Origin of the sequence: Streptomyces sp. C (assembly GCF_000158895.1) — a bacterium.
Taxonomy (GTDB): Bacteria; Actinomycetota; Actinomycetes; order Streptomycetales; family Streptomycetaceae; genus Streptomyces; species Streptomyces racemochromogenes.
On the sequence record NZ_GG657750.1, the window covers coordinates 561,251 to 602,081 of the forward strand.

The following is a 40,831-nucleotide window of genomic DNA, read 5'->3' on the forward strand; positions in this document are numbered from 1 at the left end:
TTCGGGGCGTGCGGAAGGGGCTCCGCACGGCCGTGGGTGCGGCGGGGCCGAGTGCGGCGGCAGGGCGCCGCCGTCGAGAAGGGGAGCCGTCGCATTGTGAGCGCTAACAAGTGCGGTTCTCAACCCTCTTGCTCACGTTACCTGTCTGTTATCGCGGCCGAACGGGGCACAGGTGACTCGTCGCGCGATCTGGGCGCACCCTCTTGCCCTTCTGCATTGTTAGCGCTCACACTGCATGGCATCCGACACCACCACACCTTCGGAAGGCACTCAGTTGACGTCACCCCACCTCCTCACGCCCTCCCCCGGCTCCGGGGATCCGGAGCAGTACACGGTCGGTGTCGACTTCGGCACCCTGTCGGGCCGCGCCGTGGTGGTGAGGGTTCGCGACGGGCGGGAGCTGGCGGCGGCGGTCCACACCTACCGGCACGCCGTCATGGACCGGTACCTGCCCCACGGTGGTGCGCAGCTGCCCCCGGACTGGGCCCTGCAACACCCCGAGGACTGGCGGGACGTACTGCGCCGCGCCGTCCCGGAGGCCGTGGCAGCGGCGGGGATCGATCCCGCGGCGGTGATCGGCATCGCCACCGACTTCACCGCCTGCACCGTCCTGCCCACCCTGGCCGACGGGACCCCCCTCGCCGAGACCGAGCTCGCCGGACGGCCGCACGCGTGGCCCAAGCTGTGGAAACACCACGCGGCCCAGCCGTACGCCGATCGCATCAACGAACTCGCCCACGCCCGCGGGGAGAAGTGGATCACCCGCTACGGCGGCCGGATCTCCGCGGAGTGGCAGTTCGCGAAGGCCCTCCAGGTCCTGGAGGAGGATCCGCTCGTGTACGACACCTGCGCACGGTGGATCGAGGCAGCCGACTGGATCGTGTGGCAGCTCACCGGAAGCGAGTCCCGCAACGCCTGCACCGCCGGATACAAGGGCATCCACCAGGACGGTGCCTACCCGAGCGAGGAGTACCTGGCCGGGCTGAACCCCCGGTTCGCCGACTTCGCCCGCACCCGCCTCGAATTCCCGCTCTCCGCACTGGGCTCACGCGTGGGCACGCTCGGCACCGAGGCGGCGGCCTGGACCGGGCTGCGCCCCGGGATCGCCGTGGCCGCGGGCAACGTCGACGCCCATGTCACCGCGGCCGCGGCCCAGGCCGTGGAGGACGGTCAGCTGCTCGCCATCATGGGCACCTCCACCTGCCACGTCGTGAACGCCCCCGTCCTCGCGGACGTCCCCGGCATCTGCGGTGTCGTGAACGGCGGGATCGTCGAGGGAGCCTACGGCTACGAGGCCGGGCAGAGCGCGGTCGGCGACGTCTTCGCCTGGGTACTGGACCAGGGCGTCCCACCGGACTACCTCGCCGAAGCGGCCGAGCGCGACGAGGACCTGCACACCCTGCTGACCCGGAAGGCCGCCGGCCAGCCGGTCGGGGGCCACGGACTGGTCGCCCTCGACTGGCTGGGCGGAAACCGGTCGGTCCTCGTCGACCACCACCTCTCGGGAGTCATCGCGGGGCTGACCCTCGCGACCCGCCCCGAGGACGTCTACCGCGCGCTGCTCGAAGCCACCGCGTTCGGCACCCGCGTCATCGTGGAGGCCCTGGAGACGGGCGGCGTACCGGTGCGCGAGTTCATCGTCGCGGGCGGACTGGCCAGGAACGAACTGCTGATGCAGATCTACTCCGACGTGCTGCGCCGCCCCGTCTCCCTCGCCGCGTCGGACCAGGCACCCGCCCTAGGGTCGGCCATCCACGCCGCCGTGGCCGCCGGCGCGTACAGCGACGTACGGACGGCCGGCGCCGCCATGGGCCGCCGGCTTCCGGCCGTCTACACGCCCGACGCCTCCCGGGCCGACGCCTACGACGCCCTCTACGCCGAATACCGGCTCCTGCACGACCGCTTCGGCACCGACGGCCAGTTGCACCGCCTGAGGCGCATCCGCGACACGACCCGCACGGCGAGCTGATCCGCGCCGCCGTCCACCCTCCCCGCCCGCCCGCTCCGACGCGTCGCGGGACGTCACCCCCCAGGAGTCCATGTGCCCAGCCGAACGTCTCCCGCCCAGGAAATCTGGTTCCTCACGGGCAGCCAGCACCTGTACGGCGAGGAGACGCTGAAACAGGTCGCCGAACAGTCGCGGCAGCTGGCCGCCGCCCTGGACGACGCCTCCGGCATTCCCGCACGTGTCGTGTGGAAGCCGGTGCTCACCGACGCCGACGCCATCCGCCGCGTGTGCCTCGACGCGAACGCCGATGACCGGTGCACCGGTCTCATCGCCTGGATGCACACCTTCTCGCCGGCGAAGATGTGGATCGCCGGACTGGACGCACTGCGCAAGCCGCTGCTGCACCTGCACACCCAGTCGAACCTGGCCCTGCCCTGGGCCACCATCGACATGGACTTCATGAACCTCAACCAGGCCGCCCACGGCGACCGCGAGTTCGGGCACGTCCAGACCCGACTCGGGGTGCCCCGCAAGACCGTGGCCGGACACGTCAGCGACCCGGTGACGATCGCACGGGTGGCCGTCTGGGCGCGGGCGGCCACCGCACGCTCCGAACTGACCACCCTCAAGGCGGCCCGATTCGGCGACAACATGCGCGACGTGGCCGTCACCGAAGGGGACAAGGTCGAGGCCCAGCTGCGCCTCGGCGTCTCCGTGAACACCTACGCCGTCAACGACCTGGTGGAGGTGGTCGACAGCGCGCAGGAGAGCGAGGTGGCGTCCCTCGTCGAGGAGTACGCGGACCTGTACGACCTGGCGCCCGAGCTTCGGCGGGGAGGCGAACGGCACGAGTCGCTGCGCTACGCGGCCCGCATCGAGGCCGGCCTGCGCACCTTCCTCGAAACGGGCGGCTTCCGGGCCTTCACCACCAACTTCGAGGACCTGGGCGGGCTCCGTCAGCTGCCCGGCCTCGCGGTCCAGCGGCTCATGGCCCAGGGGTACGGCTTCGGAGGGGAGGGCGACTGGAAGACCGCCGTCCTGCTGCGCGCCCTCAAAGCGGCCGCCACCGGCCTCCCCGGCGGCACCTCCTTCATGGAGGACTACACCTACGACATGACACCGGGCAACGAACTCGTCCTCGGCGCACACATGCTGGAAGTGTGCCCCACCCTCGCGACCGCCAGGCCGAGCTGCGAGATCCACCCCCTCGGCATCGGCGGGCGGCAGGACCCGGTCCGGCTGGTGTTCGACGCCGCCCCCGGCCCGGCCGTGGTGGTGGGCCTCGCCGACCTCGGCGACCGCTTCCGCCTGGTGGCCAACGACGTCGACGTCGTGGCACCCCCGCACCCCCTGCCCGCCCTGCCCGTCGCCCGCGCGGTCTGGCGGCCCCGCCCCGACCTGCGGACCTCCGCGGAATCCTGGCTGACGGCCGGCGGACCCCACCACACCGTCCTCAGCACCGCCCTCACCTCCGACCACCTCGACGACCTCGCGGAAATGCTCCGCGTGGAGCTCCTCCTCATCGAAGAGAGCACCACCCCGAAGCAGTTCCGGCGCGATCTGCGCTGGAACCAGGCGTACCAGCGGCTGGCTCTGGGGTTGTGAACCAGGGGATCTGGGAGCGCTCCCAGTAGGTGAGGGCAGACGGTAGCGGCAACCGGCGGACAAGAGAAGACGGTTCGGAGGGATTCCCGAGCGAAATGCTTTCGACCCTCCGCATACCTTGACGCGACTGGGCGCCGTCCGCACAGTGGGAGCGCTCCCACTCGTTCACGGCTTGTGCACGGTCCCGCCGTGCCACGACCAGGACGGCGCTCCCACCCACGGGCGTGCGCTCTCCGGCCAGGCCCTGGGGCCCGGTTCCGACGCCCGTGTCCTCCCCGTACGACGGAACGCCGCCCACCGGCGCCGGGCTCCGCCTGCGCCCCGACCTGAAAGGCACCCCGCGAAATGAGCCGCATCATCTCCCGCACCGCGTTACTGGCGGCCCTCGGCCTCGTCACGGCCGCGGGCGCCACCGCCACCGTCTTCGGCGCGCCCGCCGGCGCCGCCACCGCCGGTTGCACGATCGAATACCAGGTCACGAACCAGTGGAACAACGGGTTCGGCGCCAACGTGGTCGTCACCAACACCGGTGACCCCGTCGCCGACTGGACCGTGGAGTGGACCTACGCGAACGGCCAGCAGGTCACCCAGGGCTGGAACGCCGCCATCACCCAGTCGGGGGCGGCCGTGACGGCCAAGAGCCTCTCGTACAACGGGTCGCTGGCCACCGGCGGTTCGACGTCCTTCGGGTTCAACGGTTCCCACAACGGCACGAACACCGTGCCCGCGACGTTCAAGCTCAACGGCGTCGCCTGCAACGGCGCCACCGTTCCGACCCAGCCCCCCACCACTCCCCCGACGACCCCGCCCACGACGCCTCCGCCCTCGGGCGGCAAGGTCGACAACCCCTACGCCGGCGCCAAGGTGTACGTGAATCCGGAGTGGTCCGCCAAGGCGGCCGCCGAGCCGGGCGGCACGAGGGTGTCGAACCAGCCCACCGCCGTCTGGCTGGACCGCATCGCCCTCGTCACGGGCACCAGCGGCAAGATGGGCCTGCGCGACCACCTCGACGCGGCCCTGGCGCAGAAGGGCAGCGGCGAACTCGTCGTCCAGCTGGTGGTCTACGACCTGCCCGGACGGGACTGCTCCGCGCTCGCCTCCAACGGGGAGCTGGGCCCGACCGAGATCGACAGGTACAAGACGCAGTTCATCGACCCGATCGCCGCGATCCTCGCCGATCCCAAGTACGCCGGTCTGCGGATCGTCACCGCCGTAGAGATCGACTCGCTGCCGAACCTCGTCACCAACGTCTCGGGCCGCCCGACGGCCACCCCGGCCTGCGACGTGATGAAGGCCAACGGCAACTACGTCAAGGGGGTCGGCTACGCGCTCAACAAGCTGGGCTCGATCGCCAACGTCTACAACTACGTGGACGCCGGCCACCACGGCTGGCTCGGCTGGGACGACAACTTCACCGCCTCCGCGGAGATGTTCAAGCAGGCCGCGACCGCCGAGGGCTCCACGCTCTCCAAGGTGCACGGCTTCATCGTGAACACGGCCAACTTCAGCGCGCTGAAGGAGGACAACTTCAAGATCGAGGACTCGGTCAACGGCACCTCCGTACGCCAGTCGAAGTGGGTCGACTGGAACCGCTACACCGACGAGCTGTCCTACGCCCAGGCCATGCGCGCCAAGGTGGTCTCGCTGGGCTTCGACGCCGGCGTCGGCATGCTCGTCGACACGTCCCGCAACGGCTGGGGCGGCACGGCCCGCCCGACCGGACCCGGCGCGACGACCAGCGTGGACTCCTACGTGAACGGCGGCCGCTACGACCGGCGCATCCACCTCGGCAACTGGTGCAACCAGGCGGGAGCCGGGCTGGGCGAACGGCCGCAGGCGGCACCGGCCCCCGGCATCGACGCCTACGTGTGGATGAAGCCGCCGGGCGAGTCGGACGGGGCGAGCAAGGAGATCCCGAACAACGAGGGCAAGGGCTTCGACCGGATGTGCGACCCCAGCTACACGGGCAACGTCCGCAACGGCAACAGCATGTCGGGCGCACTCCCGGACGCACCGCTCGCCGGACAGTGGTTCTCCGCCCAGTTCCGGGAACTCATGAAGAACGCCCACCCGGCCCTGTGACGGACCGCCGGTGAGGGACCCGGAGCCGTACGGAGCCACCTGGCTGCCGTACGGCTCCGGCCCGTACGCGCTCGGGCCCCGGCGGCGAGCCGAACCGGCCCGCGTCCCCCACCGCTCAGGAGGAATCCCGCACGATCAGCTCCGTGGGGAGGACCCGCCGCTTCTCCTCCCCCGCCGCCGGGGCGGCTCCGGGACCCTCGGCGATCTTCTGCAGCAGCAGCCGCGTCATCGTGCGGCCCATCTCCTCGATCGGCTGGCGCACGCTCGTCAGGGGCGGATCCATCAGGCGCGCGCCGACCGAGTCGTCGACGCCGACGAGGGCCACGTCCTCGGGGACCCGCCGGCCGGCCTCGCGCAGCACCCCCCGCGCTCCGGCGGCCATCACGTCGGAGGCGGCGAAGACCGCGTCCAGCCCGGGGGCGCGCTCCAGCAGTGCCCGCATCGCCAGCCTGCCGCCCTCCTCGGTGAAGTCAGCGACCTCCACGAGCGACTCATCGGGCGCGATCCCGGCCTCGGTGAGGCCCGCGCGGTAGCCTCCGAGTCGGGCGCGGGCCACGTACATGTCGAGCGGGCCGCTGATGGTCGCGATCCGGCCGCGGCCCCGGCCCACCAGGTGGGCGACGGCCGCGCGGCCGGCGCCGACGTTGTCGGAGTCCACGTAGTCGACGGGTTCGGCCTCGGAGCGCCGTCCGTTCATGACGACCGGCAGGCCCAGTCGCGCTATCCGGTCGGGCAGGGGGTCGTCCCCGTGGACGGACGCCAGCAGTACGCCGTCGACCCGCTGGGCGGCCAGGTAGTGTTCGAACCGCCGGCGCTCCGCCTCGGTCCGGACGAGGGTGAGCAGCAACTGTTTGTCCGCCCGGGAGAGTTCGGCACTCACTCCGCGGATCAGGTCCAGGAAGTACGGCTCCGAGAACACCCGGGCCTCGGCCTCCGGGATGACCAGGGCGACCGCGTCGGTCCGGCTGCCGGCGAGCGCCCTGGCCGCCTGGTTGGGTACGTACCCGAGCTCGGCGACCGCGCGGGCGACGGCTTCCCTGGCCTGCTCGCTGACACTCGGCGAGCCGTTGATGACCCGGGACACCGTGCCCCGGCCGACGCCGGCCAGGGCAGCGACCTCCTCCAGGGTGGGCCTGCCGTTCCGCTGTCCGCTCACGCCTCTCGAACTCCCCTCGCGCATCGCTCTCCGCGTCGGTCCCGATCCGGTGGATCCGGCGCGCATGGTGGACCCCGCCGCGTCGCGCGGCACACCTTACGCCGGGGAACACCATGGGAGCGCTCCCACACTACCCTTGATTGCCTGAACGCGTCACGCCCCAATTGGCGTTCGACTCTTGACACTTGCGCCTGCAAGGCAGGAACCTTCCGGCAGCAGCGTGGGAGCGCTCCCATACATGGGGGCGCCACAGCGTCGCTTCCGGTCCGCGCGGGCCCTGGCCGAGCCGCGAGCGAACGAGCCGCCGGACCCCTGGCGCACAACCAGCACCGCCTTGGACGAGGAGAGTGGAATGCGCATTTCCAGCAGCAGACACGGCCGCGGCCGCCACACCGGGCTCATCACGGCCGTCGCCGTGGCGACCGCCGCGGCCCTGCTCAGCGGTTGCGGGGGCGACGACGGGGACGCCGGCGCGGACGCCGGCGGACGGATCACGCTGCGGATCGGGACCTTCGGTTCCTTCGGCTACGACAACGCCACCGGGGCGAAGCTCTACGCCGAATACGAGAAGTCCCATCCCCACGTCAAGATCGAGGAATCGAACGTCGCGGACGGCCAGAAGTACTGGGACACGCTCAAGCTGCGCCTCTCCCGCGACAGCGGCCTCGCGGACATCCAGGCCCTGGAGGTGGGATACGTCGCCGAGGCGACCGGCCCGGCGATGGCGGGCAAGTGGACCGACCTGGGCAGGACCGGCGGCGCGGACCTCGGGGCGTTCCTGGACTGGAAGGTGAAGCAGGCCACCACGGGTGACGGCAAGGTCATCGGGCTCGGCACGGACGTCGGCCCGATGGCCATCTGCTACAACAAGGACCTGTTCGCCCGGGCCAAGCTGCCGACCGAGCGTGCGGAGGTGGCCCGGCTCTGGGCGGGTGACTGGGCGAAGTTCCTGGCGGCCGGCGAGACGTACGCGAAGAACGCCCCCGCCGGGACCGCGTTCCACGACTCCGCCGGCGGGCTGTTCAACGCGGTGATCTCCAGCGAGGCCGTGCAGTACGCCAACGCCAAGGGGGAGCTGGACTACGAGAACAGCCCCGGCGTGAAGAAGGCCTGGGACACCGCCGTGGCGGCGGCGCAGGGCGGACTGACGGCCAAGCTGCGCCAGTTCGACGAGAAGGGCACGTGGAACGCGGCCTTCAAGAACTCCAGGTTCGCCACGGTCGCCTGTCCCAGCTGGATGACGGGCATCATCAAGGAACAGGCGGGCCCGGAGAACCAGGGGAAGTGGGACATCGCCGCGCCGCCCGTGGCCGGGAACTGGGGCGGCTCCTTCCTCGCCGTGCCGAAGGCGGGCAAGCACGTCAAGGAGGCGGCCGAACTCGCCGCCTGGCTCACCGCTCCGGCCCAGCACGCCAAGGTCTTCGGCGTGAACGGCAACATCCCGTCCTCCAAGGACACCCTCGCCTCCCCCGCCGTCCAGGACGCGAAGCTGCCGTACTTCGGGGACACCCCGGTCGGCAGGATCTACTCGCAGGCCGCGGCCGGCATCACGCCCGCCCCGATCAGCCGCTGGGACGGCCAGGTGAAGACCTTCCTCACCGACAACGGCATCCTCGACATCGAGCAGCGCGGCACCGATCCGGCGAAGGCCTGGGAGAACGTCAGGAAGCTGGTAGCCGACAAGATCGACCGGTAACCCGGGCGCTGGTGACGGCCCGCCGCCCGCCACCTCCCCCGGGTCGGGGCGGGCCGTCGATCACACCGCCCTGACAGCACCGCACGCATCCACCTGGAAGGAAGCCCCCGTGGCCACCTCCGCACGGGCGGCGGACGACGCCTCCGCGCCGCCCGCCGCACCAGTCCGGGGCCGCAGCGCCGGCCCCGGCTCCCCCCGTCGGCGGCCGCCCGGCCGCAGCGGCCGGCGCAGCACCCTCTACCGCCTCGACCTGAAGGCCGTCCCGTACGTCTTCGTCGCCCCCTTCTTCCTCACCTTCGCCGCCTTCGGCCTCTTCCCCCTGATCTACACGGGCTGGCTCTCGCTCCACCGGGTCGAGCTCGGCGGGGAGGCCCAGTGGAACGGAATGGAGAACTACGGTTCTCTGGCGACCAGCGAGTTCTTCTGGAACGCGCTGGCCAACACCTTCACCATGGGGCTGCTCTCGACCGTGCCCCAGCTGCTGATGGCCCTGGGCCTGGCTCATCTGCTCAACTACAAGCTCCGCGGCCGCGGGTTCTTCCGGGTCGCGGTCCTCGCCCCGTACGCCACCTCCATCGCGGCGGCGACGCTCGTCTTCGCCCAGCTCTTCAACACCGACTACGGTCTGATCAACACGGTGCTGGGCTGGGCCGGCTTCGCGCCGGTCGACTGGGAGTCCTCCAAGTGGCCCGCGCAGATCGCGATATCGACGATCGTGACCTGGCGGTGGACGGGCTACAACGCGCTGATCTACCTGGCGGCGATGCAGGCGGTACCGCAGGACCTGTACGAGGCCGCGGCGCTGGACGGGGCTTCGCGCTGGCGCCAGTTCCTCAGCGTGACCGTCCCTTCCATCCGGCCGACGATCCTCTTCACTGCCGTCGTCTCGACCATCGGCGCCACCCAGCTGTTCGGCGAGCCGCTGCTCTTCGGCGGCAGCCTGGGGATCAGCGGCGGCAGCGGAAACCAGTTCCAGACCTTGAGCCTGCTGATGTACGAGAAGGGCTGGGTGACCGGCGCCCTGGGCCAGGCCTCGGCCATCGCCTGGGTCATGCTCCTGCTCCTCCTGCTCATCGGCGGCCTCCGGATCCTGATCTCCCGAGTCCGCCCGAAGGCGGGGAGCTGAGCCCATGACCCCCACACCCGACTCGACCGCCTCCGGGGCGCGCGTATGGCGCCTCCGCCCGTCGGCCGGCCGTCAGCACCACGCGGGACCGCTGACCTACGTCCTTCTGGGCTTCGCCGCCCTGATCTCCCTCTTTCCCCTGTACTGGAACCTCGTCGCCGCTTCCCACACGGGCGAGCGGGTGGTCAAGGCCCCGGCGCCGCTGCTGCCGGGACCCCGGCTGCTCGACAACCTCTCCTTCGCCTGGAACCAGGTCGACATGGGCGAGGCGCTGGTCAACACGACGATCGTGGCCGGCCTGGTGGCCCTGTCCACCGTCCTGTTCTCCACCCTGGCCGGATTCGCCTTCGCCAAACTGCCCTTCAGGGGCCGGGGCGCCCTGCTGGCCCTGGTGGTGGCCACGATGACGATCCCGCCGCAGCTCAGCGTGATCCCGCTCTACCAGATCATCACGGACCTCGGCTGGGTGGATCAGCTCCAGTCGGTCGTCCTGCCTTCGCTGGTGGCGGCCTTCGGCGTGTTCTTCATGCGCCAGTACCTGATCGAGGCGCTCCCGGTGGAGCTGGTGGAGGCGGCCAGGATGGACGGAGCGCACAGCCTCCGCATCATCTGGCACGTGGTGTTCCCCGTGGCGCGGCCGGCGATGGCGGTCCTCGGGATGCTCGTCTTCGTCCAGGCCTGGAACGACTTCTTCTGGCCGTTCATCGCGCTGACCCCCGACGGCAACCCGACCCTGCAGGTCGCCCTGGCCGGCCTCGGAGCGGGCAACCACACGGTCGACCAGGCCGTGGTGCTGACCGGCGCCCTCATCTCCACGCTGCCGCTGCTGGTGGTCTTCGCCGTCCTCGGCAAGCACATCGTGGGCGGCATCACCGCGGGTGCCGTCAAGAACTGACGGTGCCGTCCGACTTCTTCCGGCACCCCTCTGTCCAAGCCTGCGTTGGGAGCACATTCCTATGACCGTGCCCGAGACCCGGCCACTCACCGCCTCCCGTACCTTCCCGTCCGGTTTCCTCTGGGGCACGGCCACCGCCGCGTACCAGATCGAGGGCGCCGCCCGTGAGGGACGGCCGGACCCCGTCCATCTGGGACACCTTCTCGCACACCCCCGGCAAGGTCTTCGCGGGCCACACCGGTGACGTGGCCGTGGACCACTACCACCGGTTCGCCGAGGACGTCCGCCTCATGTCCGAACTGGGTCTGGGGGCGTACCGGTTCTCCGTCTCCTGGTCCCGCGTCCAGCCGACCGGCCGGGGCCCCGCCGTCCAGAGGGGCCTGGACTTCTACCGCCGGCTGGTCGACGAGCTGCTCGCCGCGGGCATCGAGCCGGCGCTCACGCTCTACCACTGGGACCTGCCCCAGGACCTGGAGGACGCGGGGGGCTGGCCGGAGCGCGTGACCGCCGAGCGGTTCGCCGCGTACGTGGGCCTCGTGGCCGACGCGCTCGGAGACCGGGTGAAGCGCTGGACGACGCTCAACGAGCCCTGGTGCAGCGCCTTCCTCGGATACGGCTCCGGCGTCCACGCCCCCGGGCGGACCGACCCGGTCGCCGCCCTGCGCGCGGCCCACCACCTCAACCTCGGCCACGGCCTCGCGGTGCAGGCCCTGCGCGCCTCGCTCCCCGGCGACGCCCAGCTCGCGGTCTCCCTCAACCTGCACGCGGTCCGTCCCTTGAACCCCCGCCTGGAGGACTGGGAGGCGGCCCGCCGCATCGACGCCGTCGGGAACCGGATCTGGCTGGGGCCGATGCTGGAGGGCGCGTACCCGCGGGACCTGTTCACGGACACCGCGCACCTGACCGACTGGTCCTTCGTCCTGGACGGTGACGCGGCGACGATCCACCAGCCGCTGGACCTCCTCGCGGTGAACTACTACACCCCGACCGTCGTCTCGCACGTCGCGCCGGGCGCCGAGCGGCCGCAGGACGACGGCCACGGCGACAGCGAGCACTCGCCCTGGCCCGGCGCGGACGACGTCGCCTTCCACCGGGCTCCGGGTGAACGCACCGCGATGGGCTGGTCGGTCGACCCCGACGCGCTCTACGACCTCATCACCCGCACCGCCGCCCGCTACCCCGGCCTGCCGCTCGTCATCAGCGAGAACGGCGCCGCGTACGAGGACGAGGTCGGGCCCGACGGCACGGTGCACGACCCGCAGCGCGCCGCCTACGTCCACGCGCACCTCGAAGCCGTGCACCGGGCGATCACGGACGGTGCCGACGTGCGCGGCTACTTCCTCTGGTCGCTGCTCGACAACTTCGAGTGGTCCTACGGCTACGCGAAGCGCTTCGGCGCCGTGCACGTCGACTACGAGACCCTGGAGCGCACGCCCAAATCGAGCGCGCTCTGGTACTCCCGCGTGGCCCGGACGGGACGGCTGCACGCCCCGGGCGGGGCGTAGCCCGGGGAGGCCGCGGAGGGCTCACACGGCCTGGCGGGCGGGCAGCCGGGTGGGGTCGGCGATGATCCGCTGGACGGTCGACCACGCCGCTCCGAGTACCGGTCCGCGGCGCCCCAGGGCGGACGGGCGTACCGCCTCGGGGTGCCAGGGCCGGACGGTGACCCGGGCGGCCAGTTCGGAGCGCATCGGCGGGAGGAGCCAGTCGGCGAGTTCGGCGTAGGCACCGCCGAGGACGAGGCCGTCCGGGTCGATCAGGTCCACCGCCGAAACGAGGGCGAGCCCCAGGGCCCGGCCGGCGCGGTCCAGGGCGCGCAGGGCCGCCGCGTCCCCCGCGCCCGCCCGCTCGGCCAGCACGGCCACCGGGTCGCCGGTGTCTGCCAGCCCGGCCTCGCGCAGGACGGCGGCTTCGCCCGCGTACTGCTCCAGGCAGCCGCGGGCCCCGCAGGGACAGGGTGCGCCCTGCGGGTGGACGGGCAGGTGGCCGAGCTCGCCCGCGAACCCGCGGGCGCCCCGGAACAGCCGGCCGCCGATGACCAGTGCGGCACCGATTCCGGCCTCGGCGGAGACGTGGACGAAGGTCTCGGCGGGATGTCCCTGCTGCCGCTGCTCGGCGAGCGCTCCGAGGTTGGCCTCGTTCTCCGGCTCGGGCACGGCGGCGGGGTCGGGCCAGTGGTCGGCGGGGCGGACGTCCTTCCAGCCGAGGTTGGGGGCGTTGGCGACCAGTCCGCCGGGGGCGTTCGGCACCACCCCCGGGACGGCCAGGACGCGGCCCTCGACGCGCAGGCCGAGGGCGGCGGCCTCGGACTCCGCGTCGGCGGCGAGCGCGGCGGCCTCCTCCAGTACCCGTGCGGCCGGCCGGCCCGCGTTGGCCCGCTCCACGCGCCGCCACACCCGGGGTTCGCCGCGCAGGTCGACGACGCACGCGGCGAGGTGGGTGACGCCGATCTCCAGGCCGAGTCCCGCGGGGCCCCGGTCGTTGAGGGCCAGGGACCTCCCGGGGCGGCCTACGCGTCCGCTGGGGGCGGTCTCCGTCTCGGTCAGGGCGGCGCGGCCGATCAGCTCGTCGACCAGGGAGGAGACGGCCGGCCTGGTCAGGCCGGTGTGTCCGGCGACGTCCGCCCGGGAGAGCGGGCCGTGCGCGGCGACCGCGCCGAGCACCGCGGCGAGGTTCTGCCGGCGCATCCCCTGCTGGGAGGCGGGTGCGGTCTCCGCGCCCCCGCCGGGCCTGCCGAGCGCGGTCATCGCCGCCGTCCTTCCCCTCGCTCCTGCGGCGGGGCCTCCTGCAGGGCCCGCGCCCGCCGCAGCGTACCGGTGATCCGTTCGAGCGTGTCGTCGTCACGGGGTACGGGCTCCAGCACCCGGCCCTCCGTGGTCCGCCAGCGCCGGGCGACGGCGTCGGCGGGCTCGCCGGTGAGCAGGGCGGCGGCCTGAGCGGCGGCCCCGAGCGCGACGGGTTCCCGGGCCTCGGGCACCTGGACGGCCCGGCCGGACAGCCGCAGGACCGTCTTCTGCCAGGCCCTGCCCGCGGCTCCGCCGCCGATCAGCAGCAGGGGTTCGTCCGCCGCGGCCGGGTCCTCGCCTCCGGCGCGCAGTACGTCGTCCAGGGCCGTGAGCAGGGCGTGGGCGGCGCCGTCGTAGGCGGCCTGGAGCAGCTGGCCCGGGGTCGTGTCGTGGCGCAGGCCGTGGACCAGACCGGAGGCACCCGGGAGGTCCGGGGTGCGCTCGCCGTCGAGGTAGGGGAGCACCACCACCGTGCCGCCGCCCTCGACGTCCTCGCGGTCGCGGCCGGTGAGGGCGGCGAAGCGGTCGACGGCGAGGGTGCAGTTGAGCGTGCAGGCGAGCGGCAGCCAGCCGCCGAGGGCGTCGGCGAAGCCGGCGACGGTTCCGGTCGGGTCGGCGGGCCGGGTCCGGCCGACGGCGTAGACGGTGCCCGAGGTGCCGAGGCTCAGCACCGGACGTCCGGGGGTGAGGCCCAGCCCGAGGGCGGCGGCCATGTTGTCGCCGGTCCCCGTGGCCACGGGCACGCCCTCGCGCAGGGGCGTCCCGGCGCGGACGAGGCCGGCCCGGGCGCCGGGCGCGAGGACTTCCGGCAGCAGGGCGGAGTCGAGCCCGATCCGGGCGAGGACCTCCCGGTCGTAGCCGTCGGGGCCCCACCAGCCGGTTCCCGACGCGTCACCGCGGTCGGTCACCGCCTCGCCGGTCAGCCGTTCCGTCAGGAAGTCGTGGGGAAGCCGGACCGCGGCGACGCGGTCCGCGGCGGCAGGCTCCTGCGCCCGCAGCCAGGCCCATTTGGCGGAGGTGAAGGCGGCGGTCGGGACGCTGCCGGTGCGGCGGGCCAGTTCGGCCGGGCCGAAGGCGGCCGCGAGTGCGGCGGCCTGCGGGGCGGAGCGGACGTCGTTCCACAGCAGTGCGGGACGCACGGGCCGGCCGGCCGGGTCGAGGGTGACCAGGCCGTGCTGCTGGCCGGCGATCGAGCAGGCGGCGGCCCGGTCCGCCCAGCCGGTGGCCGCCGCGGCCTCGCAGAACGCACGCCACCACTGTTCGGGGTCGCTCTCGCGTCCGGGGCCCGCGCTCACGGTGTGCGCGGCGCGGCCCTCGCCCAGGACGGCGCCGGTCCCGACGTCGACGGCGAGGGCCTTGGTGGACTGGGTCGAGCTGTCGACACCGATCACGACACGCTGTGCGGGCATGGGGTCCCTCCGGTGGGGTTCCTTCTGGCGTCCCGGCATACTAATTTGTTTTTCGACATTACAAATAGACCTCGGCCCGATCCGGAGCGCCTCATGACCGTCGACCCGCTCGTCCCCACCCCCGCGCACAGGTTCACCTTCGGCCTGTGGACCGTCGGCTGGCAGGGGCGGGACCCCTTCGGCGACGCCACCCGGCCCGCCCTCGACCCGGTCGAGAGCGTGCACCGGCTGGCCGGGCTCGGCGCGTACGGGGTCACGTTCCACGACGACGACCTCATCCCCTTCGCCTCCGGCGACGCCGCCCGCGAGCAGGCGGTCAAGCGCTTCCGCACCGCGCTCGACACGGCCGGGCTGAAGGTGCCCATGGCCACCACGAACCTCTTCACCCACCCGGTGTTCAAGGACGGCGCGTTCACCGCCAACGACCGCGACGTGCGCCGGTACGCGCTGCGCAAGACGATCCGCAACATCGACCTGGCCGCGGAACTCGGCGCCAGGGTCTACGTCGCCTGGGGCGGCCGCGAGGGCGCGGAGTCGGGCGCGGCCAAGGACGTGCGCACGGCCCTCGACCGGCTGAAGGAGGCCTTCGACCTGCTGGGCGAGTACGTCGAGGAGCAGGGCTACGACCTGCGCTTCGCGATCGAGCCCAAGCCCAACGAACCGCGCGGCGACATCCTGCTGCCCACCATCGGTCACGCCCTGGCCTTCATCGACAGGCTGGAGCGGCCGGAGCGGGTCGGCCTCAACCCGGAGGTCGGCCACGAGCAGATGGCCGGGCTGAACTTCCCGCACGGCATCGCCCAGGCCCTGTGGCACGGCAAGCTGTTCCACATCGACCTCAACGGCCAGAGCGGGATCAAGTACGACCAGGACCTGCGTTTCGGCGCCGGCGACCTGCGCCAGGCCTTCTGGCTGGTCGACCTGCTGGAGTCCGCGGGCTACGACGGCCCCCGCCACTTCGACTTCAAGCCTCCGCGCACGGAGGACGGCGAGGGCGTCTGGGCCTCGGCGGCCGCCTGCATGCGCAACTACCTGCTCCTGGCGCAGCGGGCCCGCGCCTTCCGGTCGGATCCGGAGGTCCGGGCCGCGCTCGCCGCCTCCCGGCTGCCCGAACTCGCCCGGCCCACGGCCGAGGACGGCCTGGCCGGGCTGCTGGCCGACCGGTCCGCGTTCGAGGGGTTCGACGTCGACGCGGCCGCCCGCCGCGGCATGGCCTTCGAGCAGCTGGACCAGCTGGCCCTCGAACACCTTCTCGGCGCCCGCTGAGATCGGGGCGCCCACGGGCCGGGCGCGCCCTTGCGCGCCCGGCCCCCCAGAGGATGTTAGCGCTAACAATCCGCGCGTCAAGGACCGCTGCGCCGCCATCCCCGCGGAAGCGCGGTCTCCTGGCCCCCTCCGCCACCCCTTGCGGCAACTCACCTCCCGGACAGCACTTTTCCCCCAGCCGAGTCGCCCCGCAGAGTGATCCGCGCAGACCCTTGACGGCGCCCTTGTGAGCGTTAACACTCAGGTTCGCCAGGCCGGAGGCGCCGCACGCACCCCTTCGCACCGTGCGAGGACGCGGCACCGGGCCGGCCCCGCCCGGCCGATTCCGGTTGTCCCTGCCGGGGCGCGCCGTGCCGGTCGCGGACCATCACTGGAGGAACTGTGCGGAAGCTTTCAGCGGGCCTCGCCGCCCTGGGCATGACTCTGGCGCTGGCGGCCTGCGGCCAGAGCGCCAACGGAGCGGGCGACGGAGGGGGCGGCGGCGACGCCAAAGGCGGCCTCATCGGCATCGCGATGCCGACCAAGTCGTCGGAGCGCTGGATCAACGACGGCACCAACATGGTCAGGGAGTTCCAGGCCAAGGGCTACAAGACGGACCTCCAGTACGGCGACAACGTCGTGGAGAACCAGGTCTCCCAGGTGGAGAACATGATCACCAAGGGGGCCAAGCTGCTGGTGATCGCCGCCATCGACGGCTCCTCGCTCACCAATGTGCTGCAGCGGGCCGCCGACGCCCACGTCCCGGTGATCTCCTACGACCGGCTGATCCGCGGCACCGGCAACGTCGACTACTACGCGACCTTCGACAACTTCAAGGTCGGCGTCCTCCAGGGCAGTTACATCGTCGACAGGCTCGGCCTCAAGGACGGCAAGGGCCCCTTCAACATCGAGCTGTTCGCCGGCTCTCCGGACGACAACAACGCCGCGTTCTTCCACAACGGCGCGATGAGCGTCCTCCAGCCGTACATCGACGAAAAGAGGCTGGTCGTACAGAGCGGCCAGACCTCCCTCGCCCAGATCGCCACGCTGCGCTGGGACGGCGGTCTCGCCCAGTCCCGGATGGACAACCTGCTGAGCAAGTCGTACACGGCCGCCCGTGTCGACGCCGTCCTCTCGCCGTACGACGGCATCTCGATCGGCGTCATCTCCTCGCTCAAGGGCGTCGGCTACGGCACACCGGGCCGGCCCCTGCCCGTCGTCACGGGTCAGGACGGCGAGCTGGCCTCGGTGAAGTCGATCATCGCGGGCGAGCAGACCCAGACCGTCTACAAGGACACCCGCCAACTGGCCAAGGCCGCGGTCCAGATGGGCGACGCGCTGCTGACCGGCGGCAAGCCCGAGGTCAACGACACCCGTCAGTACCACAACGGAGTCAAGACCGTTCCGGCGCAGCTGCTCCAGCCGGTCAGCGTCGACAAGGAGAACTACCGGAAGGTCCTGGTGGACAGCGGCCAGTACACCGCGGACCAGCTCAAGTAGCAGCCGGCGGGTGCGGTGCCCGGGGAGACCCGCGGCACCGCGCCGCCCCGACGATACGGACGCACAGCCATGGCCCGACCCGTTCTCGAAATGCGGTCGATCAGCAAGACGTTTCCCGGTGTCAAAGCACTCTCCGAGGTCAGCCTGACCGTCGCCGCCGGCGAGGTGCACGCCGTCTGCGGTGAGAACGGCGCCGGCAAGTCCACCCTGATGAAGGTGCTCAGCGGGGTGTACCCGCACGGCGGCTACGAGGGCGAGATCTACTTCGAAGGCACCCCCTGCCGGTTCCAGGACATCCGGGCCAGCGAGCAGCGCGGCATCGTGATCATCCACCAGGAGCTCGCGCTGGTGCCCTACCTGTCCATCGCCGAGAACATCTTCCTCGGCAACGAGCACGCCTCCCGGGGCGTGATCAACTGGCACCGGACCCTGGCCCACGCCGCCGACCTGCTCCGGCAGGTCGGACTCGACGAGAGTCCGCACACCAGGGTCGCCGACCTCGGTGTGGGCAAACAGCAGCTGGTCGAGATCGCCAAGGCGCTCGCCAAGAAGGTCAGGCTGCTCATCCTGGACGAGCCGACGGCCGCCCTCAACGACGAGGACAGCCGCAAGCTGCTCGACCTGATCCTCGGGCTCAGGGCCCGCGGCATCTCGTGCATCCTCATCTCGCACAAGCTGAACGAGATCGCCCGGGTCGCCGATGCCGTCACCGTCCTGCGCGACGGGCGGACCATCGAGACCCTCGCCATCGGCCCCGGGGGCATCTCGGAGGAGCGGATCATCCGCGGCATGGTCGGCCGCGACCTGGAGCACCGCTACCCCGAGCGCTCCCCGCAGATCGGCGAGGTCGCCTTCGAGATCGAGGACTGGAGCGTCCGGCATCCGATCGACCACCGGCGCAAGGTGGTCGACGGGGTCTCGCTGAACGTCCGGCGAGGTGAGATCGTCGGCATCGCTGGCCTCATGGGCGCCGGCCGCACCGAACTCGCCATGAGCGTCTTCGGCCGCTCCTACGGGAGCTGGACCGGCGGCCGGGTGCGGCTGGACGGCCGCGAGATCCGTACCCGGACGGTGCCGGAGGCGATCGGACACGGCATCGCGTACGTGACCGAGGACCGCAAGCAGCTCGGCCTCGACCTCACCGCCGACATCAGCCGCAACATCTCGCTGAGCGCCCTCGGCAAGGTCGCCCGGAGGGGCTGGGTCGACCGGCACGAGGAGGCCCGGATCGCCGAATCGTTCCGGCGGACCATGAACATCAAGGCACCCTCGGTGTTCGCGCAGACCGGCAAGCTCAGCGGCGGAAACCAGCAGAAGGTCGTCCTCAGCAAATGGATCTTCGCCGAGCCGGAGGTGCTGATCCTCGACGAGCCCACCCGGGGCATCGACATCGGCGCCAAGGCGGAGATCTACACCGTCGTCGCCGACCTCGCCGCCCAGGGCAAGGCGGTGCTCGTCATCTCCTCGGAACTCCCCGAACTCCTGGGCCTGTGCGACCGGATCTACACCATGGCCGCGGGCCGGATCACCGGTGAGGTCAGCCGTGCGGCCGCCACCCAGGAATCCCTCATGCGGCTCATGACCATGAGCGCGGCATCCCCCGACAAGCAGGTGTGAGGCATGGCGCAGACCAAGACCACCCCGGATCCCACACCGGGCACCCAGGAGACCGGCCGACGGGCCTCGGGCGGTGCCGTACTGGCACGCGCGCTGCGCGGCAACATGCGCCAGTACGGGATGCTGCTGGCGCTGGCGCTGATCGTGCTGCTGTTCCAGTTCTGGACGGGTGGCATCCTGCTCCAGCCGCTCAACGTCACCAATCTGATCCAGCAGAACGGCTACATCCTCATCCTGGCCATCGGCATGATGATCGTCATCATCGCCGGGCACATCGACCTGTCGGTCGGGTCGCTCGCCGCCTTCGTCGGGGCGGCCGCCGCGGTGATGATGGTCGAGCACGGGACTCCCTGGCCCCTGGCACTGGCGGCCGCGCTGCTGATCGGGGCACTCGCCGGAGCCTGGCAGGGATTCTGGATCGCCTACGTCGGGATCCCCTCGTTCATCGTCACGCTGGCCGGCATGCTGCTCTTCCGCGGCGGGACCCAGATCCTCCTCCAGGGCCAGTCGGTGGCGCCCTTCCCCAAGGGCTTCCAGAACATCAGCAGCGGCTTCCTCCCCGCGGTCGGCCCCCACACCGACTACCACAACCTCACCCTCCTGCTGGGCCTCGCGGTACTGGCCGTCGCGATCCTGCAAGAGGTGCGCGGGCGGCGGCGGGCCGCCTCGTACGGGCTTCAGCCGCTGCCGGCCGGGCTGTTCCTGGTGAAGCTCGGCGCGATCACCGCCGCTGTGGTGGCCTTCACCCTGCTGCTGGCCAGCTACCACGGCGTGCCGATCGTCCTGCTGGTCCTCGGCGTCCTGCTGGTCGTCTTCGGGTACGTGATGCGCAACTCGGTCCTCGGCCGCCACACCTACGCCATCGGCGGCAACGAGGCGGCGGCGCGGCTGTCCGGGGTGAAGAGCAAGCGGGTCGTCTTCCTGGCCTTCGTGAACATGGGCGTCCTCGCGGCCCTCGCCGGGATGGTGTTCGCCGCGCGGCTCAACGCCGGTACGCCGCAGGCCGGCATCAACTTCGAGCTGGAGGCGATCGCCGCCGCGTTCATCGGCGGCGCCTCGGCGAGCGGCGGTGTGGGGACGGTCCTCGGTGCGCTCACCGGCGGTCTGGTGCTCGGCGTGCTGAACAACGGCATGTCGCTGGTCGGCGTGGGCACCGACTACCAGCAGGTGATCAAGGGCCTGGTCCTGCTGGCGGCCGTCGGCTTCGACGTCTACAACAAGCGCAGGGCCGGAGCCTGACGCTCTGGTCGTGGCCGCGGGTGCTTCACGGTTCGGGCGTCGTGGTGGTCTGTTCGTCGTTCAGGCGGGCCCGCCACTGGCTGACGTGTTCGTCGGGCAGGGAGGCCAAGCGGGCGATCTCGGCGTCGCTGCGTCCGTCGGACCAGGCCAGGATCCGTGTCACGGTGCGGTTCCGTCCGGCGCGGAATTCCTTGAGCAGGTTCTCCAGGCGTTCGACTTCCGCGCCTTCGAAGCGGAGCTGCTGGTCGACGCCGGCGCGTTCCTCGGCGCGCAGCTTCCAGAGGTAGGCGTCGAGGCCGGTCAGGACGATTCCGTGTTCGCGCGCGGAGTTCTGGAACCTGTCGGTCAGGTCGGTCAGCACGTAGTCGGGGACGTCGGCGAGGGTGGCGCCGGGGGGTCTGGCCGCTTCCCAGGTGCTCTTGCCGGTCTCCGTGGTCTCCAGCCAGGTGCGGGCGTCCGTGGGGGTGCGGTCGCCGGACGCCCTTGCACGGTAGGCGTACAGGGCGGCGCGGTGGCCGTAGAAGGTGAAGCCGTCCTCGATGTGCCGGTCGGCGATGTGGCAGGTTCTGCCCGGTACTCCCCCGTAGCCGGTGGCGGGGTGGTAGTCGGCGTAGGCGTCGAGTTCGGCGTCGGAGGCCACGGCCCATGAGGGGTCGCACAGCTCGGGGTTGGCGTCCAGGAAGGCGCCGACTTCGACGCGCCAGGCCGGGACCGGCGTCATGCGCGGTCGGGGCCAGCGGAGATCCCCGGAGGGGTCGAACGCGGGGGTCGCGGCCTGCTCGATGTCGTCCCATGCGGTGGCCGCCTCGGCCGACCATTCCAGCTCGCCTTCGGGCCCGATCCGGTGGATCGAGTCCACGAGTCGCTGCACGGCGGCCAGGACGCGCACCGCGAGCGCGTGCAGTTCCCCGGCGTCGAAGAAGCGCCAGGTGCAGCCTCGTTGTTCGTCGTGGCTCAGGTGGCCGAGCAGTTGCACCATGATTCCGGGGCCGGGGACGGCCCCGTCGCCGAGTGCCTTGCGGGGGATGCCGGGGAGCCGACTGCCAGGGGACTCCTGCGGGGCCCGCCAGTCGGTGTCGCCGAACCAGACGGCGCCGTCGCGGGCGTCCACCGCCAGCCACTGCTGGTAGCCGACTCCCGGGCCGTAACGCTGGTCCTGCTGTTCGGCGTTCTCGTCGTGCCATACGTACTCGGCCGGGGGCGGGTCCAGCTCTGCGGCCATGAAGCCGTCCTCGGGGCGGTAGCCGGTGAGGACGTGCGCCGTTCCGGGCGCGAAATCGGCTGCGGTCATGAGGGGTTTCCTCTCGGTGGAACGTCAACCGCGGCAAACGTAGTGTGCCCGTCACACCATAGTTTAACTTTCAGCCATCGTGTCCGGTAGTCGGACACGAGGGGAAGTCCGGTGTGCCGGTGGGGTCTACGCGCGTGCGGCGGCCGCCAAGTTGGCCGCTTTTCACGTAGCCTCCGCGATCCGTTCACCCCCGCGGCCCCGGGATGCCCGCTCCTCACGAGAGCGCGGCCAGCGCCTGCGCGGCGAGCATCTCCTCCAGGTCTAGGACGGCCCGCGGGGCGTGCCGGGTGTCGATGCGGACGGCGTAGATGAAGCGCGTCAGCTGGGGCTCGGCCAAGGGACGCGCCACGACCTGGGCGTGGGTCCGGGGCAGGGCGAGTCTCGGCATGACGGCCACGCACAGGCCCGCGGCCACGAACCCGAGCACGGTGTTGAAGTCGTCCCCCTCGTACTGCAACCGGGCCTGGAAACCGGGCGTGTTGGCCATCTGCGAGAGCAGTTCCAGGCGCAGCGCGGCTTCCGGAGCGGCGATCCACGTCTCGGAGGCGAGGCTGGCCAGGTCGATGACCTGCCGGTCGGCCAGGTGGTGGTGGGCCGGGACGACGGCCACCACCGGATCCCGTGCGACCAGCGTCCGGCGCAGCATCCGCGGCGGCGGGACGGGGATGAAGTCGTAGTCGTAGCTCAGGGCCAGGTCCATGTCCCCCCGCTTGAGCCGGTTGTAGCCGGCCTCGGGCTCCAACTGGCTGAGGCTGACCTGCACGTGGGGGTAGGCCGCGTGGAGTCGGGCCAGGGCCTGCGGAACGATGCCGGTGGCGGCCGAGGCGAAGGCGCCGAGCCGGATCCGTCCGGCCGTCCCGGCACGCATGGCGCCGAGTTCGACCGACGCCGCCGCCAGCGCACTGCGGACGCCCTGCTCCGCGCCGAGGAGGACTTCGCCGGCCGGTGTGACGCGCACGGGGCGGCGCTCCAGCACCCTCAGGCCGGCGCGGCGTTCGAGTTCGGCGATCTGCTGGGAGACGGCGGGCGCGCTGTAGCCGAGTTCGCGTGCGGCGGCGCTGAAGGAGCCGTGCCGCACGACGGCTTCGAGGGTGGCGAGCAGGCGGGGGTCGAGTCCGTGCACGGGGTTAAGGCTCACTTATCTGTCGCGAAGATGTGTTTTCTTGTGATTGGAGATGAACGCCAGGAGGATTCTTGCCAGCGGCAAGAAAAACGCAAGCCTGCGCCCTCGGCCCGCGAACTCCCCTCTCCCGCCGTCCCGGTGACCTCCGCCGGACCACCGCGCCATCCGCGGCAGCCCCCGCCGTGGCGGGGGCGGACGGTTCGGCTCCGGCTGTCGACGGTCACCCCTCGTGCCCCGAAAGGAAGTGGTATGCCCCAGCCACCGCTCATCGGAATCACCACCTACCTCGCCCACGCGCAGTGGGGTGAGTGGGACCTGCCCGCCGCGGTGCTGCCCGCGGCCTACGCGGACTGCGTCCGGGCGGCCGGCGGCCGCGCCGTTCTGCTGCCCCCGGACGCGCCGGAGGCCGCGGCCGACGTGGTCGAGCGTCTGGACGCCATCCTCCTGGCGGGAGGCGAGGATCTGGATCCCGCACTGTACGGGGCCGCGCCCCATCCTCGTACCGGGCCGCCGGTGCGCGAGCGCGACGAGTGGGAGCGGGCCGTACTGGCGGCCGGCCTCGCCCGCGGCGTACCCGTGCTCGGGGTGTGCCGGGGGATGCAGCTGCTGAACGTACACGAGGGCGGCACCCTGATCCAGCACCTGCCCGACAGCGTGGGCCACGACGGCCACAACCCCTACCGGGGCCACTTCTGCGCCCACGCCGTGACCACCGTCCCCGGGACGCGGGTCGGCGCCCTGCTGCCGGGGACGCACCAGGTCGCCACGCACCACCACCAGGCGGTGGACCGCCTCGGCGCGGGATGGGTCGTCGCCGCCCGTGCGGCGGACGGCACCGTCGAGGCGATCGAGAGCACCCGGCACCGCTTCGCCGTGGGCGTCCAGTGGCACCCGGAGATCGGTGCCGACGCGCCGGTCGTGCAGGCTCTGGTGGCCGCCGCGGGCTCCGCCGGAGCCACGGATCCCGCCCGGACGGCCGGATGGAACACACGCATGCCGCGAAGCACGCCGGACCAGATTTTCCCGACACAGGTGTCTTGACACCCCGGGGCCCACCCCGCAGGATCACAGCGTGAACCTGTCAGACAGCCAGACAGGTGGCCCCCTTCCGCGGCGCGTCAGCGCCATGGAAGCGGTCTTCGGCCACCTCCGCACCGCCATCGAGCGCGGTGAGTACGCCGTGGGCGACAAGCTCCCCTCCGAAGCCGAGTTGTGCCGCACCCTGGAGGTCAGCCGGCCCGTGCTGCGGGAGGCCCTGCGGGCCCTGCAGGCCATGGGGTTGACCGTGTCCAAGAGCGGCAAGGGCACGTTCGTCCTGGCCAACACGGTCGAGGACCCCACCTTCGGCGACTACGCCGCCAGCGACCTGCTGGAGGTGCGCCGGCACGTCGAGATCCCGGTCGCCGGATACGCCGCACTGCGCCGTACGCCGGAGGACCTGGACCACCTGGGCCATCTGCTGGACCGGATGGAGCGGGAGACCGACACCACCGCGTGGGTGGCGATGGACACCGTCTTCCACCTGGCGGTGGCCGAGGCCTCCCGCAACCCCGTCTTCCGCCGCGTCATCGAGGAGATCCGCGACGCACTGGCGCGTCAGTCGACCTTCCTCAACGAGCTGGGCGGCCGGCGCGAGCAGTCCAACTGCGAGCACCGGGCGATCCTGGAGGCGCTGGTCGACGGCAGCGAGCACGACGCGGTGGAAGCCATGTCCCACCACCTGCTACGGGTCGAGACGACCCTCACCGACATCGTGCGCCCCCAGCGCACCACCGCCCCTACGGAAGGCAGACCCGAGGCGTGAGCGAGCAGTTCCTCAAAGACGAGAAGCGCCCCACGACCCGTCACGTCGACGCCGGCGACACCGGCTACAGCAAGTCCTTGAAGCCCCGGCACGTCAACATGATCGCCATCGGCGGTGCGATCGGGACGGGGCTCTTCCTCGGCGCGGGCGGACGCCTCGCCGAGGCCGGTCCCTCCCTGTTCGTCGCCTACGCCGTATGCGGGATCTTCGCGTTCCTCGTCGTGCGCGCGCTCGGCGAGCTGGTCCTCTACCGGCCGTCCTCCGGTGCCTTCGTCTCCTACGCCCGGGAGTTCCTCGGGGAGAAGGGCGCTTACACCGCGGGCTGGATGTACTTCCTCAACTGGGCGACCACCGGCATCGCCGACATCACCGCCGTCGCCACGTACACCCACTACTGGCACCTGTTCTCCGACGTCCCCCAGTGGGTGATCGCCCTCATAGCCCTGGCCGTGGTCCTCGCCGTGAACCTCATCTCGGTGCGGATCTTCGGCGAACTGGAGTTCTGGTTCGCCATCGTCAAGGTCGGCGCCCTGGTCGTCTTCATGGGGATCGCGGTCTTCCTCCTGGTGACCCGGCACCCCGTCGACGGCACCGTCCCGGGCCCGGCCCTGATCACCGACAACGGCGGGATCTTCCCCAACGGCCTGCTGCCCATGCTGCTGATCGTCCAGGGCGTCGTCTTCGCGTACGCCTCCGTCGAGCTGGTGGGCGTCACGGCCGGCGAGACCGAGAACCCCGAGAAGATCATGCCGAAGGCGATCAACTCGATCATGTGGCGCGTGGGCCTCTTCTACGTCGGCTCGGTCGTCCTGCTGTCGATGCTGATGCCCTGGAGCAGCTACAGCGCGGGCCAGAGCCCGTTCGTGACCGTGCTCTCCCACATCGGCGTCCCGGCGGCCGCCGACGTGATGAACCTGGTCGTCCTCACCGCGGCCATGTCCTCGCTCAACTCCGGCCTCTACTCCACCGGCCGCATCCTGCGCTCGATGGCCGTCAACGGCTCCGCCCCGCAGTTCACCGCACGGCTCAGCCGGACCCAGGTCCCGTACGGCGGCATCCTCCTCACCAGCGGCATGTGCGTCCTGGGCGTCGGGCTCAACTTCGTGGTCCCCGCGGACGCGTTCGAGATCGTCCTCAACCTCGCCGCCATCGGCATCCTCGCCACCTGGGGCATGATCATGGTCTGTCACCTCCTCTTCTGGCGGAAGACCCGCAGCGGTGAACTGACGCGCCCCTCCTACCGCCTGCCCGGCTCACCGTGGACCGAACTCGTGACGCTGGCCTTCCTCGCCTCCGTCCTGGTCCTCATGTACGCCGACGGAGGCGCGGGGCGCACCACCGTGCTGTGCGTACCCCTGATCGCCGCGGCGCTGGTCGCCGGCTGGTACGCGGTCCGCGGCCGCGTGGCGCGCGCCGCTGCCGGCAGCGACGGCTGAGCCGGCGCGCCCACCCCTCCCCCCGCGCCGGGGGTGGCGGTCGCCGCCCCCGGTCAGCAGCGACCCACCACAGAACGAGGCAGTGATGCGCAGCAGTTTCCTCGCGGACGCGCCCGCGATCCGCGAGCCCGGGCACGTCCCCGTCGCCCATGTCGTGCGGGGCGGTGTGATCGAGGGGGTCCACTACGGTTCCGTCGTCGTCCTCGGCAGCGGGGGCGAGGTCCGGACGGGCGTCGGAGACGTCGAGGCCGCCTGCTATCCGCGCTCGGCGCTCAAGCCGGTCCAGGCCGTCGCGATGGTGCGGGCCGGACTGCCGCTCGACGGGGGCCTGCTCTCCCTCGCGATGGGCAGTCACTCGGGCGAGGAGCACCACCTCGCGGGTACCCGGCTGATCCTCGAGCTGGCCGGTCTCACCGAGGCCGACCTGCGCAACGTGCCCGACCTGCCCTACGGCCCGGCCGTCCGGGACGCCTGGGTGCGTGAGGGCCGAGGGCCGTCCCGGCTCGCCCACAACTGTTCCGGCAAGCACGCGGCGATGCTGTACCTGTGCAAGCTGTCCGGGTGGCCCCTGGAGAGCTACCTCGATGCGGACCACCCGCTCCAGAGGGCGATCGCCGAGACCGTCGGGGAACTCACCGGCCAGCACATCGCGAACGTCACCGTCGACGGCTGCGGATCCCCGCTGTTCGCGGTGTCCCTGCACGGCCTGGCCCGCGCCGCGGCCCGCATCGCCACGGCCGCGCCGGACACCGCCGAGCACCGCGTGGCGAACGCGCTGCGCCTCCACCCGGAGATGGCCTCCGGTACCGGGCGGGACACCGCCGCACTGATGCGCGCGGTGCCCGGGCTGCTGGCCAAGGACGGCTTCGAGGGCGTCCAGGTCGCCGCGCTGCCCGACGGCCGGGCCGTCGCCGTGAAGATCGCCGACGGGGCCGGCCGGGCGCGCATCGCGGTGACGGCCGCCGCCCTCGCCCGTGCGGGAGTCGAGCCCCGGCTGCTCGCCGGGTTCGCGGGCGAGCCGGTGACCGGCGGCGGCCGGACCGTCGGGGCCATCCGCCCGGTGGCGGCCCTGGACCCGCCCGGCCCCCCTGCCACCCCGACCGCCTGACTCCCGTTCGCCCCCTTCACCACCTTTGATCCGCCCACCTCAGGAAGAGGACCGCACACCCATGACCGCCTCCAGCCGCAGTGAACACGACCTGCTCGGAGACCGCGACATCCCCGCCGACGCCTACTGGGGCGTCCACACCCTGCGCGCCACCGAGAACTTCCCCATCACCGGCACGCCGATCTCCGCCTACCCGCACCTGATCGACGCCCTCGCCGCCGTCAAGGAGGCCGCCGCCCTCGCCAACGGGGAACTCGGCCTGCTGGAGCCCGCGAAGGCAGCCGTCATCGTCGCCGCCTGCCAGGAGATCCGCGGCGGCAAGCTCCACGACCAGTTCGTCGTCGACGTCATCCAGGGCGGCGCGGGCACCTCGACCAACATGAACGCCAACGAGGTCATCGCCAACCGGGCGCTGGAGCTGCTGGGCCACACCAGGGGCGAGTACGGGCACCTGCACCCCAACGAGGACGTCAACCTCGGCCAGTCCACCAACGACGTCTACCCGACCGCGGTGCGGATCGCGACCGTCTTCGCGGTGCGCGGACTGCTCGACGCCATGGCCGTCCTGCAGAAGGCCTTCGCCGGCAAGGCCGCCGAGTTCCACGACGTCCTGAAGATGGGCCGTACCCAGCTCCAGGACGCCGTGCCGATGACGCTCGGGCAGGAGTTCTCCGCCTTCGCCGTCATGCTGGACGAGGACCGCAGCCGGCTCGCGGAAGCCCTCGGACTCATCCACGAGATCAACCTCGGCGCCACCGCCATCGGCACCGGTCTCAACGCCCCGGCCGGTTACGCCGAGGCCGCCCGCCGTCACCTCGCCGACATCACGGGCCTGCCCCTGGTCACCGCTCCCGACCTGGTCGAAGCCACCCAGGACTGCGGCGCCTTCGTCCAGATGTCCGGCGTCCTCAAGCGCATCGCCGTCAAGCTGTCCAAGACCTGCAACGACCTGCGCCTGCTGTCCTCCGGGCCCCGCGCCGGACTCGGCGAGATCAACCTGCCGCCGGTCCAGGCGGGGTCGAGCATCATGCCCGGCAAGGTCAACCCGGTGATCCCCGAGGTCGTCAACCAGGTCGCCTTCGAGGTCATCGGCAACGACATCACGATCACCATGGCCGCCGAAGCCGGGCAGCTCCAGCTCAACGCCTTCGAGCCGGTCATCCTGCACTCGCTGTCGAAGTCCGTCACCCACCTGCGCGCGGCCTGCCTCACCCTCGCGGAACGCTGCGTGAGCGGCATCACCGCCAACACCGAGATGCTGCGCGCCACCGTCGAGAACTCCATCGGCCTGGTGACCGCCCTGAACCCGCACATCGGGTACACCGCCGCGACCGACATCGCCAAGGAGGCCCTCGTCAGCGGCCGGGGCGTGGCCGAGCTGGTCCTGGAACGGGGGCTGCTGCCGGCCGAGCGGCTCACCGCCCTGCTGCGGCCCGAGGTGCTCGCCGGAACCGGCCCCGCCCGTCCCTGACCGGGACTGAGCCGGCACATCTCCCGGGCCGTCCCCGCCTGCGCCGCAGGAGCTCCCGGCCACTTGGCGGGGGTGTACCCGACGATCGCCGGATGGCCGGCGGACGGCCTGGGCTCCCAGGCTGGTGGCATGACACAGCCCGCACAGGAACCGCACGTCCGCGAGACGCTCAAGGCGCTGTACCGGTACGTCCGCCCCCACCGAGGTGCCGTCGTGCTCGGTCTGCTGCTGGCGCTGACCGGGGCCGCCGGCGGGCTGCTCCAGCCCCTGGCCACGAAGGCGCTGGTCGACCGGCTCTCGTCCGGCGGCACGATCGCCACGATCCTGGTGGCCCTGACGGTGCTGGTGCTGCTGGGCACCGTCGCCGAGGCGTGCGGCGCCTACGTGCTGGAGCGGACGGCGGAGTCGGTGGTCCTGGCCGCTCGCCGCGGCCTCATCGGCCGGCTGCTGCGGCTGCGGCTCCCGGCGGTGGACCGGATGCAGCCGGGTGATCTGATGTCACGGGTGACCTCCGACACCACGCTGCTGCGGGCCGTCAGCACCCGGGCGGTCGTCAACGCCGCGACCGGCACGCTGACGCTGGTCGCGGCGGTCGTGGTGATGGCCTTCCTGGACGTCGTCCTGCTCGGCGTCACCCTCGTCGTGGTCGCGGTCGTCGCCGCCGGTGCGGCCCTGGTCATGCCGAAGATCGGACGGGCCGCCGAGCGCGCGCAGGAGGCTGTCGGGGAGATGTCCACGGGCCTGGAGCGGGTCTTCGGCGCGTTCCGCACGGTGAAGGCGTCCGGCGCCGAGGAGCGGGAGACCGCTCGCGTCGAGGCGTCGGCCCGGCGGGCCTGGCACCACGGCGTGCGCGGCGCGAAGTGGGAGGCCCTGCTGGGAACGGCGGACAACCTCGCCGTCCAGCTGGCGTTCCTCGCGGTGCTCGCGGTCGGCGGGGCGCGGGTGGCGTCCGGGGACGTCCCCGTCTCCACGCTCATCGCCTTCCTGCTGTACCTCTTCTACCTGATGGAGCCGGTGTACAAGCTGGTCGAGGCCGCCACCGCGTACCAGGAGGGCTCGGCGGCGATCGCCCGGATCGAGGAGGTGGACCGCCTGGCGGCGGAGCCGCCGACCGCGCGGCAGCCCGTACGGGCCCAGCCCCCGGAGGCCGTGCGGGGTCCGGCTTCGGTCCGCTTCGAGGGTGTGTCCTTCCGCTACGCGCCCGGGCTGCCGTACATCCACCAGCAGGTGGACTTCGAGGTGCCGGGCTCCGGGATGACCGCCTTCGTCGGGCCCTCCGGTGCGGGCAAGTCGACGGTCTTCTCGCTCCTCGAGCGGTTCTACGAGACGACCGGTGGCCGGATCCTGGTCGACGGCGAGGACATTCGCCGATGGCCGCTGGCCGAGCTGCGGTCCGCCATCGGGTACGTCGAGCAGGACGCGCCGGTTCTGGCCGGCACGCTGAGGGAGAACCTGGTCTTCAGCGCGCCCGACGCGACGGACGACGACGTCCACGCCGTCCTCGCCCGGACCGGGCTCGACGCCCTCGTCGCACGTCTCCCGCACGGCCTGGACACCCTGGTCGGGCACCGCGGGTCGAAACTGTCCGGCGGCGAGCGCCAGCGCGTGGCGATCGCCCGCGCGCTCCTGCGCACACCTCGGCTGCTGCTCCTGGACGAGGCGACCTCGCAGCTCGACGCCGTCAACGAGCTGGCGCTGAGGGACGCCATCGCCGAGACGGCACGGGAGACCACCGTCCTGGTGGTGGCGCACCGCCTGTCGACGGTCACGGACGCGGACCGCATCGTCGTCATGGAGGCCGGCAGGGTCCGAGCGATCGGCACCCACGACCAGCTGGTGGACCGCGACGAGCTGTACGCACGGCTCGCCGCGACCCAGCTCCTGCTGCCGGCGGGGCGTCCCGCCGGGTGAGTCCTGGTGCTCGCGGGTGTCGTCACCGGCGTGTTCACGCAGAGCCAGATCGCTGCCGCGCTCAACTCGGAGCCGACCGTGCCTACTGGATGACCGGGCAGTCGAGGCGGACCCTGGCCTGATCGCACCGCTCCTCACCTACACCACGACCGTGGCGGTGGACGGGAACGGCTTCGTGGCGGCGTTCGTGTGCGGAATCGCCTTCCGGTACGTACGGCAGGCACCGGTCCGTCGGCACGGTGCCCAGGCTCCCGCCGCCTCGGACTTCCAGCTCATCGAGGACACCAACTCGATGATGACCATGGTCATGTGGTTCTTCTTCGGGAACGCGGTGGTGCTCGCCCTGAGTGAGGGCATCCACTGGCCCGTCCTTCTGCTGTGTGCGGCTGCGCTCACCATCCTGCGGATCCTGCCGGTCGCGCTGGCTTTCCTCGGCTCCCTCCTTGGCGGTGGGGGGTGGCCGCGGGCGTCTCACGGCCCCGTCAGGTGGCGGGGTGTCCGGCGGCCACCTGACGGGGTGCGGCCGGACACCTGACGGATTCAGGCCGGCCCGGCGGTTTGCGAGGGTGAAGCCATCAGCCGCCGCGACCCACGCTCACGACCCGGGAGGGCCTCATGACGTACACCGAGCTCGCCTCCGGGGCCGAGCTCCCCGGAGGCGGCGCACCATCGCGGACCGACTCCGGCGCGCGCCGCCCCGGCCACTGCCCGCCTCCCGGGGGCCACGAGTGGCAGGAGGACTTCACGGCGTACGTCCGGATGCGGCGCCCCGCCCTGCTCCGCACCGCCCGGCGCCTGGTCCCCGACCCCGCGGACGCCGAGGACCTGGTTCAGGCGGCGCTCCTGCGCACCCATGTGCGCTGGGACGGCATCGCCGACAAGTCCCTCGCCGACGGCTACCTGCGCCGCGTCATGATCAGCGTACGGACCGACTGGTGGCGCGCCCGCAGAACGGACGAGGTGCCGATGGAGCGCCCGCCCGAGCTCCCCGGAGAAGACGGCACGGTCCAGCTTCTGGACCGGGCCGAACTGCTGGAGGTCCTGACGGTGCTCAGCACCAAGCAGCGCGCCGTGGTGGTGCTGCGGTACTGGGCGGAGCTCAGCATCGAGGAGACCGCCGGGGCACTGGGCGTCTCCCCGGGCACGGTCAAGAGCACCCTGCATCGGGCGCTCCTGGTGCTGCGCCAGGAACTGACCGGGCGCGAGGCCGCCGCTTGAGGGACGCCGTGCGCCGTGCGCCGAACCGGTGGCCCTCCTGTCAGCGCGCGGCATGCGCCATGCACGCCGAGGAGTGAAGGGGAGGTGGCCATCTGGTTGCGCACACCGTCCGCCGAGCCAACTGGTTCAAGAATTAACGGACTTGGCGTTGACGTGCCCATGTCTACGCGCGTCATCATGTGGCCATGCAGATTCCCCCACGCATCCTCGCCCTCGGCGGCGCAGTCGCCGTCGCCGCAGCCCTCCTCGTCGGGCCCACCGCCAACGCCGCGCCCGCCGCGGCAACTCCCGACGCCATAAAGGCTGTTGGCAGCACCTGCTCCTCCGCGCTGCCCTCCCAGGCGCACGACACCCTGAGACTCATCGACGCGGGCGGCCCCTTCCCGTACCGGCAGGACGGTGTCGTCTTCCAGAACCGTGAGCGCCTGCTGCCCAGCCAGAGCAGGGGCTACTACCACGAGTACACGGTCATCACCCCGGGCTCCCCCACCCGCGGCGCGCGCCGCATCGTCACCGGTCGGCAGAGCCGGGAGGACTACTACACGGCCGACCACTACGCCACCTTCAAGCGGGTCGACTTCGGCTGCTGAGGCCGGCAGTCGGGCCCGTAACGCGGTACGGCGGCCCGCCTCCCCCAGGAGGCGGGCCGCCCGTGCCCACAGCCGGATCCCGGCAGCCGTCCCCGGGGCGGGTCGTGAAGGCCCCCCGCCCCGGCCCGGGATCACCGGATGTGCTTCGCCGGCTTGGTGGCGGCGTTGAGCAACGCCTCAAGCGGTCCGCGGCGGAAGAAGCGGGACCAGAGCGCCGCGAAGACGATCGCCCCGAGGATGAACGTGAGCACGGGTACCCAGGACACCTGGGTGCTTTCACCGGCCGGTATGCCGAGCGGGGTCTGCACGAGGAAGTGGCCGACGTAGGCCGTCAGGGACATGGTGCCCACGGCGACGACCGGCTTCGCCAGGCGCCGCAGGCGGGGCAGCCGGTCCATCAGCACCGTCGCGCCCACGATCACGAGGATCGCGACGCCGACGCTGCCGATGATGTCGAACGTCGTGCCGGTGTGCGGCCCGGCGGACAGCAGTTCCGAGGCCGACCGCGTGGTCTGGAAGGACCCGCTGCCCAAGGAGGACGCCGTCTCGGACCCGGCGGACGACTTCCCGTCCTCCGCCATGCTCCGCAGCGCGTCCTTGCCCGCCAGCAGCAGGGACAGCCCGTACGCGCCCACCGCGAGGGCGGCACCGAGCGCGGCCAGCCGCCGCTGGACGGAGACGGCCGACAGGTCGAGGCGGGCGAGCGCCATCCCGGCGACCACGAACGACGTCCACGTGATCGCCGGGTAGAAGCCGGTGAGCAGCAGATCGAGCACACCCACCTCGCTGAGCTTCTTGAGCGGGTCGTAGGCGTTGACGCTCTGCTGGACGGACTCGCTGAGCAGCGCGTTCAGGACGAACGCCAGCTGCGGCGTGACGAGCGCGAGCCCCGCGGCGACGATCGCGAGAGTCCTGACCGGCAGCCGCAGCAGGGGCAGGGCGAGGAGGAAGTAGACCCCGTAGAAGCCGAGGATGATCACGCCCCCGTACTCCATCGCCAGCACGGTGCCCAGGGCCAGCAGGACCACGGCGCGGATCGCGATCCGGGCCTTCGCCTGCCGGCCCGCCAGGCCGGTCTTCGGCTCACGGCGGCCGGCGATCAGCATCAGCGAGAACCCGGCGAGGGTGGCGAACAGGACCGACGAGTGCCCGTCGGCCAGGTACCGGACCCAGGTGCCGACGCCGGACGTCGCCGACAGCACCGGGCCGATGTGGACGACGTACATGCCGAACACCGCCAGCGCACGGGCCAGATCCACCCCGACCAGGCGTCCCAACGAGGGGCCGCCCGCGGCCTTCCCGGCGGACTCGGGCGGGGCTGCGTGCCGTGGAGGCGAATTCTCCTGCGACGGCTGTGTCTGTGTCATACGAAGAATCTCCCGGCGCCGCGGGGAGGGGACCATCCGGCAGGCTTCGGTGCCACCCCCGCCGACCGGCCGGGACCGCCCCGCCGACCGGCGGGCCGGGACGGACGATCTCGCGGCCCGACGTACCCGGGGGCGGGGCACGGGCTTTGGCCGCACGCCGTCGCGGGCGTTAGGGTCTGACGCCGTAACGAGGAGGGTGGGCATGGGGCTCATGGACGCGGACCACGCGGACCTGGTCATCGCGGCGCAGGCCGGGGACGACCGGGCGCGCGAAGAGCTGATCGCCGCCTGCCTGCCGTTGATCTACAACATCGTCCGGCGAGCCCTGAGCGGACATGCCGACGTCGACGACGTCGTCCAGGAGACGCTGTTGCGCGTGGTGCGCGATCTGCCTGCCCTGCGCGCTCCCGACAGCTTCCGCTCCTGGCTGGTGTCGATCACGCTCCGCCAGATACAGACCCATTGGCAGCGGCAGCGCGTCTTCGCCGGCCGGACAGCCGTCATCGACGAGGCACTCCACCTACCGGACGCCGGCCCCGAACCCGAGGACGCGACGATCCTGCGTCTCCACGTGTCGGACGAGCGCCGTCAGATCGCCGAAGCCGGCCGCTGGCTCGACCCGGACCACCGAGTGCTCCTCTCCCTGTGGTGGCAGGAGCGCGCCGGACTGCTGAGCCGTGAGGACATCGCCGCCGCGACGGGCCTCACCGTCGCCCACGCCGGCGTGCGCCTGCAACGCATGCGCGAGCAGCTGGAACTGAGCCGGACGATCGTCTCCGCGCTGGCGGCCCACCCGCGATGCCGGCAGCTGGAGGAGACCGTCGCCGGATGGGACGGTCTGCGGACGTCGGTGTGGCGGAAGCGGATCGCGCGGCACACCCGCGACTGCCCGGTGTGCACGGCGACGGCGACGAACCGGGTCCCTGCCGAGCTGCTGCTCCTCAGCCTCGCACCCCTGGCCGTCCCTGCCGGACTCATCGCCACGCTGACCGCCAAGGGCCTGCTGTCGGGTGCGGCCGCGAGTGCCGCCGGGACGGCCATGGTCCCCGTGGCCGCCGGCGCGGCGGTGAAGGGAGGCGGTCTGCACGGCGCGGTGGCCGGCAAACTCCACGCACTGACCGCCCATCAGCTGGCCGGCCTCGCCGTCGGCGCGGTGCTCGTCACGGGAGCCGCCACCTACGCGACCTGGCCGGAACCGGCGCCCCGGGTGCCCGACGTCAGCGCCGCTCCCGCGGTCGGTCCCACGGCCGGCGCCCCCACACCGATCCCCTCGGGCACGCCCACGCCGGCCGGACCCCCGTCGGCGAGTCCGTCCGCCGTCGCAGGAGGCACCGTTCCGCTGGGCGCACAGTCACTGGAGTCCGTGGACCAGCCCGACCTCTACGTGACGTATTCCGGTGACTTCGCGACGCTGGGCCCGGTCTCCGCGTCCGGCAGCGCGCCGGCTCGGCAGCGCGTCACGTTCACGGTGGTCCGGGGGCTGGCCGACACACGGTGCGTCACCTTCCGTGCGGCCGACGGCCGTTACCTTCGGCACCACTACCTGCGGCTGCGGCTGAGCACCGACGACGGCAGCGAACTGTTCCGCAAGGACGCCACCTTCTGTCCGCGCCCCGGGGTGGTCGCGGGGTCGGTGACCCTGCATTCCCACAACTACCCGGAATCGGTCATCCGCCACCGCGACGGCGGCATCTGGCTCGACGGCTCCGACGGCACCCGGGCCTTCGCCGGCCAGGCCTCCTTCGTCGTCCGCGAGGCCCGGTCCTGAGCACCGCTCGCTGAGCAGCAGGCCGACCGCCGGCCGGTGCCCCTACGAACAGCACCGTCGAGCGGCACGGCCTCCCCTTCCCCATGGACGACCGGACCGGCGGGCCGGGCGTAACACTTTTCTCCTGCGAGATGCATCACGGGGTGATCGCCGGAACCGCGCGCCTTTTTCGTTACGCGGTCCCGCTTTCGGAAGCCTCCACTTCGTGGGGTTCTTTCCGCCGCTCACCATGCGAGCCGGCGTGACGGGTGCCCCACCACCCATCGGTACATCCCCGGAAGAAGGCGCCCCATGACGCGAGATACCCGTGAACGCCGCACGCCCGGCACGCAGGAGCGAGACCACCGAGGAGCAGCATGAAGGGCCTGCACCGGCGCGGTCGGCGTCGTCGGACACTGACGGTCGGACTGTCGGCCGCGGCGCTGGTGGCCGGTGTCCTGACGCTCCTCCCCAGCTCTGCCGGAGCCGTGACCCCCTTGGGCACGCAGGCGGCGCCCTCGGGCAGGTACTTCGGCACCGCCGTGGCCGCCGGCCGGCTCGGTGATCCGAGTTACGCGGCCATCTTGGACCGGGAGTTCAACATGATCACCCCGGAGAACGAGATGAAGTGGGACGCCACCGAACCGTCCCGCGGCACCTTCACCTTCGGCCCGGCCGATCAGGTCGTCAACCACGCCGCGGCGCACGGTCAGCGCCTGCGCGGCCACACCGCCGTCTGGCACTCGCAGCTCCCGTCCTGGGTCAGCTCCATCGGTGACGCGAACACGCTGCGCGGCGTGATGAACAACCACATCACCACGTTGATGACCCGCTACAAGGGCAAGATCCACTCCTGGGACGTGGTCAACGAGGCGTTCGCCGACGGCTCCACCCAGCACCGCGGCTCGGTGTTCCAGAACGTGCTGGGCAACGGCTTCATCGAGGAAGCGTTCCGCACCGCCCGGGCGGCCGACTCCTCCGCCAAGCTCTGCTACAACGACTACAACATCGAGAACTGGTCGGACGCCAAGACCCAGGGCGTCTACAGCATGGTCAGGGACTTCACCTCACGTGGCGTGCCGATCGACTGCGTCGGGTTCCAGAGCCACTTCGGCGCCGGCGGCCCCCCGGCGAGCTTCCAGACCACCCTGGCCAACTTCGCCGCACTGGGCGTCGACGTCCAGATCACCGAGCTGGACATCGCCCAGGCGTCGCCGGCCCACTACACCAACGCCGTGAAGGCCTGCCTCTCCGTGGCTCGGTGTACCGGCATCACGGTCTGGGGGATCCGCGACAGCGACTCCTGGCGCAAGGGTGAGAACCCCCTGCTGTTCGACGGCAACGGCAACCCCAAGGCCGCCCACACCGCCGTCGTGAACGCCTTCAAGACCGCCCCCGGTACCACCCCCGGGACCGGCACCGGCACGATCAAGGGCGTCGCCTCCGGCCGCTGCATCGACATCAAGGGCTCCACCACGGCCAACGGAACCCAGGCGCAGCTGTGGGACTGCCACGGACGGGCCAACCAGCGCTGGACCCTCACCTCCGGCAAGCAGCTGATGGTCTACGGCAACAAGTGCCTGGCCGCGAAGGACAAGGGCACCGGCAACGGCACCGCGGTGGTCATCGAGGACTGCACCGGCGGCGCCGGCCAGCAGTGGAACGTCAACACCGACGGCACGATCTCCGGGGTCCAGTCCGGGCTGTGCCTCGACGCCGTCGGCGCGGCCACCGCCAACCGCACCGGGATCCAGCTGCACTCCTGCTGGTCCGGCGGCAACCAGAAGTGGACCGGCCCGTCCGGGGCGCCGACCCCGGCAACGCCCGCGCCGTCGGGCACGTGTGCTCTCCCCTCCACGTACCGGTGGACGTCGACGGGTGCGCTGGCGCAGCCGGCGAACGGGTGGACCTCCCTGAAGGACTTCACCCACGTGACGCACAACGGCAAGCACCTGGTCTACGGGTCGAACTTCTCGGGATCTTCGTACGGCTCCATGATGTCCGGGCCCTTCACGAACTGGTCCGACATGGCGTCGGCCCGCCAGACCGGGATGAGCCAGGCCGCGGTGGCTCCCACGCTGTTCTACTTCGCGCCCAAGAAGATCTGGGTGCTGGCGTACCAGTGGGGGGCGTGGCCCTTCGTCTACCGCACGTCGAGCGACCCGGCCAACCCCGACGGCTGGTCCGCGCCGCAGCCGCTGTTCACCGGCAGCATCCCCCGCACCGACTCCCCCACCGGCCCGATCGACCAGACCCTGATCGCCGACGACCGGAACATGTACCTCTTCTTCGCCGGTGACAACGGCAAGATCTACCGGGCGAGCATGCCGATCGGGAACTTCCCGGGCAACTTCGGCTCCTCGTACACGACGGTCATGAGCGACACGCCCGACAAGCTGTTCGAGGCCCCGCAGGTCTACAAGGTCCAGGGCCAGAACCAGTACCTCATGATCGTCGAGGCGAGGGGCGCGAACGAGGCCCGCTACTTCCGCTCCTTCACGTCCTCCAGCCTGAACGGTCCGTGGACCCCGCAGGCCGCCGCCGAGAACAACCCCTTCGCGGGCAGGGCGAACAGCGGTGCCACCTGGACCAACGACATCAGCCACGGTGACCTGGTCCGCGACAACCCCGACCAGACCATGACCATCGACCCCTGCAACCTGCGGTTCCTGTACCAGGGCAAGGCGCCCGGGGCAGGCGGCCCCTACGACCGGCTGCCGTACCGGCCGGGTCTCCTCACCCTGCAGCGCTGACCCGCCCCGATCCACAGAAACGCGCAAGGAGAACAACCCCCGTGAAGAACCCCCCGAACGCCGGGCGCCGCGGACGCCACCGCCGTCGCTGGACCGGGACCGGACTGCTGCTCGGTGTGCCCGCCGTCCTCGTGCCGTACCTCCTCTACGTGCAGGACGACTCGCAGGCCGCGACGGTCGACGGCGACGCCTACTACCGGCTGGTCTCCGTACGCAGCGGCAAGGTGCTGGACGTCAACGCCTTCTCCACCGCCGACGGCAGCCGCATCCAGCAGTGGACCGACCAGAACACCGCCAACCAGCAGTGGAGACTGCGGGCCACCGGAGACGGCTACTACGAGCTGGTGAACCGCAACAGCGGCAAAGTACTGGGCATAGCCGGCGACTCGACCGCCCGGGCGGCCGCCGCCGAGCAGCAGACCGACAGCTCTTCCACCTCCCAGGAATGGCGGATGGACGAGGTGAGCGGCTCCGACGCCGTCGTCCTCACCTCCCGCAGGAGCGGCCAGGTCCTGGACGTGTCCGGTGGCTCCACGGCCGACGGCGCGGCAGTCATCCAGTACCACGGTCACGGCAGCACCAACCAGCAGTGGAAGCTGGTGAGGACCGCCGAGACCAAGACTCCGGGATCCGGACCGTACACGTGGCGCAACGCCCAGGTCGTGGGCGGAGGTTACGTCACCGGACTCGTGTTCAACCCCCGGGAGAAGGGCCTGCTGTACGCGCGTACCGACATGGGCGGCGCCTACCGCTGGGACACCGGGGCCGAGCAGTGGATCCCGCTGACCGACTGGCTCGGCGAGAAGGACTGGAACCTGCTGGGCATCGACGCGCTGGCCACCGATCCGGTCGACGCCAACCGGCTCTACCTCGCCACCGGCACCTACACCAACGACTGGGCGGGCAACGGCGCGATCCTGCGCTCCACCGACCGGGGCCGTACGTTCCAGCGCACCGACCTGCCCTTCAAGCTGGGCGGTAACGAGGACGGCCGGGGGGCGGGCGAACGGCTGGCGGTCGACCCCTCGGACAACGGCACCCTGCTGCTGGGCACGCGCAAGAACGGCCTGTGGCGCAGCGGCGACCACGGCGCGACCTGGAGCCAGGTCTCGTCGTTCCCCGTCAAGGACGGGGCGGGCAGCGGCGCGGGCATCTCCTTCGTGACGTACGGCCCGGCCGGCAGCAAGACGGTCTACGTCGGCGTCGCCGACAGGTCCACATCCCTCTACCGCTCCACCGACGGCGGCAGCACCTGGCAGGCCGTCCCCGGTCAGCCCACCGGACAGATGCCGCAGCACGGCGTTCTCGCCGGTGACGGCTCCCTGTACCTGACGTACACCAACGCCCTCGGCCCCAACGGCGTGACGGGGGGCTCCGTGTGGAAGCACACGCCGACGGCCGGGGCGTGGAAGAACATCTCCCCGTCCCAGGGCAACTACGGGTTCTCCGGACTGGCCGTCGACCCGCGCAAGCCCTCCACGGTGATGGTCACCACCCTCAACCGCTGGTGGCCGGGAGGACGAGGTCTACCGGACCACCGACGGCGGCACGACGTGGAAGGCCCTGGCCGAAAAGTCGGTGCGGGACTCCTCCCGCCGCCCCCGTACGTGGGGCACCGGCACCGGGCACTGGATGACCGCCCTGCCATCGATCCCTTTCGACTCCGGGCACGTGCTGTACGGCACCGGCAGCGGCATCCTGCGCAGCAAGGACGCCAACGCCTCCGACAGGCGGCGGCACCAGCCACTGGAGCGTGGGCGCCCCGCGGGCTGGAAGGAGACCGCCCTGCTGGACGCGATCGCCCCGCCCGGCGGCGCCCACGTCATCACGGCCATGGGCGACCTGGGCGGATTCCGCCACGACTCCCTGACCGAGGTGCCCCCCGGGCGGCTGAAGAACCCGATGATGAGCAACAGCACGTCCATCGACTTCGCACAGTCCAACCCCTCGATGATGGTCCGCGTCGGCCGGGGCGGCGCGCAGGACGGCGCCTACTCCACCGACGGCGGCCGCAACTGGAACGGCTTCGCGTCCGAACCGGTGGCCGGCGCCGACAGCGGCCGGGTGGCGCTCTCCGCCGACTGCTCGGCCATCGTCTGGACCCAGGCGGGCCAGGCCCCGTACCGGGCGACCGACAAGGGAGCGAGCTGGTCGAGGGTCAACGGGCTGGGCACCGACACCCCCGTCGTCGCCGACCGCTCCTCGGCCGGGACGTTCTACTCCCTGGCGTGGCGGCACCCTGTACGCCAGTACCGACGGCGGGGCCACCTTCACCGCCCGCGCCGCCAACCTGCCCGCCGACGGCCGGCTCAAGGCCGTCCCCGGAGTCGCGGGGGACCTGTGGATCGCCGGCGGTGGCCAGGGGCTCCTGCACTCCACCGACGGTGGCCGCACCTTCACCCGGCTCGCCGCGGTGAAGTCCGTCTCCGCCCTCGGCTTCGGCAAGGCCGCGCCGGGCGCCTCCTACCAGGCCCTGTACCTGATCGGCACCGTCAAGGACGTCACGGGCGTCTTCCGCTCCACCGACCAGGGCGCCACCTGGCTCCGCGTGAACGACGACGCGCACCAGTGGGGCGGCATCGGCGGCACCGGCGTCATCACCGGTGACCCCGACGTCTTCGGCCGCGTGTACGTCGGCACCAACGGACGCGGCCTCCAGTACGGCGACCCGTCCTGACCCTTGCGCCCGGGCGCGGCCGCAGGCCCGA

At 71.8% G+C, this 40,831-nt stretch carries 27 protein-coding genes and 2 pseudogenes; 23 read left to right on the forward strand and 6 right to left on the reverse strand.

Annotated features, from left to right (window positions below; genetic code table 11):
- Positions 1–274 precede the first annotated feature (274 nt).
- The 3 genes from araB to SSNG_RS02705 all read left to right on the forward strand — a co-directional run bounded on the left by araB (position 275) and on the right by SSNG_RS02705 (position 5,635).
- Positions 275–1,969, forward strand: coding sequence for a ribulokinase (gene araB / locus SSNG_RS02695; protein ID WP_007262251.1), 1,695 nt, complete (start codon positions 275–277; stop codon positions 1,967–1,969).
- Positions 1,970–2,041: 72 nt separating this feature from the next.
- The gene (araA, locus tag SSNG_RS02700) at positions 2,042–3,553 is read left to right on the forward strand and encodes an L-arabinose isomerase (protein WP_007262252.1); all 1,512 of its coding nucleotides are present in this window, start codon (positions 2,042–2,044) and stop codon (positions 3,551–3,553) included.
- Positions 3,554–3,898: 345 nt separating this feature from the next.
- Positions 3,899–5,635, forward strand: coding sequence for a glycoside hydrolase family 6 protein (locus SSNG_RS02705; protein WP_042800434.1), 1,737 nt, complete (start codon positions 3,899–3,901; stop codon positions 5,633–5,635).
- A gap of 115 nt (positions 5,636–5,750) precedes the next feature.
- On the opposite strand, the gene SSNG_RS02710 is transcribed toward SSNG_RS02705, so the two are convergent.
- Entirely contained in the window at positions 5,751–6,815 is a 1,065-nt protein-coding gene (locus SSNG_RS02710) for a LacI family DNA-binding transcriptional regulator (RefSeq protein ID WP_042800435.1), read from the reverse strand.
- A gap of 328 nt (positions 6,816–7,143) precedes the next feature.
- Between SSNG_RS02710 and SSNG_RS02715 the strand changes: the two genes are divergently transcribed.
- The 4 genes and pseudogenes from SSNG_RS02715 to SSNG_RS02730 all read left to right on the forward strand — a co-directional run bounded on the left by SSNG_RS02715 (position 7,144) and on the right by SSNG_RS02730 (position 12,013).
- Positions 7,144–8,487 carry an ABC transporter substrate-binding protein gene (locus tag SSNG_RS02715; protein WP_007262255.1) on the forward strand — a complete coding sequence of 448 codons (1,344 nt, stop codon included), beginning with the start codon at positions 7,144–7,146 and terminating at the stop codon, positions 8,485–8,487.
- Positions 8,488–8,596: 109 nt separating this feature from the next.
- Positions 8,597–9,613 (forward strand): sugar ABC transporter permease, encoded by a 1,017-nt coding sequence (locus SSNG_RS02720; protein ID WP_007262256.1) that lies wholly within the window; start codon positions 8,597–8,599, stop codon positions 9,611–9,613.
- 4 nt (positions 9,614–9,617) lie between these two features.
- Positions 9,618–10,508: a carbohydrate ABC transporter permease gene (locus tag SSNG_RS02725; RefSeq protein WP_007262257.1), complete on the forward strand. Its 891-nt coding sequence runs from the start codon at positions 9,618–9,620 to the stop codon at positions 10,506–10,508.
- A 61-nt stretch (positions 10,509–10,569) separates the two neighbouring features.
- Positions 10,570–12,013: pseudogene (locus tag SSNG_RS02730) on the forward strand (GH1 family beta-glucosidase).
- A gap of 21 nt (positions 12,014–12,034) precedes the next feature.
- Here the strand turns inward: SSNG_RS02730 and SSNG_RS02735 are convergent.
- Together SSNG_RS02735 and xylB are read right to left on the reverse strand one after the other, a co-directional pair.
- Positions 12,035–13,255, reverse strand: a complete 1,221-nt coding sequence (locus tag SSNG_RS02735; protein WP_007262260.1) for an ROK family protein — start codon at positions 13,253–13,255, stop codon at positions 12,035–12,037.
- Positions 13,252–14,703, reverse strand: a complete 1,452-nt coding sequence (gene xylB, locus SSNG_RS02740; protein WP_007262261.1) for a xylulokinase — start codon at positions 14,701–14,703, stop codon at positions 13,252–13,254. The genes SSNG_RS02735 and xylB overlap by 4 nt, the downstream gene beginning before the upstream one ends.
- A 93-nt stretch (positions 14,704–14,796) precedes the next feature.
- Between xylB and xylA the strand changes: the two genes are divergently transcribed.
- From xylA to mmsB, 4 genes are all read left to right on the forward strand, one after another.
- The gene (gene xylA / locus SSNG_RS02745; protein ID WP_007262262.1) at positions 14,797–15,969 is read left to right on the forward strand and encodes a xylose isomerase; all 1,173 of its coding nucleotides are present in this window, start codon (positions 14,797–14,799) and stop codon (positions 15,967–15,969) included.
- 417 nt (positions 15,970–16,386) lie between these two features.
- Positions 16,387–17,448 carry a multiple monosaccharide ABC transporter substrate-binding protein gene (gene chvE / locus SSNG_RS02750; RefSeq protein WP_206731365.1) on the forward strand — a complete coding sequence of 354 codons (1,062 nt, stop codon included), beginning with the start codon at positions 16,387–16,389 and terminating at the stop codon, positions 17,446–17,448.
- Between the two features lie 69 nt (positions 17,449–17,517).
- Entirely contained in the window at positions 17,518–19,065 is a 1,548-nt protein-coding gene (mmsA, locus tag SSNG_RS02755; RefSeq protein ID WP_007262264.1) for a multiple monosaccharide ABC transporter ATP-binding protein, read from the forward strand.
- Between the two features lie 3 nt (positions 19,066–19,068).
- Positions 19,069–20,304 (forward strand): multiple monosaccharide ABC transporter permease, encoded by a 1,236-nt coding sequence (mmsB, locus tag SSNG_RS02760; RefSeq protein WP_007262265.1) that lies wholly within the window; start codon positions 19,069–19,071, stop codon positions 20,302–20,304.
- 25 nt (positions 20,305–20,329) lie between these two features.
- Here mmsB and SSNG_RS02765 read toward each other — a convergent pair whose 3' ends face one another.
- Positions 20,330–21,595, reverse strand: a complete 1,266-nt coding sequence (locus tag SSNG_RS02765) for a hypothetical protein (RefSeq protein ID WP_007262266.1) — start codon at positions 21,593–21,595, stop codon at positions 20,330–20,332.
- A gap of 214 nt (positions 21,596–21,809) precedes the next feature.
- The gene (locus SSNG_RS02770) at positions 21,810–22,718 is read right to left on the reverse strand and encodes a LysR family transcriptional regulator (protein ID WP_050779523.1); all 909 of its coding nucleotides are present in this window, start codon (positions 22,716–22,718) and stop codon (positions 21,810–21,812) included.
- 249 nt (positions 22,719–22,967) lie between these two features.
- Here SSNG_RS02770 and SSNG_RS02775 point away from each other — a divergent pair, with 249 nt between their 5' ends.
- The 9 genes from SSNG_RS02775 (at position 22,968) to SSNG_RS02815 (ending at position 32,256) form a co-directional block, all read left to right on the forward strand.
- Positions 22,968–23,759, forward strand: coding sequence for a gamma-glutamyl-gamma-aminobutyrate hydrolase family protein (locus tag SSNG_RS02775; protein ID WP_007262268.1), 792 nt, complete (start codon positions 22,968–22,970; stop codon positions 23,757–23,759).
- 31 nt (positions 23,760–23,790) lie between these two features.
- The gene (locus tag SSNG_RS02780) at positions 23,791–24,522 is read left to right on the forward strand and encodes a FadR/GntR family transcriptional regulator (protein WP_007262269.1); all 732 of its coding nucleotides are present in this window, start codon (positions 23,791–23,793) and stop codon (positions 24,520–24,522) included.
- A complete protein-coding gene (locus SSNG_RS02785; protein ID WP_007262270.1) occupies positions 24,519–25,958 on the forward strand; it encodes an amino acid permease in 1,440 nt (479 codons plus the stop codon). Before SSNG_RS02780 ends, SSNG_RS02785 begins: the two co-directional genes overlap by 4 nt.
- An 85-nt stretch (positions 25,959–26,043) precedes the next feature.
- Positions 26,044–27,066: an asparaginase gene (locus tag SSNG_RS02790; protein ID WP_042800438.1), complete on the forward strand. Its 1,023-nt coding sequence runs from the start codon at positions 26,044–26,046 to the stop codon at positions 27,064–27,066.
- A 61-nt stretch (positions 27,067–27,127) separates the two neighbouring features.
- Entirely contained in the window at positions 27,128–28,537 is a 1,410-nt protein-coding gene (gene aspA, locus SSNG_RS02795) for an aspartate ammonia-lyase (protein WP_007262272.1), read from the forward strand.
- 129 nt (positions 28,538–28,666) lie between these two features.
- Positions 28,667–30,448 carry an ABC transporter ATP-binding protein gene (locus SSNG_RS02800; RefSeq protein WP_042802823.1) on the forward strand — a complete coding sequence of 594 codons (1,782 nt, stop codon included), beginning with the start codon at positions 28,667–28,669 and terminating at the stop codon, positions 30,446–30,448.
- Positions 30,449–30,464: 16 nt separating this feature from the next.
- Positions 30,465–30,983, forward strand: coding sequence for a cation:proton antiporter (locus SSNG_RS02805; RefSeq protein WP_007262274.1), 519 nt, complete (start codon positions 30,465–30,467; stop codon positions 30,981–30,983).
- A gap of 80 nt (positions 30,984–31,063) precedes the next feature.
- Complete coding sequence (locus SSNG_RS02810; RefSeq protein WP_007262275.1) at positions 31,064–31,666, forward strand: SigE family RNA polymerase sigma factor; 603 nt, start codon at positions 31,064–31,066, stop codon at positions 31,664–31,666.
- 185 nt (positions 31,667–31,851) lie between these two features.
- Positions 31,852–32,256, forward strand: a complete 405-nt coding sequence (locus SSNG_RS02815; RefSeq protein ID WP_007262276.1) for a ribonuclease domain-containing protein — start codon at positions 31,852–31,854, stop codon at positions 32,254–32,256.
- A gap of 131 nt (positions 32,257–32,387) precedes the next feature.
- Here SSNG_RS02815 and SSNG_RS02820 read toward each other — a convergent pair whose 3' ends face one another.
- The gene (locus SSNG_RS02820; RefSeq protein ID WP_206731276.1) at positions 32,388–33,623 is read right to left on the reverse strand and encodes a DUF418 domain-containing protein; all 1,236 of its coding nucleotides are present in this window, start codon (positions 33,621–33,623) and stop codon (positions 32,388–32,390) included.
- A gap of 202 nt (positions 33,624–33,825) precedes the next feature.
- Between SSNG_RS02820 and SSNG_RS02825 the strand changes: the two genes are divergently transcribed.
- The 3 genes and pseudogenes from SSNG_RS02825 to SSNG_RS02835 all read left to right on the forward strand — a co-directional run bounded on the left by SSNG_RS02825 (position 33,826) and on the right by SSNG_RS02835 (position 40,800).
- Positions 33,826–35,391, forward strand: a complete 1,566-nt coding sequence (locus SSNG_RS02825; RefSeq protein WP_042800442.1) for a sigma-70 family RNA polymerase sigma factor — start codon at positions 33,826–33,828, stop codon at positions 35,389–35,391.
- A 356-nt stretch (positions 35,392–35,747) separates the two neighbouring features.
- Positions 35,748–38,123 (forward strand): non-reducing end alpha-L-arabinofuranosidase family hydrolase, encoded by a 2,376-nt coding sequence (locus SSNG_RS02830; RefSeq protein WP_007262279.1) that lies wholly within the window; start codon positions 35,748–35,750, stop codon positions 38,121–38,123.
- Positions 38,124–38,164: 41 nt separating this feature from the next.
- Positions 38,165–40,800 (forward strand): annotated as a pseudogene (locus SSNG_RS02835) (RICIN domain-containing protein).
- The last annotated feature ends 31 nt before the right edge of the window (positions 40,801–40,831 follow it).

Coding starts and splice junctions, on each gene's coding strand:
- SSNG_RS02705 (WP_042800434.1), top strand. CDS start 3,899: ATGAGCCGCATCATCTCCCGCACCGCGTTACTGGCGGCCCTCGGCCTC.
- SSNG_RS02710 (WP_042800435.1), bottom strand. CDS start 6,815: ATGCGCGAGGGGAGTTCGAGAGGCGTGAGCGGACAGCGGAACGGCAGG.
- SSNG_RS02715 (WP_007262255.1), top strand. CDS start 7,144: ATGCGCATTTCCAGCAGCAGACACGGCCGCGGCCGCCACACCGGGCTC.
- SSNG_RS02725 (WP_007262257.1), top strand. CDS start 9,618: ATGACCCCCACACCCGACTCGACCGCCTCCGGGGCGCGCGTATGGCGC.
- SSNG_RS02735 (WP_007262260.1), bottom strand. CDS start 13,255: ATGACCGCGCTCGGCAGGCCCGGCGGGGGCGCGGAGACCGCACCCGCC.
- xylB (WP_007262261.1), bottom strand. CDS start 14,703: ATGCCCGCACAGCGTGTCGTGATCGGTGTCGACAGCTCGACCCAGTCC.
- xylA (WP_007262262.1), top strand. CDS start 14,797: ATGACCGTCGACCCGCTCGTCCCCACCCCCGCGCACAGGTTCACCTTC.
- chvE (WP_206731365.1), top strand. CDS start 16,387: ATGACTCTGGCGCTGGCGGCCTGCGGCCAGAGCGCCAACGGAGCGGGC.
- mmsA (WP_007262264.1), top strand. CDS start 17,518: ATGGCCCGACCCGTTCTCGAAATGCGGTCGATCAGCAAGACGTTTCCC.
- mmsB (WP_007262265.1), top strand. CDS start 19,069: ATGGCGCAGACCAAGACCACCCCGGATCCCACACCGGGCACCCAGGAG.
- SSNG_RS02765 (WP_007262266.1), bottom strand. CDS start 21,595: ATGACCGCAGCCGATTTCGCGCCCGGAACGGCGCACGTCCTCACCGGC.
- SSNG_RS02775 (WP_007262268.1), top strand. CDS start 22,968: ATGCCCCAGCCACCGCTCATCGGAATCACCACCTACCTCGCCCACGCG.
- SSNG_RS02790 (WP_042800438.1), top strand. CDS start 26,044: ATGCGCAGCAGTTTCCTCGCGGACGCGCCCGCGATCCGCGAGCCCGGG.
- aspA (WP_007262272.1), top strand. CDS start 27,128: ATGACCGCCTCCAGCCGCAGTGAACACGACCTGCTCGGAGACCGCGAC.
- SSNG_RS02800 (WP_042802823.1), top strand. CDS start 28,667: ATGACACAGCCCGCACAGGAACCGCACGTCCGCGAGACGCTCAAGGCG.
- SSNG_RS02810 (WP_007262275.1), top strand. CDS start 31,064: ATGACGTACACCGAGCTCGCCTCCGGGGCCGAGCTCCCCGGAGGCGGC.
- SSNG_RS02815 (WP_007262276.1), top strand. CDS start 31,852: ATGCAGATTCCCCCACGCATCCTCGCCCTCGGCGGCGCAGTCGCCGTC.
- SSNG_RS02820 (WP_206731276.1), bottom strand. CDS start 33,623: ATGACACAGACACAGCCGTCGCAGGAGAATTCGCCTCCACGGCACGCA.
- SSNG_RS02825 (WP_042800442.1), top strand. CDS start 33,826: ATGGGGCTCATGGACGCGGACCACGCGGACCTGGTCATCGCGGCGCAG.
- SSNG_RS02830 (WP_007262279.1), top strand. CDS start 35,748: ATGAAGGGCCTGCACCGGCGCGGTCGGCGTCGTCGGACACTGACGGTC.